We start from the raw sequence: 42,379 nt of genomic DNA on the forward strand, positions 1-42,379 counted from the left end.
GGTGCTGGCAGCACGTTGGCGGGTTTCGCCGTCGCCATCGACTCCAGATGGAGCGCGTAGACCGGCTCCAACCGGCTTTCGCACTCACGACCCCTCATGCACCCAGCAGGCTCTGTCCGCACACGCGCACGACGTTGCCGTTCACCCCGGCCGATGCGGGATTCGCGTACCAGGCGATGGTTTCCGCCACGTCCACCGGCTGACCGCCCTGGGACATGCTGTTCATCCGGCGCCCCGCTTCGCGCACGAACAGCGGGATCGACGCCGTCATCCGGGTTTCGATGAACCCCGGGGCGACCGCGTTGATGGTGACCCCGCGCTCGGCCGCGACCGGCGCGAAGGACTGCACGTGCCCGATCACCCCGGCCTTGGACGCCGCGTAGTTGCCCTGCCCGACGTTGCCCGCGATGCCGCTCATCGAGGACACGCCGATGATCCGCCCGCCGGGCCGCAGCGGGGAGCCATCGGCGAGCAGGTGTTCGTCGATCCGCTCCTGCGAGGTCAGGTTCACCGCGAGCACCGCGTCCCACTGCTGCCGGGACATCCGGCCGATCGTCTTGTCGCGGGTGATGCCCGCGTTGTGCACGACGATGTCCAGGCCGCCGTGCCGCTGCGCGAAGTGGTCCGCGATCCGCTGGGGCGCGTCGTCGGCGGTGATGTCGAGCTGGAGCGTCGAGCCGCCGATGCGGTTGGCGACCGCGGCGAGGTCACCGCCCTGCGCGGGCACGTCCAGGCAAACCACGTGCGCCCCGTCGCGAGCCAGGGTTTCCGCGATGGCCTCGCCGATGCCGCGCGATGCGCCGGTGACCAGCGCGACCTCGTCCTGCAACGGCTTTTCCCAGTTCACGTCCGGGATCTCGGCCTGCCCGACTCGCATCACCTGCGCGGACACGTAGGCGGACTTCGCCGAGAGCACGAAGCGCAGGGTGGATTCCAGCGCGCCCTCAGCGCCTTCGGCGACGTAGATCAGCTGCGCGGTCGCGCCGCGCTTGAGCTCCTTGCCCGCGGAACGGACGAAACCCTCGAGCGCGCGCTGCGCGGTGGCTTCCCGCCGATCGCTGATGCTCTCCGGAGGCGTGCCGAGCACGATCACCCGGCCGCAGCGATCGGTCTGCCGGATCGTCGGGCCGAAGAACTCGTACAGCTCGTGCAGCTGCTCGCTGCTGCGGATCCCGGTTGCGTCGAAGACCAGCGCCGAGTAGCGCTCACCATCGGCGGGCGTTCGGTGGACCTGCGCCTGGATTCCCTTGGTGACGACCGAGATCGCGTCGCCAAGGCGGGGGCCGGGGGCGGCGCCGAGCAGCACCGGGCCGGCCACCACCGGGTCGCCTGGTCGGTAGCGGCGCAGCGGCGTCGGCGCGGGCAGGCCGAGTCGCTTGACGACCTGCCGCCCGAGCGCGGACGAGGTGAACTGCTGGTATCGGTCGGCCATGGCAACTCTCCCACTGATGTCCGGTAGCTCGACGTCTAACCTACCCGCGGGTAGATTAGATTGACCAGGGAACATCGCAGCAACCAGGGAGTCAGGCCATGGCCACCGCTCGGCGAGTAGCGATCATCGGCGGCAACCGGATCCCGTTCGCGCGGTCCGGCGGCCCCTACACCCGCGCCTCCAACCAGGACATGCTCACCGCAGCGCTGGACGGACTGGTTGCGCGCTTCGGACTGCAGAACGAGCGGATCGGCGAGTTCGTGGCGGGCGCGGTGCTCAAGCACAGCCGCGACTTCAACCTGGCCCGCGAAACCGTGCTCGGCTCCAAGCTCGACCCGCGCACCCCCGCGCACGACGTGCAGATGGCCTGCGCGACCGGGCTCGAAGCCGTGGTCTCGGTGGCCAACAAGATCGCCCTCGGCCAGCTGGAAGTCGGCATCGCCGGTGGCGTCGACTCGGCCAGCGACGCGCCGATCTCGGTCAACGACGACCTGCGCCGCGTCCTGCTGCAGGCCAACCACGCCAAGACCGCGGCCGGTCGGCTCAAGGCGCTGAGCGGAGTCCGCCCGCAGCACGTGGTGCCGGAAATCCCGCGCAACGCTGAGCCGCGCACCGGCCTGTCGATGGGCGAGCACGCCGCGAAGACCGCGCTGGCCTGGGAAATCGAACGGGAAGCGCAGGACGAGCTGGCCGCGCGCAGCCACCAGCGGCTCGCTGCGGCTTACGAGCGCGGCTTCTTCGACGACCTGCTGACCTCCTACCAGGGCGTGGCGCGCGACCAGAACCTCCGCGCGGACAGCTCGGTGGACAAGCTCGGCAAGCTCAAGCCGGTGTTCGGCCGTGGCGAAGGCGCGACCATGACGGCGGGCAACTCGACCCCGCTGACCGACGGCGCATCCACCGTCCTGCTGGCCAGCGAGGAGTGGGCCGCGGAGCGGCGCCTGCCGGTCCTGGCCTACCTCGGCGACGTGGTGTCGGCGGCGGTGGACCACGTCAGCGGCGACGAAGGCCTGCTGATGGCCCCGGCGTACGCGGTCCCGCAGCTGCTCGACCGCGCAGGTCTGGGGTTGGGCGACTTCGACTTCTACGAGGTCCACGAGGCCTTCGCCTCCCAGGTCCTGTCAACTCTGAAAGCCTGGCAGGACCCCGAGTTCTGCAAGACCCGCCTGGGCCGTGACGAACCCCTCGGTCAGATCGACCCGGCCAAGCTCAACGTCGTCGGCTCATCCCTCGCGGCAGGCCATCCCTTCGCAGCAACCGGCGGCCGAATCGTAGCCACCCTCGCCAAGCTCCTGTCCGAGAAGGGATCCGGCCGAGGCCTGATCTCCATCTGCGCAGCAGGAGGCCAAGGCATGACGGCCATCCTCGAACGCCCCTGACGAGCGATCTTTTCACGGTGAAGGGCACTCTCGGCCGTTCAACACCGCGGCGCGAAGCGCCTCCTTGGGGGTGGTGGTCGGGCGACGGGTGGGAACCGCGGCGCGAAGCGCCTCCTTGGGAGGCGGGCGACGGGTGGGCGTGCCCTTCACCGCTCAGCTGATCGTGGGTTTGCGGGCTTCGATGAGGGTTCGGGTGGAGTGGGCGACGAAGACGCCGTCGCGTTGGATCTGCTCGTGGAGGTCGTGCAGGCGGTCGCGGTGGGCGGCGACGGTGAAGCCTGGGACCGTCCAGATCACCTTGCGGAGGAAGTAGATCACCGCGCCGACGTCGAAGAAGTCCATGCGCAGGCGCTCGGTTCGCACGTCCACGACGTCCAGGCCGGCTTGGCGTGCGCCCTCGGCTTCCAGGTCGGGGTGGCGCTTGCGGCGCGCCTCCGGCTGCGGGCCGAGGAAGTGCTCGACCAGTTCCCACGCGGTTCCCGGGCCCACGTGCTGGGCGAAGTACGTTCCCCCCGGAGCCAGGACGCGCGCGATCTCCTCCCACCACACGGTGGCCGGGTGCCGGCTCGTCACCAGGTCGAACGCGCCATCGGCGAACGGCAGCGGCGGCTCGTCCGGGTCGGCGACGACGACCGCGCCCAGCGGGTGCAGCAGTTTCGTCGCCACCGCGACGTTCGGCGGCCAGGACTCCGTCACCACCATCACCGGCGGGAACTTCGCCACTCCGGCCACCACTTCGCCGCCCCCGGTCTGGATGTCCAGCGCCGCGGACGCCTGCTCCAACCGCTGCCCGAGCAGCCGCTGATAACCCCACGAAGGCCGCTGCTCGGTCGCCCGACCGTCCAGCCAGGAGAAGTCCCAACCGTCGACCGGCACATCCCCCGCCTCAGCGACCAACTCCTCGAACGAACGCGTCATGCCCCCATGGTCACAACCCACGCCACCGAATTTCCGCAGGCCAGGCCCCGGGTTGCTCCGTGGGGGTGTCAATTTCGCGAGAAATTGACCATGTCCTGGGTGACGGAGCGGATCACCAGGTGGGGTCGGCGGTGCCGTAGGGGTGGAGGAACGGCCAGGCCAGAGGGTGGTTGTTGAGGCGGCCGGGTGGGGTGACGGCGGTGATTCGGCCGTCCGGGGTGTCGAGCGAGGTCAGCCATGGTTCGACGTTCACGGGTAGCGGTGGGTGTTCGGTGCGGGGTTGGTCGAGTAGCCAATGGGCGGTGCGGGCCAGTGAGAGTTCGCGCAGCCAGGTGTCGCCTTGTTCGGACTGGCGGCGGAGGCCGTCCAAAGCCGCTGCTGCGCAGAGATATCCGGTGGCGTGGTCGAGGAGTTGGCAGGGCAGTGCGCCAGGGCCATCCGAAGTGGATTCGACGGTGGCGATGCCGGTGGCCGCCTGGACGATGCTGTCGAATCCGCGCCGTTCGCCCCACGGTCCGGAATTTCCCCAGGCGGAAAGGGAAACCACCACCAGTCCGGGATGCCGTTCGGCCAACGAGTCGAAGCCCAAACCGAACCGTTCGAGCGCACCCGGCCGATAGCCGTGCACCAGAACGTCAGCCTCGTCGAGCAGTTCATGCAGCCGTGCAAGGCCTTCCGGCGTTCGAGCGTCTAGAAGTGCGCTGCGCTTGCCGAGCAGCGAGTCGTAGCTACCCGGACGTTCCGGGCGGTGCGGCGGGTCGATGCGCAGGACGTCCGCGCCGAGCGCCGCGAGGAACCGGGTGCACGTCGGACCGGCGATCGTCCTGGTCAGGTCCAGCACCCGGAATCGGCCACGCCGGGGCGCCGCACCGTCGACGCGGCACGATCCGACGAGCGGTTGAGCATCCACCGCCTGACCAGGAAGTTCAGCCCGCCATTGCTCCGGGCTCCGCACCGCTGCGGCGATCCCGCCAGCCGCCACCACGAGCGATTCCACTTCGCGCGCAGGCAGTTCCGAGATCGCCGACTCCACCGTGACGTCGTCGGCGGCGCCGAGCGTGCGCAGCAGGGCATCCCGGTGCCACGGATAGTTCGCGTGGGTTCGCACCCAGCCGTCGGAGGTCCGCCAGAACCGGGACAGCGGGGCGAAGCCGTCCAACGGCCGACGGCCGTCGAGGCGGAGGTGCACCTCGCTGCGAACCGAGGCGGCGGCGTGCTCGGTGGCGAGTTCTGCCGGGCCCGCGGCCAGCAGCGCGGCTCCGATGCAGGCGATCGCGGTTTCCTCGACCGGGAGCTCGGAGGGCAGGTGGCCGAGCTCGCCGGCCACCGCCAACTCGTCCGGGCTGCGATCGATCCCCAGGGCGTCGAGCGCTTCGGTCAGAGCCTGTCGCCATTCAGCTGCCATGCCCAGATCCTCGGCGCCCGACAGTCGGACCGCAGCCACCGACGTGACAGATCACAGCGTCGGCCGGGTTGGTCGGTGCGGCATCGCCTTTTCTCGCGATCTATAGGTTCTGCGCTAGAGCACTGGATACTCCGCGATGTGGCTCCACGACATGCGATCGATTTGTCGACTTCTCGCCAAATCTGCTGGTCGACGACGGCTCGCTACCCGGCGCGGTGCAACTCCGCTCCGCTGGGCGCTGGCCGGACGGTGCTGGGCGTGCCCACGAGCCGGGCGATGAGGGGCAGCAGAGCGAACGAAACGACGAGGAACGCGGCCACTCGCAGGTAGTTCAGCCACAGCACGGCTCGCCGGGCGTACTGCGGTGACGGCGAGGCGATGGCATTCATGATCGTCCCTTTCTGTCGGGTTGGACGGCGGCACGCCCGAGGCCGAGCCGTTGCGAGACGTGGACGAGGCCTCGGGCCAGTCGAGCGGGCGGGGAGCCCGGCTCCGGAGGGGGCACCGGCCGGATCCGTCCGTTGTGGATCGCGGTGAACCGCCACCCGTCCGCGTCGCGGACGGCGACGATCGTGTTGCGGGTGAGACGTCGCTTCGGCAGCGTCTTTCGCCATGCGGTGAGCACGGAACCGGTGGAGTGGACGAGCGCGACGCCATCCCTGAGGTGCCGGATCGAATCGATCCGGCCGATGAGGGCTGAGCCGTGGAGCACCCCGCGGAAGAGCTTGTCGTGGGAGGTGATGACCGGTTCTCTGCCCTGCGCGCGGTTGCCGTCGTACGAGACGTAGTCGCAGTCGGTCGTGAAGCACTCGCCGTAGGCGCGGGCATCGCCGGCGGTCCAGGCGGCGGACATGCGGTCGAACAACGCGGTGATCTGCTCGTCGTCGGTCATCGCTGCTCCTTCGTCGTGTCCTGCTCGTGCGGGGCGGTGGCAGCTCGTCGGCCGCCTGTCGAGAGCGCTTGCGCGCGCAGCAGCGCACCGCGCTGGTACGCGTAATCGGTCACGCGGGTGAGGAACTCCGCGATCGCGGTCAGCTGGTGGGTGTCGAAGCCCTCGGTCAGTGCGCCGGGGTCGACCGGCAGTGCGTCGAAGACCTCCTGGACCTCGCGGACCGCTTTGCTCGTGGGGCCCAACACCTGCTTGCGCCGGTCATGCGGGTGGGGCTCCCGGCGCAGCAGGCCGGACCGCTCCAGCCGGGCGACGACTCCGGTGGTCGCGCCGGTGGTCAGCCCGGTGATCGCGGCGAGCTCGCTCGCGGTCATCGGAGCCCGCTCGTGCAGCAGGTCCAGGCACTTGAGGTCGGTCGGGCCGAGCCCGAGACGTTCGGCCAGTGCGTGGTGGTACAGCACGGTCGCCGTGCTGTACCGGCGGGCCAGCGGCCCGGTGATCTCCGCGGCCAGCGCGGCGCGTTCTGGCTGTCCTTCGTTGCTCATTTTCACTCACTTCGCAACTCGCTTAGTAGCTAAGCTATTTGTCGCGAAGGGTTCGGTCAAGCGCGGATTCGGAAACCTGCGTCGCGCCGACAACACGCCGATGGGGATTTCTCGCCGGATATCGGAGCAGCGCCCTCCGGGGGCATCGAGATCGACCTGGTCGAGCTGTTCACCGAGGTCGCGGAGCTGGCCACCGACGTCGGCGCCGGGATCTCGCTGCTGATCGACGAGATGCAGGACGTGCCGACCGAGGACGTCTCCGCGCTGTGCGCGGCCTGCAACGAGCTGTCCCAGTCGGGGGCGCCGCTGGTGGTAGTCGGCGCGGGCCTGCCGCACCTGCCCGCGGTGCTGTCGGCGAGCAAGTCCTACTCCGAGCGGCTGTTCCGGTACCTGCGGATCGACCGGCTGGACCGCTCCGACGCCGACCGCGCGGTGATCGCGCCGATCGAGCGCGAGGAAGCCGAGATCACCTCGGACGCCCTGGACGCTCTGTTCTCGATCTCCGGCGGCTACCCGTACTTCGTGCAGTCCTACGGCAAGGCGACCTGGGACGCGGCGGTGCGCGGCGAGATCGGCGCGGAGGACGTGCGGCTGGCCGCGCCGGAGGCGGAGTCGGAGCTGGCCGTCGGGTTCTTCGGCTCCCGCTACGAGCGCGCGACCCCGGACGAGCGCGAGTACCTGCGGGCGATGGCGGAGCTGGTGGCGGGCCGCGACGAGCCGGCCCCGACCGCGTCCATCGCCCAGTACCTGGAGCGCCGCCCGTCGTCGCTGTCCCCGGCGCGCGGCAGCCTGATCAAGAAGGGCCTGGTCTATTCCGGTGAGCGCGGCCAGATCGCCTTCACCGTCCCCCACTTCGGTCGCTACCTGCTCACCCAGGACTGAACGCGCAGGTCAGGCGAGTGCTCTCCACGCGGATCGGGATTTACAGGCAAATCTAGTGTTTGCGCTAGACGGCTGGATGGAGATCGATTCGCTCACCCAGACGGGCGCTTTAACGTGACGTGACACACATGTTGGTAAGGGTGTAACGAGTCGGCGTTGGGCGCCGATATGCAGGATGACCCCGCGGTGCTGTCGGACCCCCGACCTGGCAGCATCGCGGGGCTTTCCAATTCCGGCACTTCTGCCGCCACTCAAGTTCAAGTTCACCGCACCCTGCTGTGTCCTCGGTGAGCCCTGCCCGAAGGGGGTCGAAAATGGAACTCGTGATCCTCCTGCTCGGCGCCCTCGTCCCGGCGCTGGCGGCCACCCCGTACTACGTGCGAGGCCGGAACCAGCGCTGATGTCGGTGGCGCCGGGCAAGATGCCGGCATGTTCGTCCGGACGCTGGTTGAAGTTGAGTGCGCTATCCGATCGTCCTGGGGTGTGGACACCTGCGCCCCGGAAGACATTCCCCAGTGGCACGAGGGAAATCCCGCGCGCGGCCAATGCGGAACCACTGCGCTGGTGATCAACGACCTGCTCGGCGGCGACCTCGTCTGCGGCGAGGTTCACGTCGACGGTCAGTGGGTCGACTACCACTGGTGGAACCGCTTGGCCGGCGGGATCGAACTCGACCTGACCCGCGAGCAGTTCGACCCGGAAGAACTGGTCGTCGGCGGCACCGTGATCAAGCGCCCGCCCGAGATCGTCCGCCTCCGCGAAGAGTACGAACTCCTCCGAGCCCGAGTCATCGCCGCGCTGGAGCCTGGTGAGTCCGCGCGCTGAGCCAGACGGCCAACGCCAAGCACTCGCGGCCAGGGCGAGGAAAGCTGTCTGCCAGGCTGGCGCTCTCCGAATAGCGATTTCGCAACCTCGGATCTGTTGTATCGACCATGTCGATACAACCGCTGCATCCGGCAGTGGTTGAACATCGGCGGGAAAGACCTGCGGTTCAAGGACTTCCGGGGCAAAGTCCTGGTCCTGGACTTATGGACGTTCTAGGTCGTGTCGCGTTTGTTCGGTTTGTGTTTGTGTTTCCTTGGTGACCTTTCAACGTCGTTGCGCGAAAATCAGAAGCCGCAGCCGAAGTCACCGGCGCGGGGACGTGGCTGTTCTAGCGTCGGTGACCATTGGAGAAGGGCCCAGGATGCCCCGCATTGTGGCGCAGGCAGCACGAAACCGTGATCGGACGGTTGAGACCACGATCCCTCGTCCAGGCTCGCCGCGGGGAATCGTTGTCGCGCTCGCGCTGTGGGGGTTCGCCTACGCCTGCTACCGGGCGTATTACGCGGCGGGCGGCACCGTCGGCATGATCGGCCAGCCGGTCTCCAGCGCCCAGTTCCGCGCTATCAACGCCGTCGGTGCCGCGATCATCCTGTTCGCTGCCCTCTTGCCGCTCGTCGCGGTGCGGGTAGGCGCTCTGCGACGTGCATTGCCGGTGCTCGGCTGGATCGGGGCAGTCGGTTGCTGCATGCACGCACTGGTCATGAGCACGCTGCGGGTGCTCAGCCTGACCGGCGTTCACCCGACGCAGCTCCCGGCGAGCCTATGGCGGTCGTTCGACCGGCAGGTCGCCGACCTGCAAGACCTGCTGCTGAACGAGCCGTGGTTCTTTGTCGAAGGCCTGCTCTGGGCGGCGCTCGGCATCGCGTTCGTCGCGACGTCGCGACGTCGCGCGTGGCTGGTGTCGGCCATCGTCGGGTGCCTGCTGCTGACGGTCGTCGGCGTGCTCAGCGGGCTGGGCGTGATCGGCTCGTTCCGCTTCGGCTGATGCCGCGCGGCGTGACGCGGTTGGTCCTACCTCCGAGGGGGGAGTGACTGTTGCTCCATCCGCCCTGCCGTGGGCTTGACTTATCTGGCGAGTGAGAATCGGCTCGTGCGACCGGACCCTCCGGAACACCGCCCGACCCCTGTGTTGTTGACTCCGCTCGTGAGTGTTGAGCAGCAGAAACGTCGTTCCCGTGTCCGTGCGCCCGAGTTCGTGGGCCGCCAGTGGTTGAACACCGGCGGAAAGCAGATCAAGCTCGCCGACCTGCGTGGGCGTGTCGTCCTGCTTGATTTCTGGACGTTCTGCTGCATCAACTGCCTGCACGTGCTCGACGAGCTGCGGCCGTTGGAGGAGGAGTTCGCCGCCGAGGTCGTCACGGTCGGGGTGCACTCGCCGAAGTTCGCGCACGAGGCCGATCCCGCGGCGCTGGTCGCCGCCGTCGAGCGCTACGCCGTGCACCACCCGGTGCTCGACGACCCGGAGCTGACCACCTGGCAGAACTTCGCCGTCAAGGCCTGGCCGACGCTCGTCGTGGTGGACCCCGAGGGTTACGTCGTGCACGTCGCCGCTGGTGAGGGCCACGTCGAGGCGCTGCGCAGCGTCATCACCGAGGTGATCGCCGAGCACGAGGCCAAGGGCACGCTACACCGCGGCGACGGTCCGTACGTGCCGCCGGAAGCGCCGGAGACGACGCTGCGGTTCCCTGGCAAGGTCATCGCGCTGAACGACGGGAACCTGCTGGTCTCGGACTCGGCGAACCACTCGCTGGTGGAGTTCGCCGGTGACGGTGAGACCGTCGTGCGCCGCATCGGCACCGGTCAGCGTGGTCGGAGCGACGGTGCTGAGCCCACGTTCTCCGAGCCGGGCGGGCTCGCGCTGCTGCCGGAGCAGCTCGCCGAGCAGGTCGGTTACGACGTGGTCGTCGCCGACACCGTCAACCACCTGCTGCGCGGTGTGCGGCTCGCGGACGGGCACGTCACGACCTTGGCCGGCACCGGTGAGCAGTGGCGCGATGGCAGCGACTCCGGGCCAGGCCTGGAGACTCCGCTGACCAGCCCGTGGGACGTCGCTTGGTGGGAACCGGCTGGTGGCGTGGTGATCGCGATGGCCGGCAACCACACGCTCGGCCTGTTCGACCCGGTCTCCGGCGAGGTTCGGCGGTTCGCCGGGACCACCGTGGAGGGGCTGCGCGACGGCGCGGCCGAGGAGGCGTTCTTCGCCCAGACCTCCGGATTGGCCGACGGCGGCGACCGGTTGTGGATGGCGGACTCGGAGACTTCGGCGCTGCGCTGGGTCGAGGCGGCTGGCGACGGGTTCGAGGTGCGGACCGCGGTCGGCACCGGGCTGTTCGACTTCGGGCACGCCGACGGTCCCGCTGACCAGGCGCTTCTCCAGCACCCGCTGGGCGTGGCGGTGCTGCCGGACGGTTCGGTCGCGGTCTGCGACACCTACAACGGCGCGGTCCGGCGCTACGAACCGGCGACCGGCGAGGTCTCCACGCTGGCGACCGACGTCGCCGAGCCGTCCGGCGCGGCGGTGGTCGACGGCGAGCTCGTGGTGGTCGCTTCCGCCGCGCACCGGCTCGAGCGGCCCGTCCCGCCGGGCGTCGCCGCGCGGCTGGTCGAAGGGGCGTCGCAGCAGGTCAAGCGGCCTGCGACGGAGATCGCCCCGGGCGAGGTGGAGCTCGCGGTGGTGTTCACCCCGCCGCCCGGCACCAAGCTGGACGAGCGCTACGGGCCGTCGACCCGGCTGGAGATCACTTCGTCGCCGGCCGAGTTGCTGGTCGAAGGCGCGGGTGTGGGTACCGACCTGACCCGCTGCCTGGTGCTGGCCGACGGCATCGAGCAGGGCGTGCTGCACGTGGTGGCGCAGGCCGCCAGCTGCGACGACGACCCGGACATCGAGCACCCGGCCTGCCGCTTGACCAGGCAGGACTGGGGCGTCCCGATCAAAATCGCCGCAACCGGCCCGAACCGCCTCCCCCTGGTCATGGGCGGCCTCGACACCGAGAGCTGACCCGAACCGAAACAACGAACGGGCCGCTCACCCCAACAGGGGGCGAGCGGCCCGTTCATTTCCCACCCGACTCACCGGGTGGCGGGGCTGCCGGAGCGGGGCGGGAGGGGGTTTGTTTGGTTTGGGGGTTGTGCGCGGTTTGGGTTGTGCGGGTGGGGTTTCGGTTAGCTCGCTGGATCGGGTGGCGGAGGGACTTGCCAGGTACCGACTGTGCTTGGTGGGTGCTTTCGCTCCGCAGTGACCGGGTGGGTCGAGAGATATGGTGCGGTCGCTCGGAAGTGCCGATGGTGGGGCTGTGAGCTGGCGAAATGCTGATTCGGGTGGAGAACTTCGGGCTCTGCAGCAGGAAGAGGCACTCAACACCTGCCCTGGGCGGCCGGTCGTGGGACGGGGAGAAGTAAACTTTTCGGGTGACCGATGCCAAGCTCGAAATCCAGATGCTGCACGACCGGGTCATGGTGCGCATCTCGCCGGAGTCCGGCGAGCGCCGCAGCAACGGCGGCATCGTGATCCCGGCGACCGCCCAGGTCGCCAAGCGGCTCGTCTGGGGCGAGGTCTTCGGCGTGGGCAGCCACGCGCGCACCGTCAAGGTCGGCGACCAGGTGCTGTTCAACCCCGATGAGCAGTTCGAAGTCGAAGTCCAGGGCCAGGCGTACCTGGTGATGCGCGAACGAGACCTGCACGCGGTGGCCACCGAGCAGACCGAGCAGGGCACCGGGCTGTACCTGTAGTCGGCAACCCCGGTCGGTCAGGCGCGACGGCCGGCGAAGCGCAGGAGCCGACGACTCCAGGCTCCCCCACCGCAAGACCGACAGGAGAAGGGGAAGCGGTGCCGGAAAACCACGACCAGCACAGCGGTGCGGACCCGTCCACCGAACGGCTCCGCACCGGTTCGGACCCGTCCACCGAACGGCTCCGCACCGGTTCGGACCAGAGCTCGACCGGTGGTGTCCAGCCGGAAACCGAGGTCGAGCAGACCACCCAGATCTCCCCGATTCCCCCGGTGACCCCCGAGCCCGAGTCGGACGCCGAGCGCACCGTGCAGATCGCCGCGGTGCCCGCCGACTTCAGCAACTTCCCGCTCGGTGAGACCCAGTCGATCCCGCAGGTCAACGCCGAACCCACCGGCTGGAGCGCGGTCGTGCCGCCGCAGTCGGCGGACGAGCGCAAGAAGCGCGGCCTCATCCGCGCCGGTATCGCCGCTGGTGCGGCGGTCGGCGCCCTGGCCCTGCTCTACATCGGCGACCTGGCCTTCACCAGCGGAACCGTGCCGCGCGGCACCGTCGTGGCAGGCGTCGACATCGGCGGCCTGGAGCCCGCGGCGGCCGAGACGCAGCTGCGCAACGACCTCGGCCCGGGCCTGGACGAGCCGGTGGAGCTGAAGGTCGCGGACCGCTCGGCGACCATCAAGCCGGCCGACGCCGGGCTGGAGATGGACTGGGCGGCGACCGTCCAGGAGGCCGGTGAACAGCCGCTCAACCCGTTCACCCGGATCTCCTCGCTGTTCAGCACCCACGAGGTCGCCCCGGTCAGCCGCGGCGACCGGGAGCATCTCGCGCAGGCGCTGGAGCAGGTCCGGCCGCAGCTGGACCGGGAACCGGCCGAGGGCACCATCCGCTTCGAGGGCGCCAAGGCCGTCGCGGTCGACCCCGTGACCGGCCAGTCCATCGACGTGCAGAAGGCCACCGACGAGGTGCTGTCGCACTGGGCCGAGAGCGGTCCGGTGAGCATCCCCTTCACCGAGAAGCCGGTCAGCACCACCAAGGACGGCGTGCAGCGGGCGCTGCGCGAGGTCGCCGAGCCCGCCGTGAAGTCGCCGGTGACGGTGCGCGGCGAGGGCAAGGACGCGACCCTCGAGCCGGAGGCGATCGCCGGTGCGCTGCGTTTCGAGCCGGACGGCCAGGGCGGCCTGAAGGCCAGCGTGGACATGCCCACCGCGGTCGGCGCCGTCGAGCCGCAGCTGGCCGACACCATCAAGCCCGGCAAGGACGCCGAGATCGTGCTCGAGGGCGGGCACCCCGTGGTGCGGCCGTCCGTCGACGGAATCGGGGTGAACTGGGACAAGAGCTTCGAGAAGCTCCTCGACGTGCTGCGCGCGCCGGAAGAGCGCTCGGTGCAGGCGGTTTACGAGCACCAGCCGGCGAAGTTCACCACCGAACAGGCCGACCAGCTGGGCATCAAGGAGGTCGTCGGCGAGTTCAGCACCGGTGGCTTCGAGTCCGCGTCCGGGGTGAACATCCGCCGCACCGCCGAACAGGTCAACGGCGCGGTCATCAAGCCCGGCGAGACGTGGAGCCTCAACGGCCACACCGGTCCGCGCGGTGCCGCGCAGGGCTACGTGGAGTCCGGGATCATCCAGGACGGCCGACCCGGTCGCGCGGTCGGCGGCGGCATCTCGCAGTTCGCCACGACCCTGTACAACGCCTCGTACTTCGCGGGCATGCAGGACGTCGAGCACAAGGCGCACAGCTACTACATCAGCCGCTACCCGGCGGGCCGCGAGGCGACGGTGTTCCAGAGCCCGAGCGGCGCGAGCGTCATCGACGTCAAGTTCAAGAACGTCTCCAAGAGCGGCATCCTGATCACCACGGAGTGGACACCGCAGTCGATCACGGTGAAGCTGTGGGGCACCAAGCAGTTCGACGTGTCCTCGCAGACCGGCGAGCGGACCAACCCGACGGATCCGCACGAGAAGGTCGTGCCGCCGGGTGAGCCGTGCAGCCCGAGCAAGGGCACGCCCGGTTTCACGGTGACCGACACCCGCACCATCCGGGACCTGAGCAGCGGTCAGACGCGCAGCGAAACCCAGCGCACCCGCTACGAACCGCAACCGATCATCCACTGCGGCCCACCGCCGCCGCCGTGACGACAGCGGGATCACAGTTTCAATTGAAACTGTGGTTCCCCCGCGGGTCGGTACTCGACGACCTGAAGGGCCCGCACCGAATCCGGTGGGGGCCCTTCGTCGTGTCAGTGGGTGGTTTGCACCAGGAGGCCGGGGTGGTCGGTGCCGTTGATGGGGAGGGTTTCGGCTCGTTCGAAGCGGAAGGAGTCCATCGCGAACACGTGCTGCACGCTGCCGTCGTCCTTGCGGTACCAGCCGTCCGGCACGCACGCCTGGACGTCGGGGTTGCCGCCGACGACGAGGTTCAGGTCCCCGCCCAGCACTGTCTGCGTGCCCAGCGCGGTAGCGATCGAGGTCAGCTCGCGGCACTGCCCGGCCGCCACCTGGCCGTCTTCCCGGGACAGGTGCGATGTGCACGCGGAGACCTGCGAGTACGGCACGCACAGCAGAACGCGTTGCACACCGCTGCCGTCCTGCGCGGCGAACTGCCGCTCGACCGGTTCGCCCGGGGCGCCGAGATCGGGGTGGGTCAGGATCGCCACGCCCGCATCGCCGCGGCCGTCGTGGCACTTGGCCGGGTCGCCGGTGTTCGCGTCGCCGACCGGGGTGAACTCCCAGCCGTAGCCGGTTTCGCTGGTCATGCGGGTGGTGTCGGAGGCGCAGACCTCGTTGAGCGTCACCACGGTCGGCTGCCGCTGGTGGATGGTGTCGATCGCGGCGTCGACGGCCTGGCCCGGGGTGCCGCAGGCCTCGTCACCGCCGTTGCAGAGGTTGAGCTGGAGCACGTCGAAGGATCGGGCGGCCGGGGCCTGCGCGTGCGCGACGGGGAGCACGGCGGAGAAGACGGCGGCGAGCGCGGCCACCAGCCAGAGCACGGTCGAACGACGGAGCATCGTGACCTCCTTCGGGGTTTCGGCCTTCGCCGAAGGGCTCGTTGCAGTCTGCGGACCAGCGCGAATCCGCTCGACCGCTGGATGGGCTAGTGGCGACTTCTCGACACCTGCGCGTTGGGGCGTCGCCTGAGATGACGATCTGTGTACGGACAGTGATCTTCTGGGTGTCGATTCGTGGCGGCCAAACCGGTTCGCGGCCCCGGTTGACCAGTGGCGCGCGCCACATGAGACTGAAGCGCACTCGGACGATGTGGGCAAACGACCCACGGAGAAGCGGGAGGTTCGGCGGAATTCCTCTCGTCGCCTCGGTACCGAACCGCCAGGTTTGTCGATCTCGGCGGGCAACGGCGGCCGCGGTGGCCGAAAAATTTGATGGCTTCGCAACATTCAGCGTTGGGATTACGCCCGATCGGGTGGCACCATTCAACGACTCAGGTCCTCACCTACTAGGAGTGACATCGTGGCGCGTCGTCGAGGAGCACTTCGAGCAGCCGCTCTGCTGCCCGCCCTGACCCTGGCTGTGCTGTCAGCGGGTTGCGCGCAACCGACCGGAGGTGGTGGTGAAGCCGCTGACGGCGCTGTGGAACTGGTGCAGCCGGGATTCCTGACCACCTGCACCCACCTGCCCTACGAGCCGTTCCAGTTCGACAAGGACGGCAAGACGGTCGGTTTCGACGTCGACCTCGTCGACTTCGTCGCCCGCGACCTCGGTGTGCAGCAGAAGATCGTCGACGCCCCGTTCGACGAGGGCATCCAGTCCGGTGAGTCGCTGAACAGCAACCAGTGCGACGTCGCGGCCGCGGCCATGACGATCACCGACGTGCGCAAGCAGAACCTCGACTTCTCCGACCCGTACTTCAACGCCGAGCAGGCGCTGCTGGTCAAGAAGGACTCAGGCACCACCGACCTCGCCCAGCTGCGCGGCAAGAAGCTCGGCGTCCAGGTCGGCACCACCGGCCAGGAGTACGCCGAGAAGAACAAGGACCAGTTCGGCTACGAGGTCGTGGTCTTCGACGATCTCGCGCTGGAGGAGACCGCGGTGCAGACCGGTCGTGTCGACGCTGCGATCAACGACAACGGCGTGCTGCTGAACTTCTCCAAGAACAACCCGGACACCCAGGTGACCACGGAGTTCGCCACTGGCGACAAGTACGGCATCGGGGTCCGCAAGGGCAACGCCGCGCTGCTCAAGCAGGTCAACGAGTCCCTGAAGAAGGCCAAGGAATCCGGCGAGTACGACGCCATCTACGAGAAGTGGTTCGGCAAAAAGCCGGAGTGACGCGACCAGCCGTCGCGGGGCCCGCAGCTCGCTGGCCTCGCGACGCTGACCACGCAAATGTCCTCCGTCGGGCCGTGATTGGTCGCCCGCCCCTGGAACCAGCTGCTCCGGCGAAACCCGCTGAGGCTGTTTCCCGGTGAGACACAGGAGCTTTCGATGACAACCGAGACCGAGCGGCCCACGAGCAGAATGGGCCGACGACAGCGAGCGAGGCTGACCCGCGGCATCCAGTACGCCGTCCTGGTCATCGCGATTGTGGCGCTGGTCGTGGTCGCTGACTGGGGCCAGATCGGCCGTGCGTTCTTCAACGTCGAGGTCGCCGCGGCGCAGTTCCCCGACGTGATCACCACTGCTTTGGTGAACACCATCATCTACACCGCTCTGGGCTTCGGCTTCGGCCTCGTGCTGGGCATCGTCCTCGCATTGATGAAGATGTCGTCGATCGCCCCGTATCGGTGGATTGCCACCGGCTACATCGAGCTGTTCCGCGGGTTGCCTGCGCTGCTGGTGTTCATCGCGCTCGGCTTCGGTGTGCCGATCGCGTTCCAGCTGCAGTTCGACATCTACTCCACGGTGATGCTGAGCCTGGGTCTGGTCGGCGCGGCCTACATGGCCGAGACGATCCGCGCCGGCATCCAGGCCGTGCCGCGCGGTCAGGTGGAAGCCGCCCGCTCGCTGGGCATGTCCCCGGCGCGCACCATGATCACCGTGGTGATGCCGCAGGCGTTCCGGATCATCCTGCCGCCGTTGACCAACGAGCTGATCCTGCTGACCAAGGACTCCTCGCTGATCTACCTGCTGGGGCTGTCCGCCGACCAGTACGAGCTCGCGAAGTTCGGTCGCGGCGCGCTGAACCAGTACCAGTCGCTGACGCCGATCCTGATCGCCGGCCTGTGCTACCTGATCATCACCATCCCGCTGTCCCGGGTTTCGAACCTGCTGGAGCGCAGGTACGGCAGCGGAGTGCGGACCAAGAGCGGCCACGGAGGCGCGGGAGCATGAACAGTCCGTGCCAACCCGAGCCCTGCGCAACCGCACCTCAGGGGAACGTGACGCGAACCAGCCACGAGAAGCCGCGAAACGCGAGATTCATGCTGAACGCAACCACCACCGTGAATCGCGGAGAGGCGGAACTGTGATGATCGAGATCTCCGGGCTGAGCAAGTCCTTCGGTTCGCTGGAGGTGCTGCGCGGCATCGACCTGCAGGTCGAGCGTGGCGAGGTGGTGTGCGTGATCGGGCCGTCCGGGTCCGGCAAGTCCACCCTGCTGCGCTGCGTGAACCTGCTCGAGGAGCCGACCGCGGGCAAGGTCTCGGTGGACGGCATCGAGCTGACCGATCCGGACACCGACCTGGACGGCGCGCGGCGGCACATCGGCATGGTGTTCCAGCAGTTCAACCTGTTCGCGCACCTGTCGGTGCTGGAGAACCTGACCGTGGCGCAGCGCAAGGTGCTGGGCCGCGACAAGAAGACCGCGGAGAAGACCGCGCGGGAGAACCTGGACCGGGTCGGGCTGGCGGAGAAGGTCGACTCGATGCCGGCGCAGCTCTCCGGCGGTCAGCAGCAGCGGGTCGCCATCGCGCGGGCGCTGTCGATGAACCCGAAGGTGATGCTGTTCGACGAGCCGACCTCGGCGCTGGACCCGGAGCTGGTCGGCGACGTGCTCGGCGTGATGCGCCAGCTCGCCGACGAGGGCATGACGATGCTCGTGGTGACCCACGAGATGCAGTTCGCCCGCGAGGTCGCCGACCGCGTCCTGTTCATGGACGGTGGCGGCATCGTCGAGCAGGGCGACCCGGCCGACGTCATCGGCAACCCGAATGAAGAACGAACCCGGACCTTCCTCGCCCGAGTCCTCGACCCCACCCACACCCACACCCACCCCGAAGCCGCCGTGGAGTGACCAGTCCCCGCCCGCCGGTCCCGACCCTAGAGCCACAGTTTCAATTGAAACTGTGATCCGCCGTGCCTGGGATTTACAGTTTCAATTGAAACTGTGGTTCCGCCCGCCCCCCCGGTACGGCACCCTCGCGGACCGCGCCGGCCTGGGATGGGCGCAATTTCAATGGAAATCAGACGTCTGATTTCCATTGAGATTGCGGGAGTTGTCCACAGGGGCGGGTAGTTGTCCACTGCCCCCGGCGTGTTGGGTGTCCGACGCGCCGGGGGCTGGTGCGTTCGGGGGAACGCGGGGCGCAGGGGTGGTTTCACGTGGAACTTCTCGTTGGGCCGTTCGGTTGCACCGTTGGGCTGTTCGCAACCTTCTGGCGAGATCACACGTCAGAGTTGGTGGAGTCGTAGATCGACTACCTTTCGTGTGGAACGACGAAACTGGACACGGTCGGGGGAACTGGTGGCGGTCGTCAAGCCGTGGGAGAGCAACGGTCCGTTGACCGCTGCCGAGCAGCGGTTCGAGGAGCTCCTACGGCAGAGCAGAAGCGACCGCGTGGCCCCCGACACCAGCCCACCGCTGGACGTGCACGCCGTCAGCCACGACCCGGAGCGGGTCATCCGCGGCGAGTACCTCAGCCGCCGCCTGGTGGAGTCGCTGGACGAGACCGGCTGGCGGCCGTTCTCCCGCCGCACCGGCCAGCAGCCGGTCATCGCCATCGAGAACGCGGTGATCACCGGCCGCGTCGACCTGCGCGCCACCGACCTTCCCTACCTGCTGGAGTTCGTCCGCTGCCGGTTCGAGCTCGTCCCGGACCTGCGACAGGCCAGCATCGCCGGGCTGGTCCTCTGGCACTGCTGCCTGCCCGGCCTCAACGCCCGGAACCTCAGCACCAGCAACGACACGGTGCTGCGCAACTGCACCAGCAACGGCGGGATCGACCTCGCCGACGCGCAGCTGGGCGGTTCCCTGCTGTTCAACGACAGCGAGCTGCGCAACCCCGGAGGCCGCGCCATCTACGGCGACCGGCTGTCGGTGTCCGGTGCGCTGATCGGGTTGCGGGTGCAGGTCCGCGGCGAGATCCGCATCCCCGGCGCGAAGGTCGGCGGCAACCTCACCCTCTCCGGCGGCACGCTGCGCAACCGCGGGCGAATCGCGTTGAACGCCAACGGGATCCAGATCGGCGGCAGCCTGCGCTGCGACGTCGACCCGACGAGCAAGCGGCCGCTGAGCGTGGCCGGGGTGATGTTCATACCCAGCGCGCACATCGCCGGCGACGTCCGGCTGCGCGACGCGGTGCTGGAGCCCGGCATGATGCCGCCGCGCCGCGGCGAGTCCAAGCACGACGACCCGACCAGCACGCTGATCTTCGACCGCGGCGACATCCGCGGTGACGTGCAGATAGACCAGAACTTCCGCAGCGGCGGAACGATCCGGATGGTCAGCGCGCGGATCGGCGGCGACCTGCGGATGGCCGGGGCGAGCATCGACCTGGGCTGGTCGCGGTCGGCGAAGGCCGCGGTGGAGCAGCCGCTGCGTGCGCTGCACATCGACGGAACCGAGATCCTCGGCAACGTCGACGCCTCGCGCGCCGACCTGCACGGCCAGGTGCGGATGGTCGACGTCCAGGTCTACGGCAGCTTCCAGCTGAACCGGGCGCGGCTGCGCGGGCCGCGCACCGACGTGGTGCAGGCCAGCCGGATCAAGGTGGGCAGCAACCTGGATTGCCGGGACACCGAGATCGCGGGTTCCCTCCAGCTGCAGGGCGCCCGGATCGGCGCCAACGTCGACCTGCGTTCGGCGCAGCTGACCAAACCCGCCTGGCACCGGCACAAGTTGGCCTACAAGCCGTCGGTGGACCTGCGCGCCGCGCAGATCGCGCGCGACCTGGTGTGCGCGTCGGGCGGTCGGCCGTTCCTCGCCGAGGGCGAGGTGCAGCTGCGGCGCGCGCAGATCGGGCGGCAGGCCAACTTCTACGGCTGCCGGCTCGGCGACGGTTCCAGCCGCAACGCGATCAACGCCTTCGGCCTGGTCGTGCAGGAGTTCACGCTGCTGCCGGAAACCGCACCGCAGGGCCGGATCATGCTGCGGCAGGCGCAGTGCGAGCTGCTGGCGGACAACTCGGCGCTGTGGGCGGCGTCCGGTGGCGTGGACGTCGAGGACTTCACCTACGACAACTTCACCGAGACCATCGAGCCGACCGACCGCGCGACCGTGCTGGAGCGGCTGGGCTGGCTGCGCGCCAACTCCGGCGGCCGGTACCAGCCGGGGCCCTACGACCAGCTGGCGAAGGTGTTCCGCGGCAACGGCAACGAGGAGCACGCGGTCACGGTGCTGATCGAGAAGCAGCGGCGCCGGTACCAGGCGATCGCGGCGGCGACCCGGCCGGTGTTCCGCCTGCCGGTGCGGTTGTGGAGCACGTTGCAGCTGGTCACGGTGAGCTACGGCTTCCGGCCGCTGCGCGCGCTGATCTGGTTGGTGCTGCTGACCGCGGCGGGCACCAGCTGGTTCAACTTCCACGAGTTGCACCCGATCAACGAGGAGGACCACCCGGTCTGGAACCCGTTCCTGTACACAGTGGACCAACTGGTGCCGATCATCAACCTCGGCCACGACGTGATGTGGCGAGCCGAAGGCAACTCGGAGTGGATCACCGTCGTCCTGATCGCCTCGGGCTGGATCCTCGCCACCACAGTCGCCGCCGGTATCACCAGAGCCCTCCGCCGCGACCAGTAGCCGTCACCCCAGGGGTGGTCAATTTCGCGAGAAATTGGCAACCCTTCGCAGGTGGTGTGCGGGTTTTCGGAAGTGCCACTCGATGATCGGGTGAAGTGTCTGGCTGGGGTGGATCTTCCGTGCTAGATCAGGTTGGCCAAGTCCTCGCCACGGCACGGAGGTTCGCGTGGTCCGGTTCCGTCGTCTCACCCAACTCGGCTTCGCCATGGCTGCCGCAGCGGTCGCGCTCGCCCCGACAGCGCACGCGGCCACCAACGACCTCGAGTACGTCGCGATGGGCGATTCCGCCGCGGCCGGCCCGCTCATCCCCGACCAGGACCCGGACTCGAACTGCTTCCGCTCCGAGAAGAACTACCCGCGGGTTGCTGCGGAGCTGATCGGCGCGGAGTTGACCGACGTGACCTGCTCCGCCGCGACGATCAGCGACTTCTCGAACAAGCAGTACGGCGTAGTGCCGCCCCAGTACGACGCGCTCAAGCGCAGCACCGACCTGGTCACGGTCACCATCGGCGGCAACGACGTGAAGTTGGTGCAGGCCGCGGTGTCCTGCCTGAACCTGCTGCCGGAACCGGCCGGCAGGTCCTGCAAGGACCGCTTCACCGCAGGCGGGCGCGACGAGCTGGCGGAGCGGATTGACGCGCTGGCCCCGAAGGTCGACGGGATGTTGAAGCAGATCGAGAAGAAGGCGCCGCACGCCGAGATCGTGGTCGTCGGCTACGGCACCTACCTGCGGCCCGGCGGCTGCTACCCGATCCAGCCGGTGTGGTCGAAGGACGCCGACTACATCCAGTCCAGCGTGGACGAGCTGAGCGAAATGCTGCACGAGCGCGCGTCGGCGCACGGCGCGAAGTTCGTGGACCTGGCAGCGGTGAGCCGCGGTCACGACATCTGCGCGGCACCGCAGGACAAGTACTACGAAGGCGTCATCCCGACGTCGGTGGCAGCACCGCTGCACCCGAACGCCAAGGGAATGCAGGCATTCGGCGAAGCCGTCGCGAAGGCCATCACGCACGCGGATTCCTGACACCACAACGGAAAAGCCCCGTGCCGAAGCACGGGGCTTTCTCATGAGGCCAGGCCTTCGCAGAGGTGGACGGAGAAGGTCACCTGCGCTCGCACATCGCGCAGCTCGCCCGCGATGTTCAGGCCGCAGCGCAACACCTCGAGCTGAGCCGCGCGGTCGCCGAGCCGGTGGTGGAAGCGCTCCAAGGACAACGCCAGGTGGCAGGCCCGCGCGTGCTCGTCGCGCAGGATCGCCAGCCCGAGCATCTTGTGGAGATTCGCCTCCTCCGCCCGGAACCAGTGCAGCGCCGCCTGCGCGTTCAGGATCTCGGGAAGATCCGCCGGCGGCGGACCGGTCCACCGGCGCCACGGCGAGTCCGAGACGAACCGCAACCCCCGATCCGCCGTGTGCAGGTAGAAGTCCAGCAGCCGGTTGAACGCGGCATTGCGCTCCACGTCCGACTCCTCCGCGGCGATCGCGGTGGAGTACAGCCGGACCAGCCCGGGCTGCAGGTAGCGGCCGTCGTCGGTCTCGTGCAGCAGGTGGAACGCCGCCATCCGCTCCAGCTGGATGAAGCTCTCGTGGATCGTGGTGTCCGCGAGCGCGGCGGCGGCGAAGCAGTCGACGGTGCCGCCGGGATGTTCGGACAGCAGCCGGAACAGCCGGGCCGCGCCGGCGTCGAGCCGCTGGAAGCTGCCGGTCAGCGCGGTGTGGACGCCTTCGCCGGAGTCCGGCAGCGAGAGCTTGGCCAACCGGTGGCGCGGGTCGGAGGAGGTGTCGATCAGCGAGCGGATCGTGCGCTGCGGAGGTCCCGCCGCGCGGGCCGCGGCGATCCGCAGCGCCAGCGGAAGCCGGTCGCACAGCTCGGTCAGCTCCACGGCGGCCTCCGACTCGGCGTCGATCCGCTTGGAACCGAGCACGAACCGGAGCACGTCGACCGACGCTTCCCGGCTAAGCGGCGGCACCGTCACTCGCACTGTTCCAGCGATCACGGCGAGTCCGTCCAGCCTGCTCCGGCTGGTCACCAGCACTGCGCGGCCGGATCCGGGCAGCATCGGCTTCACCTGCGTGGCCGAGCTCGCGTTGTCCAGGACCACCAGTACCCGCCGGTCCGCCAGCACCGACCGGTACAGCGCGGCACGTTCGTCCAGATCGTCGGGAATGCGCACATCGGGCACGCCGAGCGCGCGGAGGAAAGCGCTCAGCACCTGGCCGGGCTCCACCGGTTCGGTCTCGCTGAACCCGCGGAGGTCGGCGAACAGGCAGCCGTCGGGGAAGCGCTCGGCCGACCGGTGCGCCCAGCGGAGCGCGAGCGCGGTCTTGCCGACCCCCGCCGGGCCGGTGATGATCCGGACATCGCCGTCGCCGCGGCTGCGGTCCAGCTGTGCGAGCTCGGCCTCCCGGCCGACGAACCAGCTGTTCTCCCTGGGCAGCTGCCACGGCACCGCGGTCGGTTCCGGACCCTCCGCGCTGAGCACCGTCTGGAACGCCGCTTGAAGGCCCGGACCTGGGGTGACGCCGAGCTCTTCGATGAGCCGGGACCGCGTCGAGTGGTAGACGTCGAGCGCCTCGGCCTGCCGTCCGGCCTGGTGCAGGCTCAGCACCAGCAGTTCCACCAGGGGTTCGCGCAGCGGGCGCATCGCCACGGCCTCGCGCAGCGGGTTGATCCCCTCGTCCGCGCGGCCGATCCGGTGCAGCCGCCAGGCCAGCTCGTGCACCGCGTTGATCATCGACTCATCCAGCCGGTCCACGACCTCGCGGCGCAGCAGCTCAGCGGCGACATCGGCCAACGGCGGGCCGTGGTGCAGGGCTAACGCGGCGTCCAGCAGCTCGACCGCCTCGGTGTCGGGGGCGTTGCGGGCCGCGGCGACCAGGTCCTCGAACTGCGTCATGTCGACCGCGGCGCGCGGGGCGAGCAACTGGTAGCCGGGTGCGCGCGTGACGAGCTCGACACCGTCGCCGAGTTCCCTTCGCAGCTTGGCGATGTGGCCCTGCAGCGCGGCCTTGGCTGTGGGCGGTGGCTTGCCCTCCCACGCGATGTCCATCAACCGGTCCGCGGACACGACGCGGTTCAGCTCGATGGCCAGCGCGGCCAGGACGCTGCGCCGCTTGGCGGCGCCGATCGCGGTCGCGCTGCCGTCGGCCCGCAGCAGTTCCACGGGCCCCAGCAGGCGAATCCGCAGCTGCGGCGGTTTTCCTCGAGAAGACATCCACTCTCGTTCGAATGCTCCGTCGGACGCGCTCACCGATTGCCCCGATGTATTGGCGAGACGTTGGGCCGACGTTGGCGACGCTTGCGATCATAGTGCGGTGTTGTTGTGTCTGGGGGACTCATGAGCGAACCCGAGGAAGTGCAGGCGACTCGCACGCTGGCCCGTTCCGCCGCAGGCATCAAGCAGTTGCGCCAAGCGGTCGAATCGCAGGACTTGCGCCTGGAGCCGGCCGCGGGTGAGCAGCTCCGCGAAGCGCTGGAAGACCAGATGTCCACAGTGGACGAATGGTTGAGGCGCGCCAACGGCCTCACCGGGAACGCGCCGCTGGGGCAGAACCCGGTCGGCCAGGCGATGGCGGTCAAGTTCGCCACTCGCGCGCAGGGCGGCGAGAACTCCTTCACCGACGTGCTGACGCAGTACCGCGCGGTCGTCGAAGAAGCGCGCGACGCGATCAACGAGGCGATGCGCACCTACCGGGACGCCGACGAGCACGCCGCGGACGACTTCCGCAAGATCGCGGACGCCGCGTTCCAGAACCGCATGTGATGGGTCGGGCGACGCTGGGGTGCGCCCACCGCAGTCGAGGGGATGAAGGGCGGAGATGACCCAGCCGATGAGCAGTCCGGAGCAGCCGGACATCGTGCTGACCGAAACGCAGAACTGGGCCTCGCGCAGCCACGAAGAGCTCTACGCGGCGGTGCACACCGACAACGACCCCGGCCGAGTGGGTCAGCTGTCCGACGAGTGGAACGGGCTGAGCCGCGACATCGGCGAAGCCGCGCAGCGCATGTCGGAGCGGGTTCGGGGCACCGAAACCGGCTGGCAGGGGCAGGCCGCTGACGCAGCGCGCGCCGCGATCCAGGAGCTGGCCGACTGGAACGTCCAAGCGGGCGACACAGCAGGCTCGCTGGCGGCGCGGATCTCCACGCAGGGCCGGGTCATGGAGGTCGCCAAGGCCGAGATGCCCGAACCGGTCAAGGGCGGGGAAGTGCTGACCGCAGCGGTCATCGGCGCTTACGCCACCAACGACCTCGAGAGCTTCACCAGGGCCACCAACGACCTGCAGGCCCACCAGGCTCAGGCCACCTCCGCGCACGAACGCGCGGTCCAGGTCATGACCAACATGGAGGCCCAGTCTCGCACCATCGACAGCGAGACCCCGCGCTTCACCCCGCCGCCGAACCCGGTGACCGAGGAGCGGATGCACGCCCGGATGGCCCCCATGGCCGCTGGCGGTGCGGACCAGCAGCTCGAGCCGCAGAAGCAGGGCCGGCCGATGGATCCGCAGCAGCAGGGCCAGCCGCTTGAGCCGCAGCAGCAGGGCCAGCCGATGGATCCGGCCTCCACGACCCCGGAGGGCATGTCGCCGGCTGCGGCGAACGGGCCCGGTGGGATCGACGGTCCGACGAAGGCGATGCCGATGCCGAAGCTGGGCGATGGCCCCGCCGGCCCTGGTGCGCTCGGTGGCGGGCCTGGTGGGATCGGCGGCGGACCTGGCGGCGGGTTCGACGGTCCGACGAAGGCGATGCCGATGCCGAAGCTGGGCGATGGCCCCGCCGGCCCTGGTGCGCTCGGTGGCGGGCCTGGTGGGATCGGCGGCGGACCTGGCGGCGGGTTCGACAGTCCGACCAAGTCGATGCCGATGCCGAACATCCCGCCGCTGGACCCCAGCGGCACGACCCCGCAGGGGACGAGTCCGCAGGGCACTAGTCCGCAGAGCTTCAAGCCGCCGACCCTCCCAACAGGACCCGGTGGCAACGGGGATCACACGTACCAGCCGCGGCCGTACATGGGTCCGGGTCCGCAGCTGCCTTCCGGTCCGAACCGGAACCGGCCCGGCAGCAACCAGCCCGGTAACCAGAACGGCCCGGGTTGGCGTGGGCAGGTCCCGCCGATCCCGGGTGGCCCCGGTGGCTTGACCGGCCCCGGTGGTGGCGGTCCCGGTGGCACTGGCGGTGGCCCCGGTGGCTTCCGCGGCGGCCCGGGCGCGATCCCGAGCTTGGGTGGAGGTGGAGGCGTCGGCGGTGGCGCTGGTGGAGCCGGTGTCGGTGCTGGCGGCGGTGCCAGTGGCTCGTCCAACCTGGCCCCCGGTGGCTCTTCGGGGACCGGCGGAGGACGTCCTGGTGACCCCGGCCTTGGCGCCCGTGGCATGGGCGGTGGCGCTGGGCAGGCCGGTGCTGCCGGAGCCCCGGGCATGGGCGGCGGTGCGATGGGCAACCGCGGCCGTGGCGGTGAAGAGGACAAGGAACGCAGCGCGAAGTACGTCCAGGGCGGACAGATCGTGGAGGTGCCGGGCGCCGACCTGCCGCCGCCGGTGATCGGTGAGGGCAAGAAGAAGAAGCGGGACCAGGGATGATGACGACAGCAGCGCCGGACTTCGTGCTGTCCGCCGCGGAGTACGACCTCGTCACCGGAGCTCTGGGCCACGGTCGCCCGCAGTTCCCGCTCCAGGTGCCCAGCCTCGGCCGGACGATGGAGGAACGCGCCGACCTCGCCGCCGACGCGTTCCGCTCGCTGGCCGACCGGGGCATGGCCTCCGGTGACCAGCTCGACGACCGGCTGGCGGGTCTGCTGCAGCTGATCGTCGACAACAACACTTCGGTGGACGTGGTCGGCTACGTCGGCCAGCCGGTCCAGGCCTTGGCCGCGGTCACCCGCCGCGCCGGGGTGTTGGCGCAGCTGGTGTCCGGCGAGCTGTGGCTGACCGAGATCCGCCCGACCGCGCTGGCGATGGCGGCGGTCGGCGTGCTGCCGCCCGGCCAACCCGGCATGAAGCGTGCGCTGTCGGTCCCCAAGGACCAGCTGAACCGCGCGCTGGACGAGGACGACGACGACCCGTTCGGCGGGGACTACGACGACGAGACCGCGCTGGTCCGGGCGGGCATGTCCGGCCAGGACGCAGCGGTGCTGGCTGAGCTGGTCGAAACCCGCGTCGGTGGCGGGCAGTTCGGCGTCACGCATCAGGAGGCCCGGTCCAAGACGCTGGTCACCTGGTTCGACACCAACGAGGGCCGGTACCTGATGGTCAGCGAGCGCTCCCACGTGAGCATCGCCCCGGCCGACAACCGCCGCATCGAGCACCGCCTGGGCGAAGTCCTGGCCAAACTCGACTGACGAGCTGTAGGGGGATCACCATGACGTTCCAGGTCGTGGCCGAGGACCTGACCGCGCACGCCAGCCATCTGGAAGGTCTGACCGACCGGGTGGACACCGCGATTTCCGCTGCTCAGGAAGCGATGTCCGACGAGGCGTACGGTGTGCTGTGCTCGTTCCTCCCGCCCATCATCAACCCGATGGAGGAGGAGGGCATGGAGGCGCTCAAGGCCGCCAAGGAGGGCATCACCACCACGGCGGACAACGTGCGCCAGACGGCCAAGGACTACCAGGAGACCGACGAGGCGGGCGCGGACAACTTCTCCAAGTTCGACGACGCCGTCAAGGTCAAGGAGTCGGCCGTCGCGCTGCGCGAACCAGTCGAGAGCTCGGGCTCGGGCTCTTCGTCGGGCGGCCACGCGCCGAGCGGTTCGACCTCGGCCTCGTACGAGGCGAAAAACATCGGCCACATGCCCAGCCAGTCGGCGGAGCAGGGCTTTTCGCCTGCGATGCTGGGGCGTTCGTCGTCCGGCCCGATGATGGACTCGGAGCCGCAGCAGTATGCGGCGAAGAACGCGCCGGAGCCGCAGCAGTATGCGGCGAAGAACGCGCCGGAACCGATGCAGCGCGGCGAGCCGATGTCGACGCCGCAGCACGCGCCGATGGAGCCGATGCAGCTGGGCGTGACCATGTCGTCGCCGGCGCATGCTCCGCTGGAACCGGCCCAGCAGGGCGAGCCGATGACGACGCCCGCTCACCAGGCCACGGAGTCGACGCAGCGCCCCACTGGCACGTACCAGGGCGACATCTACTCGACCTGAGGTACGGGTCTAGCAGCTGACATCGCACCGCCCCCCCGAGGTCGGGGCAGCAGGCGGATCGCAGGTTTAGAAGTCTTTTGGAGGTTATGCAATGCCGGGCCAGAACCAGGGCGGGTTCGCTGCGATCGGGGCTGACCCGGACGATGCGGAGCGGCGGATCCAGGAGTGGGCGAAGGGCTTCGAGGAGAAGGCCCAGCGCTACCAGGCCATGCAGGCCGAGACCGAGCAGCTGCGGCTGACCGCGTCCAGCAACGGCGGCCACATCAAGGTCACGGTGCGCGCCGACGGCAGCGTGACGGACCTGGAGTTCACCGACAAGATCCGCTCCATGCCGCCTTCGGAGCTGGCCGCGCAGATCCTGTCCACGATGCACCGCGCGCAGTCCGACATCGCCAACAAGGTCGGCGAGACCATGACGGCGCACCTCGGCGACGAGGACCAGGAAACGCGCACGATGATGCTGGACAACCTGCGCGAACGCTTCCCCGAGGAGCCCGAGGACGAGGAGCAGGAGCCGGAGACCTCCTCGAAGTGGGACGGCCCGGCCGAGGAGGAGGACCACACGCCTCCGCCGCCGGCCCCGCCCGCACCTCCGGCCGCTGCACCGAATCCGCCTGCGGCACCGAAGAAGAAGCCCAACTTCGAAGACGATGACGACGAGTTCGGCCCCGACTTCGACCCGCTGCGGGACTGACTGATCCAGCCCGTTCCCCCTACCCCGGAGTGTTGTCGTGACGAACCCGCTGGTCGCTGAGCGCAAGGATTCGACGCAGGCCTTTAGCGGTGTGCCGATCATGGAGTCGGTCGACGAGACGAAGAAGGCGATCGAGTCCGGGGACTGGGCGTCCGGTGTGATGGGTGCGGTGGGCACCGGCCTGGATGCGCTGACGATGGCGTTGGATCCGTTCGGGTCGATCCTGGCGGCTGGTGTCGGCTGGCTGATGGAGCATGTTGGTCCGTTGTCGGATGCGCTGGATGCGTTGACCGGTGATGCGGATCAGATCAAGGCGCATTCGGAGACGTGGAAGAACGTCGCCACGGAGCTCGGTGAGATCAACACCGAGATGGCCAACATGGTCAGCAGTGATATCGCGGACTGGACCGGGGATGCCGCCGATGCTTATCGGCAGCGCAGCGAGGACACCGGAAAACTCATCGAAGCCGCTCAGAAGGCTGCCGAGGGCGCCTCGGACGGAATCGGTACCGCGGGCGAGGTTGTGGCGGCGGTGCGCACGCTGGTGCGTGACATCATCGCCGAACTCATCGGCCGTCTGGTGTCGTGGGCGTTGCAGGTCCTGGCGACGCTGGGGATCGCGATGGCGTGGGTGGTGCCGCAGGTCGTGGCGGCGGTGGCCAAGACGGTGTCGAAGATCGCTGATGTGACCACGAAGCTGGTCAAGGCGATGAAGGCGCTGTCGCCGCTGATCAAGAAGCTGGGTGACGGTTTCGGCGACGCGAAGAAGGCCCTGGACCGGATCAAGAACGACAAGGGCGGCGGCCCCAACAAGCCCGACAGCCCAGCCCCCGCCCGTCCCACCGGCAACGACGGCCCTGGCTCGAGGTCGGTGCCCGACAGCGAACCGGCCCCGACCAAACCGTCCGGTATGGACGGTCCCGCCTCGACGACACCGTCCAGCGCAGGCGGTGATCCGAAAGCCCAGTCGTCGTTCGGAAGTGGCGGTTCCGGTGGCGGGTCGTCCTCGTACGGAGCGCCCAACCAGGGCGGCCCTCCGCCCCCGCAGAACAGTGCGCCTCCACCCCCGCAGAACAGCGCTCCTCCACCTCCGCAGGTGGTCAGCGCGCAGAGCTTCGTCGGCCCGACCGGCGCGTTCGACTACAACTCGGCGAACAATTTCATGCAGCAGCACTATCCCGGCGTGCAGCAGATCAACAAACCCAATTGGGACCAAGGCGTACCCGGGCACAACACCAACTGCGGGTACTGTACGGTCGCCACTGCGCACCACCTCAAAGGGAATCAGCCGTACCAGGTCGGGCCCACCAATCCCATGACCTTGGGCGACGTGGAGAACGGTGCGGTGCAGAGCGGGTTGCCCGCCAACAAATTCCAGCCGGTTCCGGGTGGTTACAACCAGCTCAACCAAGAAGTCGCCCAGCAACAGCCGGGGTTCGTGGCGTCCGTCGCGGCGAAATGGCCCGGTGATCCGGTCGGACACTTCTTCAACGTGCACAAGAACCCCAACGGCGCGGTCGTCTACCTCGACGCGCAGAACGGCTTGCCAGCCGACATCAGCAGACCGCCCAGCGAGCTGTACACGATGGGTTACTAGACGAACTCGGCAACCCGCCCCTTGAACCGACGCCACAGAATCGAGCAGTTCGCGAAATGATCGATCCGATCCGCACCGCAGCCACCTGGCTGGAGCTCGTCTACGGGGGCCGTGTCGATGTCGTGGGCACGGCCCCGATCGCCGAGGGGCAGCAGAGCTGGTTGGTCGGATGCGCGAACCGGGAAGCCAACGCGCAGCCCATGCTGGCCTGCACCATCGCCGTCCCCAAGGACGGCACCGCGCCCTTCCCGGTCTCGAACTCGGTGCCCATTGACGAGGCGCTCAACCTCACCCCGCCACGCGGCCCGGTCTTTCCCGGTCAGGAACCGTGGCGCTGGCGGGTCAACGCCCGCAACTGCGTGGTCGCGATCGATGCCGTTCTGCAGGGCGCGCAGGCGAGCGCGTTGCCGTGGGCACCGGCCGACGAACAGCCGAATTGGTGGACCCGCCTGCTGGCGGAGCACTTCCCGGACGCGACCACGACGACGCATCGCACCTGGGCCACCGCGCTCGAAGCGATCACCACCGCCGGGCCGGGTGCCTGCGCGGTGGTCTGGCTGCGCCGCCGGTTCCGCGATGCGGAGGTCACCGGCCACCTTCTCTACGCCAAGTACGTGGATGGCGCGGTGCTGGTGCTCGACCCCCAGCGCGGGATGCCTGCCGAGCTCCGGGATGCGGAGGTCCACCAGCTGACCGTCGCGGTTTTCCACCGGAAGTCCGCGCGTCCCGAACCCATCCCGGTGCCTTGGCAGCGCCCTGCCACCGATCTCGATTCGGCTGTGGCTAAGGCGACGGCCTGGTTGGACGCCACCTACAGCGGTGAGGTCACCCTCGTTGCCCCGGCCGCCGAGGACGAGCTGCGCCGCGGCTGGCTGTTCGCGTGCACCACGGAGACGTTCAAGCGCACCGGCGACTGGCGCGACCAGCTGCTCGATTCCGCGCTCGTCGTCCCCAAGAGCGCGGAGGAGGACCCGTTCGGGCTCCCCAACGGGAATCCGTGGGCGTTCCTCGAACGCTGGGACGCGAACGAGCAGAACCTCCCGGCGCCCCCGAACCCGGGCGCTGCCGCCTGGTACGAGCCGACGATGCGAGAACTGGGACAGGTTCTCGGCACCAGCCACCACGTTGACTGGCCGGGGGTGGTCTCCGAGATCGCGACGTTGCCGCCGCATGCCGCCGCCCTGGTGTGGGTGCGGCGCAAGGACCGTCGGGGCCGGGAGACCGTGGGAATGCTCCTGCCGGCTGCCAACGAGGGCGGGCGGGTCCGCATCGCGGATCCCCAGAACCCCACCGCTGTGCCCAAGCTGGAGAACAGCCCCTTCGGCCTGCTTCTCATCACTTACACAATGCACCGATGAGGCGAAGTCCCCGTTTCGCCACCCGGGCATCGGGTTGTGATGCACGATCGAGGGGAGCGACTGTGATCGGACCGCTGCGGATCGTTGAACCGCGGACGTGCCCGGATCCGCGAAGCGCGGATACGCCGTTGCGGTTCCCCGGGCAGTACCGCGACGCGGAGACCGGGTTGCACTACAACGTGTTCCGCTATTACGACCCGGCCACGGCGCGCTACGTGAGCCAGGACCCGCTGGGGCTCGCACCCGCACCGAACCCGGTCACCTACGTGTCCAACCCGCTGGTCGCGACCGATCCGCTGGGCCTGACCTCCTCTTGCTCGAACAGCGGTGGTTCGTCCACTCCTCCGGCGACCCCCAACTCCAACACGAAACCGAGCCTGGTCCAGAACAGCGGCGCGACCAAGATGTCGAACAACAAGTTCAACAAGGACCACGTGATCGACGATCCGAAATTCGATCAGTCCGTCAACGACTACGTGAACAGTCCTGCGAACCCCGGAGCGAAAAGACACGCTTCCGAAGCGATGGCGAAGGTGCATTGCAGTACCTGCGTGCGCGCACCGGGATGGACAATCTCGAACTGCACGGCCTGACCAAATCCGATCCGCATGATCTCCCCACCAAGCCGGGTGAAGCCCGGTCGCACGCCGTCAAGTACGACAAGTCCCGGGTCACCGACGTTGTCAACTGGGATGGCAAGAACTTGAACGTGATCGAGGCCAAGGGTGGCGGCTCGTCCCTGAGCAAGCGGAATCAGGACTTCTTCCACGAGGACACGTCGGGAGCGAACGCGTACAGGATGTGAGAGCCGACAAGTTGGGGTATTGATCCGCTGCGGCTGCCCTCACGGCCCGAGAAGAGTGGCGAGCCGGGGCGAGTAGGCGTGGTCGAGCACCAGCGAGGCCGCGCCTACCGCTCCGGCGTCTTCGCCGATCAGGGCTGGGGCGACCTGGACCGGGCGGACTTCGGGGGCCCACACGTGCTTGGTCAGGACCTTCGACACCTGGGTGCGCACCAGGTCGGAGGCGTGGCGCAGCGCTGGTCCGCCCAGGATGACGCGGTCGACGTCGAGCACGCTGACCACCGACGCCAGTGCCTGGCCCAGTTTGGTCGCCGCTGTCCGCAAAACCTTGCCTGCCAAGGCATCTCCGTCCGCGGCTCGGCGGCAGAGTTGTTCGTAGGACTGCGCGATCGGTGCGTCGTCGGCTTCGCCGCCCGCTGCGAGCCAGTCCGCGACGATCGCGCGCATCGAGCAGTGCGCTTCCAGGCATCCCCTTCTGCCGCAATGACATCCGCGTCCGCCGCCGCTGTTCAGGTGGCCGATCTCGCCCGCGTTGTTGCTGACGCCGCGGTGCACCTGGTCGTCGAGCACCACGCCGATGCCCACGCCGGATCCCCAGTGGACGTAGACGAACGAGCCCGCGCGGTGCTCGCCGCCGGCCCAGCGCTCGCCGATCGCGGCAGCCGTCGCGTCGTTGTCCATCACCACCGGAAGTCCCGCCCGCTCCGCGACGATGTCGGCGAGGGGCACCGTCCCCCACCCGGCCAGGTTCGGCGGCGAGAGCACCTGCCGGTGCGCCGCGTCCAGCGGTCCCGGCACCGCGAGCCCGACACCGAGCACCCGGTCCTCGTCGACCCCGGAACGACGCACGAGCTGCTGCAGCGTCCGCGTCAGCGCCGAGGCGACGGCGGACGGTGAAGCCTCGTCAGGCAGCCGACGCGTACTACGCAGCCGCACACCACCAGCCATGTCCAGCAGGACTCCGGTGATCCGCTCCGGATCCAGGTGCAGGCCCACCGACGAATAAGCGTCCGGCGCGATCTTCAGCAGCACCCGGCGCTTCCCGCCGGTCGACGGCGCATGGCCGTTCTCGGTGACCAGCCCGTCCTCGATCAGCGCCCGGACGATGTTGGACATCGTCTGCGCGGTCAGCCCGGTGCGCTGGGCCAGCTCCACGCGGCTGATCTCGCCGCGGCGGCGGATCGCGTCGAGCACGACAGCCCGGTTGAAGCCGCCCACCCGGGGCAGATTCGTGCCCTGCCAGGACGCTTTCGCCATGAACGCTCCTCGTCGGGTGGCGAGATCGTTGACTTGTTCCAACGAATGGAATTAACTACCCGGAGTGTGATCCGGATCTCAAGCCGTGCGCAACCACTGCTGGCAGGAGGGCCGCGATGCAACGGCGCAGAGCGATGTCCGTGCTCATCACCGCGACGCTGGGTCTGTCGCTGGCCGCCTGCGGGGGCGGCGCTGCCGACGACCCGAACACGATCAGCGTCGCCTACCACCGCTACGGCAACACGCTGCAGGTCGACCAGTGGATGCAGCGGGTCAAGCAGCAGTACGAGCAGGCCCACCCGGGCAAGACGGTGAAGCTGGACCCGGTGGTCGCCCCGGAGGGCGAGTACCTGTCCAAGCTCCAGCTGCGGATGCGGTCGCCGTCCACCGCGCCCGACGTGCTCTACGAGGACAGCTTCAACGTCAACTCCGACGTCGCCGCCGGCTACCTCGAACCGCTGGACGACCGGCTCGCGCAGTGGCCGGACTGGGACAGCTACATCGACACCACCAAGCAGGCGGGAAAGGCCCAGGACGGTAAGACCTACGGCGTTCCGCTGGACACCGACACCCGCGGGCTCTGGTACAACCGCGAGCTGTTCACCCAGGTCGGCCTGCCCGCCGACTGGCGACCGCGCACCTGGGACGACGTGCTCGGCGCCGCCCGGCAGGTCAAGCAGCAGCGCCCGGACGCGATCGCGCTGGATCTCGCGCTGGGCAAGGCGGAGGGCGAGTCGGTGAGCATGCAGACGGTGGAGATGCTGTTGTACGGCACCGAAACCGGCACCCTGCACGACGACCAGCAGCGGAAGTGGATCGCGCCGAGCAAGGGCTTCGCCGACGCGATGGGTTTCCTGTCCACCGCGCTGGCCGAGGACCTCACCCAGAGCAAGGCGCAGATCGCCGACGCGCAGTACGACAAGGTGCAGCGCGACGAGCTGGTCCGGGACGGCAAGGTCGCGATCCGGCTCGACGGCAGCTTCGCCTCCGGCAACTGGCAGGACTCCGGCTGGCCGGACTGGGCGAAGGTCATGTCGGCCACGCCGATGCCCACCCAGCATGGCCAGGCACCCGGCACCGTGACGCTCTCCGGCGGTTGGACGCTGGCGATCAGCTCGTCCAGCGAGAAGAAGGACGACGCGTTCGAGTTCATCGAGCAGGCGATGACCAAGGACAACGTGGTCGAGTACACCACCGCCAGCGGCAACCTCCCCGCCCGTGAGGACGCCGCGTCCGATCCGCGGGTGATCGGGGCGAACCCGCTCAACGAGTTCTGGATCGGCCTGCTGGACAACACGCACTACCGGCCCGCGCTGCCGGAGTACCCGAAGGTCTCCCAGCAGATCCAGCAGTCGGTGCTCGACGTGGTGGCGGGCAAACCGCCGGACGAGGTCGCCGACCAGTGGGCGCAACAGGTTTCGCGGATCGTGCAGCCGGCCAACACCAGGGCGGGCTGATGGCGGTGCGGGCGCGGCAATGGCTGGTGCCGATGGCGCCCGCCGTGCTGCTGCTCGGCCTGTTCGTGGCCGGACCGATCCTGTGGAGCTGCTACGTCTCTTTCACCAACGCGGCGCTGACCGGCGCCGCGGCCACCGAGCCGGAGTTCGTCGGGCTGGAGAACTTCCGCCGCCTGTTCAGCGATCCGGCGCTGTGGCACTCGGCCTGGCTGACCGTGGTGTTCACCATCGGTTCGGCGGTGATCGGGCAGAACTGCCTGGGCATGCTGATCGCGGTGCTCACCCAGCACCGCAACCGCTGGCTGCGCACCATCGTCGGCACGGTGGTGGTCTCGGCGTGGGTGCTGCCGGAGCTGGTGGCGGCGTTCGCGGTCTACGCGTTCCTCAACTCCGAAGGCACGCTGAACAACGTGCTGGTCGGGTTGGGCTTCGAGCCGCGCGACTGGCTCTACAGCCTGCCGATGCTCGCGGTCGTCCTCGGCAACGTCTGGCGCGGCACCGCCTTCTCGATGCTGGTCTACCAGGCGTCGCTGTCCGAGGTGCCGAGCGATCTGGCGGAGGCCGCGGAGGTGGACGGAGCCGGCCCGTTCCGCCGGTTCTGGCACGTCACGCTGCCGATCATCCGCCGTTCGGTGCTGACCAACCTGATGCTGATCACGTTGCAGACCATCGGGTTGTTCACGCTGATCTACGTGCTGACCGCGGGTGGCCCGAACGCGGCGACGCAGACCCTGCCGCTGCTGATGTACGACTCGGCGTTCGAGTTCCACGAGATCGGCTACGGCGCGACGATCTCGCTGGTGCTGCTTCTGATCGGCGGCCTGTTCGCCGTGGTGTACGCCAAGAGCCTGAAGGACGAGGTCTGATGGTTGCGGTGACGGTCGCTCGGCGGCGCTCGGTGGCAGTGGTGGTGCACCTGGTCCTCGCGGTCGTCGCGCTGGCCTTCCTCGCGCCGCTGCTGTGGCTGCTCACGGCCGCTTTCGACGCCGACGCCGCGCTGACCGCGAAGGTGCCCGAGGCGTTCACGCTGGACAACTTCGCGCAGGTGCTCAGCTGGGACCAGAGCGGCCGTCCACTGTGGAACGGTCTGCTGATGTGCGGCGGCGCCGCGCTGATCTCGGTGGTGGCCGCGGTGCTGTGCGCGTACCCGCTGTCGCGCTACCAGCTGCGGTTCCGGCGTCCGTTCCTGTACGTCGTGCTGTTCGCCTCCGGCCTGCCGATCACTGCGGTGATGGTGCCGGTGTACAGCATGTTCGTGCAGCTGGAACTGATCGACTCGATGTTCGGCACCACGCTGTTCCTGGCCGCCACCTCGCTGCCGATCGCGATCTGGATGACGAAGAACTTCATGGACGGCGTGCCGATCAGCCTGGAGGAGGCGGCGTGGGTGGACGGCGCGTCGGCGATGCAGGCGCTGCGCGCCATCGTGCTGCCGCTGATCGTGCCGGGCATGGGCGTGGTCGCGATCTTCACCTTCATCACGGCGTGGGGGAACTTCTTCGTCCCGTTCATCCTGCTGCTGGACCCGGCCAAGCAACCGGCCTCGGTGGGGGTGTTCACCTTCTTCGGCCAGGGCGGCCTGATCGCCTACGGCCAGCTGGCGGCCTACTCGATCCTCTACACAGCCCCGGTGATCGCCCTCTACCTGATCATCTCCCGATCCCTCGGCGGAGCCTTCAACCTCGCCGGCGCCATCAAGCGCTGATCACACGACCTCGGAGACCCGGTAGGCCGCGCCGCCGTCGACCAGGTAACCCGAGCCCACACAGACGACATTCTTCGCCCCCACAAGCTGACCCGGCCGGTTCCGCACGTGGGTCGTGAGTGCGTAGAAGGCCTAGAGCACTCCTACGCCCTCACGGCCCCTGACCAGCCAAGACAGCACCCCGGGCGCGGGGCTGCCGCCTGGTGCCGCCGCGGCCTGCTGGGCGATGCCGCGGACGTGCCCGACCAGCACGACCACGGTGTCGAGCCGCTCGCTGCCACCAGCGACATCGAACTTCAGGACTACGACCTGACATCCGTCGCGGGAAGTGGTGCTTGACGGTCCCGGAAAAGCCTGCGGGCGGTGAGCTCGGTCAGCTCACCGCCCGCAGGAGACTTGCTCGGGTCATGGCAGTTGTGCACGGCCTGCCAAGCGGACCCGGTCCCGGCTGGTTGGGTCGATCTCGCCGACGTCGGACTTCTCGCCGGACTCGTCGTCCTCGGTTCGCAGCGCGAGGAACACCGCAGCGACCGCGATCAGGGACAACGCCAGCATGGCCAGGTTGACCATGACACACCCCCTCGGTTCGGCGCCCTTTTTCTCGGCGGTTATCACTGGGACGCATCAAGTGTCCGTCGGGTTGCTGATCGTTTGCGATTCCCGGATTTACTCCACCGGGCTGCGTAGATCCACCTGGCCGGAACGCAAAACGGCGTTTCCCCGAAAGAACTTCACGTTCCTTGGGGAAACGCCGCACGATTGCGCACGCTTCAACGAGCTTCCGCTCCGGACGGGTGGCCGCGGGGCTTCCCACGTTGCCCCATTAAGACCACCCGTCCGGGGGTCGCTCGGTCAGTTACCGAGACGCTGTTTGAGCGCTTCGAACTCGTCGCGCATCGAGCTCGGCAGCGCGTCACCGATGGTGGCGAACCACTCGTCGATCAGCGGCAGCTCAGCCTTCCACTCCTCGATGTCGACCTTGAGGGCCTCGTCGACGTCGGAAGCCGGGGTGTCCAGCCCGTCCAGGTCCATCTCCGCGGCGGTCGGCACCCGGCCGATCGCGGTGTCCCGAGCGGCGGCGCTGCCCTCGAGCCGGTCCACGATCCACTTGAGCACGCGGGAGTTCTCCCCGAAGCCCGGCCACAGGAAGCGACCGTCCTCGCCGCGGCGGAACCAGTTCACGTAGAAGATCTTCGGCAGCTTGGTGGCGTCGGCGTCCTTGCCGAGGTCCGCCCAGTGCGCCAGGTAGTCGCCGACGTTGTAGCCGATGAACGGCAGCATCGCCATCGGGTCGCGGCGCACCACGCCGACCTGACCAGCGGCGGCAGCGGTGGTCTCCGACGACATGGTGGAGCCCATGAACACGCCGTGCTGCCAGTTGAACGACTCGTTGACCAGCGGAACCGTGGTCTTGCGGCGACCGCCGAACAGGATCGCCGAGATCGGCACGCCCTGCGGGTCGTCCCACTCCGGCGCCAGGATCGGGCACTGCGACATCGGGGTGCAGTAGCGGGAGTTCGGGTGCGCCGCCTTGACGTCGCTCTCCGGCGCCCAGTCGTTGCCCTTCCAGTCGGTCAGGTGCTCGGGCGTCTCGCCGCCCATGCCCTCCCACCACACGTCGCCGTCGTCGGTCAGCGCGACGTTGGTGAACAGCGAGTTGCCCTGCTCGATGGTGCGCATCGCGTTCGGGTTGGTGTGCTCGTCGGTGCCCGGCGCGACGCCGAAGAACCCGGCCTCCGGGTTCACCGCGTACAGGCGGCCGTCCTCACCGAAGCGCATCCACGCGATGTCGTCGCCGAGGGTCTCGACCTTCCAGCCCGGGATGGTGGGCTGCAGCATCGCCAGGTTGGTCTTGCCGCACGAGGAGGGGAACGCGGCCGCGACGTAGTGGACCTTGTTCTCCGGCGAGATGAGCTTGAGGATCAGCATGTGCTCGGCCAGCCAGCCCTCGTCGCGGGCCATCGCCGAAGCGATCCGCAGCGAGTAGCACTTCTTGCCCAGCAGCGCGTTGCCGCCGTAGCCGGAGCCGTAGCTCCAGATCATCCGCTCCTCGGGGAAGTGGGTGATGTACTTGGTGTCGTTGCACGGCCACGGCACGTCCTGCTGCCCCGGCTCCAGCGGCGCACCCACCGAGTGCAGCGCGGGTACGAACTCGGCGTCCTCGCCCAGCTTCTCCAGGACCTTCTCGCCCATCCGGGTCATGATGTGCATCGACACCACGACGTACTCGGAGTCGGTGATCTCCACGCCGAGCTTCGGCGGGGTGGCGTCCAGCGGGCCCATGCAGAACGGGATGACGTACATGGTCCGACCACGCATGCAGCCCTGGTAGAGCTCGGTCATGGTGGCCTTCATCTGGTTGGGGTCCATCCAGTTGTTGGTGACCCCGGCGTCCTTCTCCTCGACGGAGCAGATGTAGGTCCGCTCCTCGACGCGCGCCACGTCCGACGGGTCCGAGGCCGCGTAGAACGAGTTCGGCTTCTTCTCCAGGCGGGTGAACGTGCCCGCTTCGACCAGCTGGTCGGTCAGGCGCTGCCACTCCTCCGGCGAGCCGTCGCACCACACCACCCGGTCGGGGGTGGTCAGCTCTGCGACCTCACGCACCCAAGACAGCAGGCGCTCGTGTTTGGTCGGTGCCTGGTCGAGACCGGGAATGGTCAATGCGGTCATCGCGTCGTGTCTCCTGACTGGGCGCCACAGCCCGGACTTGTCGCCGGCGGGGGTCCGTCGGCGTTTGCGGGAATGCTTCGCCCGTCCCGAAGGTCGGGCGATTTGTAAAAAGGGATGCACCGAGGCTAGCGGGGACAGCGGCGCCCAATGGAGATCAGCCCTGTTCGTTCTCTCACAAGAACGATAAGGGAATCGATTCAGTTGGGATCTTTCGCATGGCGCCGACGGAAGTTTCGTCGTCGACCCGGCATGAAAAACCAGAATTTCCGGCGAACCGGACACGGGTGCGAACGCGGGGCTAACCGGGGGCATCGGCTGAATGGCGGATGCCGAAGCGCGTCGGAAACGCAGAACCCGCCCGGGGACGGATCCACCGGGCGGGCTCTGCGGGAGTTCGAGGGTGCTGGGTCAGCCCCAGACGTCGTCGGAGTCGGCCCGGGCGCCCTTCGCGCTGGCCGCACCGGACGCCTGCGCCCCGCCAGCGTGCTGGCCTCCGCCGCCCGCGCTCGGCTGGTCGAAGTTCCAGGTCGCGTCGTCGGTGGCCCCGGTCGCCGGGTTCGGCGCGTACTGGCCGTCGCCGGTCACCTGGCCCTGCTCGACCACGGTCCACTGCCCGTCGCCGGTGTGGTGCGAGATGGTGACCTCGCCGTTCTGGCTGATCTCCACGACCTGGTCGGCGGACCCGTCGCCGTCGACGTCGGTGACCAGCATGGTTCCGCCGGACTCGGTCTCGACCACGGCGGTGTCGGCCATGCCGTCGGAGTTGGTGTCCTCGGTGGCGGGCCCGACCTGCACGTCGCCCTGCGGCGTGTCGATGACCATGGCCGGACCGTGGTCCTGCTCCGGATCCATCCCGCCGGGGTGCTGCTGGGGCGCCTCGCCGGTCCACTTGCCGGTGGCGGCGTCGTACCGGGCCTGGTCGACGACGGTGCCGTCGTGGTTGATCGTCTGCATGACGTCGGCCTGGCCGTCGTGGTCCTCGTCGATGTAGGCGACGTAGCCGTCATCGGTCATCACCGCGACGGTGTCGTCCACCCCGTCGCCGTCGAGGTCGTAGTTGGCCTCGGCGGTGTACTCGTCGCCTTCGACGGTGACCTTGATGTCACCGTCGCCCGCCCCCTGCTCCTCGATGTACACGTCGCCACCCCTCAACCAGGATCACTGCAAAACCTATGACGCAGGGTAGAGGTCAGCGGTTCCGCTCGAGAAGCACCTGGTCTTCCCCGGCTGATCGATCCGTGTCGGGCGGCTGCGGAATAGTTGCGGCGTGCGGCGATCGTTGGGGCGGGACTTCGGGTGGTTGTGGGCCGCTTACACGGCCAGCACGGTGGGAACGAGACTCGCGTTCGACGCGTTCACGCTGATCGCCGTGCTCGTGCTGCACAGCAGTACTGCGCAGGTCTCGGCGTTGGCGGCTTCGGGGTTGGCGGTGGGTGCGCTGATCGCCGTGCCGCTGGGGCCGTGGGTGGAGTTCCGGCGCAAGCGGCCGGTGATGATCGCGATGGACCTGGTGCGGTTCTTCGCGCTGCTGTCGGTGCCCGCCGCGTACCTGCTCGGGGCGTTGACGTTCGCGCAGCTGGTCGTCGTGTCGGTGCTCGCGGCCTCGGCCAACATCGTGTTCACCTCCGCCAGCGGCGCCTACCTGAAATCACTGGTCAAACGGGATGACCTGGTGGTGGCGACCGGTCGTTTCGAAGCCACCCAGTGGACCGCGACCGCGCTCGGCCCGCCGCTGGGCGGCGCGGCGATCGGGATGTTCGGGCCGTTGACGACGGTGCTGCTGGACGCGGCGAGCTACCTGCTGTCCGCGCTGGGCATCCGAGCGATCAGCGGCCGCGAGCCGGAACCGCGGACAGGACGCGCGGAGCGGATCAGCGCTGGTGAGGTGCTCGAAGGGTGGCGGTACATCCTGCGCCACCCGCAGCTGCGGCTGCTGTTCTTCAACACGACCCTGGTGAACGGTCTGATCATGGCGACCGCGCCGCTGTTGGCGGTGGTGCTGTTCCGCGACCTGGGCTTCGAGCCGTGGGAGTACGGGCTGGCGTTCGGCGTGCCGTGCATCGGCGGCCTGATCGGATCGCGCATAGCGCAGCCGCTGCTGGCGAGGTTCGGCCAGCACCAGGTGCTGCTGACCAGCGGAATCCTCCGCGCGTGCTGGTCGATCGGGCTGGCGTTCGTCCCGCCGGGACCGTGGGGCGTGGTGTTCGTGATCGTGATCGAGTTCGGCCTGATCACGAGTGCGGGCGTGTTCAACCCGGTGTTCGCCGCCTACCGCCTGGAGCACACGGCGACCGACAGAGTGGCTCGAACCCTCTCGGCCTGGTCCATCACGAGCAACGCGAGCATCGCAACCCTGACAGCCTGCGGAGGCCTGCTCGCCACCTTGACCGGCCCCAGGGGCGCGGTGGCGATCGCCGGAATCCTCATGCTCTGCACGCCTCTCCTCCTACCCCGCCGCCGGAGCGGTGCGCTGGTGCGGAGTTCATGAGTGGCCGGGCGCCGGGTCGGGGGCGCGGAGCGCCCGGCCACCATGTGGCCCGGCGCGGGGAGGGAGGCGGCCGGGCCCGTCTTGTGCGGACTCAGGTCTCGAGTCGAGCGAGAGTTTCAGCGGATATGTGGTGCCGTCCGGTGGCCTCGCCTTGCCGTTGCCTTTCGGCCTCGACCTCGTCGATCAACTGCCACACGCTCAACGCTCCCTCACCAGCACCACCGTGCTGCGCCCGCGCCGGCCGAACGAACAACAAGCTCGCGATCAACACGTTCACGAGCACGAGCGTGGTCACCTGAAGCCA

36 protein-coding genes and 2 pseudogenes are annotated in these 42,379 nt (G+C 68.8%); 26 read left to right on the forward strand and 12 right to left on the reverse strand.

The features are described 5' to 3' along the window. Positions 1–94: 94 nt before the first annotated feature. Positions 95–1,432, reverse strand: coding sequence for a 3-oxoacyl-ACP reductase (locus tag ACWCO2_RS31425; protein WP_450131413.1), 1,338 nt, complete (start codon positions 1,430–1,432; stop codon positions 95–97). A 98-nt stretch (positions 1,433–1,530) separates the two neighbouring features. Between ACWCO2_RS31425 and ACWCO2_RS31430 the strand changes: the two genes are divergently transcribed. Continuing rightward, a complete protein-coding gene (locus ACWCO2_RS31430) occupies positions 1,531–2,811 on the forward strand; it encodes an acetyl-CoA C-acetyltransferase (RefSeq protein WP_450131414.1) in 1,281 nt (426 codons plus the stop codon). 153 nt (positions 2,812–2,964) lie between these two features. Here ACWCO2_RS31430 and ACWCO2_RS31435 read toward each other — a convergent pair whose 3' ends face one another. The 5 genes from ACWCO2_RS31435 to ACWCO2_RS31455 form a co-directional block, all read right to left on the reverse strand. After that, positions 2,965–3,729, reverse strand: coding sequence for a class I SAM-dependent methyltransferase (locus ACWCO2_RS31435; RefSeq protein ID WP_450131415.1), 765 nt, complete (start codon positions 3,727–3,729; stop codon positions 2,965–2,967). Positions 3,730–3,841: 112 nt separating this feature from the next. Then, positions 3,842–5,134 (reverse strand): CoA transferase, encoded by a 1,293-nt coding sequence (locus ACWCO2_RS31440; protein WP_450131416.1) that lies wholly within the window; start codon positions 5,132–5,134, stop codon positions 3,842–3,844. A 203-nt stretch (positions 5,135–5,337) separates the two neighbouring features. After that, entirely contained in the window at positions 5,338–5,523 is a 186-nt protein-coding gene (locus ACWCO2_RS31445; protein WP_450131417.1) for a hypothetical protein, read from the reverse strand. Next, positions 5,520–6,026 carry an SgcJ/EcaC family oxidoreductase gene (locus ACWCO2_RS31450; RefSeq protein ID WP_450131418.1) on the reverse strand — a complete coding sequence of 169 codons (507 nt, stop codon included), beginning with the start codon at positions 6,024–6,026 and terminating at the stop codon, positions 5,520–5,522. Before ACWCO2_RS31450 ends, ACWCO2_RS31445 begins: the two co-directional genes overlap by 4 nt. After that, positions 6,023–6,568, reverse strand: a complete 546-nt coding sequence (locus ACWCO2_RS31455; RefSeq protein WP_450131419.1) for a MarR family winged helix-turn-helix transcriptional regulator — start codon at positions 6,566–6,568, stop codon at positions 6,023–6,025. The genes ACWCO2_RS31450 and ACWCO2_RS31455 overlap by 4 nt, the downstream gene beginning before the upstream one ends. Before the next feature lie 123 nt (positions 6,569–6,691). Between ACWCO2_RS31455 and ACWCO2_RS31460 the strand changes: the two are divergent. The 6 genes and pseudogenes from ACWCO2_RS31460 to ACWCO2_RS31485 form a co-directional block, all read left to right on the forward strand. Next, positions 6,692–7,450 (forward strand): annotated as a pseudogene (locus tag ACWCO2_RS31460) (ATP-binding protein); the annotation flags it as partial. Positions 7,451–7,879: 429 nt separating this feature from the next. After that, a complete protein-coding gene (locus ACWCO2_RS31465; RefSeq protein WP_450131420.1) occupies positions 7,880–8,275 on the forward strand; it encodes a YunG family protein in 396 nt (131 codons plus the stop codon). A gap of 361 nt (positions 8,276–8,636) precedes the next feature. Next, entirely contained in the window at positions 8,637–9,260 is a 624-nt protein-coding gene (locus ACWCO2_RS31470; RefSeq protein WP_450131421.1) for a hypothetical protein, read from the forward strand. A 159-nt stretch (positions 9,261–9,419) separates the two neighbouring features. After that, complete coding sequence (locus ACWCO2_RS31475; RefSeq protein ID WP_450131422.1) at positions 9,420–11,273, forward strand: NHL domain-containing thioredoxin family protein; 1,854 nt, start codon at positions 9,420–9,422, stop codon at positions 11,271–11,273. Positions 11,274–11,683: 410 nt separating this feature from the next. Next, complete coding sequence (locus ACWCO2_RS31480; RefSeq protein WP_450131423.1) at positions 11,684–12,004, forward strand: GroES family chaperonin; 321 nt, start codon at positions 11,684–11,686, stop codon at positions 12,002–12,004. Between the two features lie 98 nt (positions 12,005–12,102). Then, positions 12,103–14,139, forward strand: a complete 2,037-nt coding sequence (locus ACWCO2_RS31485; protein WP_450131424.1) for a VanW family protein — start codon at positions 12,103–12,105, stop codon at positions 14,137–14,139. A 104-nt stretch (positions 14,140–14,243) separates the two neighbouring features. Here the strand turns inward: ACWCO2_RS31485 and ACWCO2_RS31490 are convergent, their stop codons facing one another. Then, positions 14,244–15,011 carry an endonuclease/exonuclease/phosphatase family protein gene (locus tag ACWCO2_RS31490; RefSeq protein WP_450131425.1) on the reverse strand — a complete coding sequence of 256 codons (768 nt, stop codon included), beginning with the start codon at positions 15,009–15,011 and terminating at the stop codon, positions 14,244–14,246. Between the two features lie 457 nt (positions 15,012–15,468). On the opposite strand from ACWCO2_RS31490, the gene ACWCO2_RS31495 reads away from it, so the two are divergent. The 5 genes from ACWCO2_RS31495 to ACWCO2_RS31515 all read left to right on the forward strand — a co-directional run bounded on the left by ACWCO2_RS31495 (position 15,469) and on the right by ACWCO2_RS31515 (position 21,941). Further along, positions 15,469–16,290, forward strand: coding sequence for a basic amino acid ABC transporter substrate-binding protein (locus ACWCO2_RS31495; protein WP_450131447.1), 822 nt, complete (start codon positions 15,469–15,471; stop codon positions 16,288–16,290). A 189-nt stretch (positions 16,291–16,479) separates the two neighbouring features. Next, positions 16,480–17,292 carry an amino acid ABC transporter permease gene (locus tag ACWCO2_RS31500; RefSeq protein WP_450131448.1) on the forward strand — a complete coding sequence of 271 codons (813 nt, stop codon included), beginning with the start codon at positions 16,480–16,482 and terminating at the stop codon, positions 17,290–17,292. 136 nt (positions 17,293–17,428) lie between these two features. Continuing rightward, positions 17,429–18,193: an amino acid ABC transporter ATP-binding protein gene (locus tag ACWCO2_RS31505; RefSeq protein ID WP_450131426.1), complete on the forward strand. Its 765-nt coding sequence runs from the start codon at positions 17,429–17,431 to the stop codon at positions 18,191–18,193. Positions 18,194–18,643: 450 nt separating this feature from the next. Then, positions 18,644–20,917 (forward strand): oxidoreductase, encoded by a 2,274-nt coding sequence (locus ACWCO2_RS31510; RefSeq protein ID WP_450131427.1) that lies wholly within the window; start codon positions 18,644–18,646, stop codon positions 20,915–20,917. Positions 20,918–21,083: 166 nt separating this feature from the next. Next, a complete protein-coding gene (locus ACWCO2_RS31515; RefSeq protein WP_450131428.1) occupies positions 21,084–21,941 on the forward strand; it encodes an SGNH/GDSL hydrolase family protein in 858 nt (285 codons plus the stop codon). Positions 21,942–21,982: 41 nt separating this feature from the next. On the opposite strand, the gene ACWCO2_RS31520 is transcribed toward ACWCO2_RS31515, so the two are convergent. After that, positions 21,983–24,130: a BTAD domain-containing putative transcriptional regulator gene (locus ACWCO2_RS31520; protein ID WP_450131429.1), complete on the reverse strand. Its 2,148-nt coding sequence runs from the start codon at positions 24,128–24,130 to the stop codon at positions 21,983–21,985. Between the two features lie 123 nt (positions 24,131–24,253). Here ACWCO2_RS31520 and ACWCO2_RS31525 point away from each other — a divergent pair, with 123 nt between their 5' ends. From ACWCO2_RS31525 to ACWCO2_RS31565, 9 genes and pseudogenes are all read left to right on the forward strand, one after another. After that, entirely contained in the window at positions 24,254–24,679 is a 426-nt protein-coding gene (locus ACWCO2_RS31525; protein WP_450131430.1) for a hypothetical protein, read from the forward strand. A gap of 67 nt (positions 24,680–24,746) precedes the next feature. Further along, on the forward strand, positions 24,747–26,489 hold the full coding sequence (locus ACWCO2_RS31530; protein ID WP_450131431.1) for a PPE domain-containing protein: 1,743 nt from the start codon (positions 24,747–24,749) through the stop codon (positions 26,487–26,489). Continuing rightward, positions 26,486–27,247, forward strand: coding sequence for an ESX secretion-associated protein EspG (locus tag ACWCO2_RS31535; protein WP_450131432.1), 762 nt, complete (start codon positions 26,486–26,488; stop codon positions 27,245–27,247). Before ACWCO2_RS31530 ends, ACWCO2_RS31535 begins: the two co-directional genes overlap by 4 nt. Positions 27,248–27,267: 20 nt before the next feature. Further along, the gene (locus ACWCO2_RS31540) at positions 27,268–28,047 is read left to right on the forward strand and encodes a type VII secretion target (RefSeq protein WP_450131433.1); all 780 of its coding nucleotides are present in this window, start codon (positions 27,268–27,270) and stop codon (positions 28,045–28,047) included. A gap of 91 nt (positions 28,048–28,138) precedes the next feature. Next, positions 28,139–28,741: a YbaB/EbfC family nucleoid-associated protein gene (locus tag ACWCO2_RS31545; protein WP_450131434.1), complete on the forward strand. Its 603-nt coding sequence runs from the start codon at positions 28,139–28,141 to the stop codon at positions 28,739–28,741. A gap of 37 nt (positions 28,742–28,778) precedes the next feature. Beyond that, positions 28,779–30,338: a toxin glutamine deamidase domain-containing protein gene (locus tag ACWCO2_RS31550; protein WP_450131435.1), complete on the forward strand. Its 1,560-nt coding sequence runs from the start codon at positions 28,779–28,781 to the stop codon at positions 30,336–30,338. Positions 30,339–30,394: 56 nt separating this feature from the next. Further along, positions 30,395–31,696: a YrhB domain-containing protein gene (locus ACWCO2_RS31555; protein WP_450131436.1), complete on the forward strand. Its 1,302-nt coding sequence runs from the start codon at positions 30,395–30,397 to the stop codon at positions 31,694–31,696. A gap of 116 nt (positions 31,697–31,812) precedes the next feature. Further along, positions 31,813–32,011: pseudogene (locus tag ACWCO2_RS31560) on the forward strand (RHS repeat-associated core domain-containing protein); the annotation flags it as partial. A gap of 250 nt (positions 32,012–32,261) precedes the next feature. Next, entirely contained in the window at positions 32,262–32,501 is a 240-nt protein-coding gene (locus ACWCO2_RS31565) for a hypothetical protein (RefSeq protein ID WP_450131437.1), read from the forward strand. A 39-nt stretch (positions 32,502–32,540) separates the two neighbouring features. Here the strand turns inward: ACWCO2_RS31565 and ACWCO2_RS31570 are convergent, their stop codons facing one another. Continuing rightward, positions 32,541–33,755: an ROK family transcriptional regulator gene (locus tag ACWCO2_RS31570; protein WP_450131438.1), complete on the reverse strand. Its 1,215-nt coding sequence runs from the start codon at positions 33,753–33,755 to the stop codon at positions 32,541–32,543. A gap of 116 nt (positions 33,756–33,871) precedes the next feature. Between ACWCO2_RS31570 and ACWCO2_RS31575 the strand changes: the two genes are divergently transcribed. The 4 genes from ACWCO2_RS31575 (at position 33,872) to ACWCO2_RS31590 (ending at position 37,256) form a co-directional block, all read left to right on the forward strand. Then, positions 33,872–35,212, forward strand: coding sequence for an extracellular solute-binding protein (locus tag ACWCO2_RS31575; RefSeq protein WP_450131439.1), 1,341 nt, complete (start codon positions 33,872–33,874; stop codon positions 35,210–35,212). Continuing rightward, positions 35,212–36,078 carry a carbohydrate ABC transporter permease gene (locus ACWCO2_RS31580; RefSeq protein WP_450131440.1) on the forward strand — a complete coding sequence of 289 codons (867 nt, stop codon included), beginning with the start codon at positions 35,212–35,214 and terminating at the stop codon, positions 36,076–36,078. The genes ACWCO2_RS31575 and ACWCO2_RS31580 overlap by 1 nt, the downstream gene beginning before the upstream one ends. Further along, positions 36,078–36,917, forward strand: a complete 840-nt coding sequence (locus ACWCO2_RS31585; RefSeq protein ID WP_450131441.1) for a carbohydrate ABC transporter permease — start codon at positions 36,078–36,080, stop codon at positions 36,915–36,917. Before ACWCO2_RS31580 ends, ACWCO2_RS31585 begins: the two co-directional genes overlap by 1 nt. 108 nt (positions 36,918–37,025) lie before the next feature. Continuing rightward, entirely contained in the window at positions 37,026–37,256 is a 231-nt protein-coding gene (locus tag ACWCO2_RS31590; RefSeq protein WP_450131442.1) for a hypothetical protein, read from the forward strand. A gap of 66 nt (positions 37,257–37,322) precedes the next feature. Here the strand turns inward: ACWCO2_RS31590 and ACWCO2_RS31595 are convergent, their stop codons facing one another. The 3 genes from ACWCO2_RS31595 to ACWCO2_RS31605 form a co-directional block, all read right to left on the reverse strand. Continuing rightward, positions 37,323–37,487: a hypothetical protein gene (locus tag ACWCO2_RS31595; protein ID WP_450131443.1), complete on the reverse strand. Its 165-nt coding sequence runs from the start codon at positions 37,485–37,487 to the stop codon at positions 37,323–37,325. Positions 37,488–37,769: 282 nt separating this feature from the next. Beyond that, the gene (locus ACWCO2_RS31600) at positions 37,770–39,587 is read right to left on the reverse strand and encodes a phosphoenolpyruvate carboxykinase (GTP) (RefSeq protein WP_450131444.1); all 1,818 of its coding nucleotides are present in this window, start codon (positions 39,585–39,587) and stop codon (positions 37,770–37,772) included. A gap of 408 nt (positions 39,588–39,995) precedes the next feature. Further along, positions 39,996–40,724 carry a DUF6802 family protein gene (locus ACWCO2_RS31605; protein WP_450131445.1) on the reverse strand — a complete coding sequence of 243 codons (729 nt, stop codon included), beginning with the start codon at positions 40,722–40,724 and terminating at the stop codon, positions 39,996–39,998. A gap of 130 nt (positions 40,725–40,854) precedes the next feature. On the opposite strand from ACWCO2_RS31605, the gene ACWCO2_RS31610 reads away from it, so the two are divergent. Beyond that, complete coding sequence (locus ACWCO2_RS31610) at positions 40,855–42,075, forward strand: MFS transporter (RefSeq protein WP_450131446.1); 1,221 nt, start codon at positions 40,855–40,857, stop codon at positions 42,073–42,075. The last annotated feature ends 304 nt before the right edge of the window (positions 42,076–42,379 follow it).

This window comes from Saccharopolyspora sp. NPDC002376 (genome assembly GCF_053593195.1).

What these genes read in the sequence shown, in the direction of transcription:
- ACWCO2_RS31585 (WP_450131441.1), top strand. Translation starts at nt 36,078, where the DNA reads ATGGTTGCGGTGACGGTCGCTCGGCGGCGCTCGGTGGCAGTGGTGGTG.
- ACWCO2_RS31500 (WP_450131448.1), top strand. Translation starts at nt 16,480, where the DNA reads ATGGGCCGACGACAGCGAGCGAGGCTGACCCGCGGCATCCAGTACGCC.
- ACWCO2_RS31435 (WP_450131415.1), bottom strand. Translation starts at nt 3,729, where the DNA reads ATGACGCGTTCGTTCGAGGAGTTGGTCGCTGAGGCGGGGGATGTGCCG.
- ACWCO2_RS31565 (WP_450131437.1), top strand. Translation starts at nt 32,262, where the DNA reads ATGGACAATCTCGAACTGCACGGCCTGACCAAATCCGATCCGCATGAT.
- ACWCO2_RS31505 (WP_450131426.1), top strand. Translation starts at nt 17,429, where the DNA reads ATGATCGAGATCTCCGGGCTGAGCAAGTCCTTCGGTTCGCTGGAGGTG.
- ACWCO2_RS31555 (WP_450131436.1), top strand. Translation starts at nt 30,395, where the DNA reads ATGATCGATCCGATCCGCACCGCAGCCACCTGGCTGGAGCTCGTCTAC.
- ACWCO2_RS31520 (WP_450131429.1), bottom strand. Translation starts at nt 24,130, where the DNA reads ATGTCTTCTCGAGGAAAACCGCCGCAGCTGCGGATTCGCCTGCTGGGG.
- ACWCO2_RS31570 (WP_450131438.1), bottom strand. Translation starts at nt 33,755, where the DNA reads ATGGCGAAAGCGTCCTGGCAGGGCACGAATCTGCCCCGGGTGGGCGGC.
- ACWCO2_RS31455 (WP_450131419.1), bottom strand. Translation starts at nt 6,568, where the DNA reads ATGAGCAACGAAGGACAGCCAGAACGCGCCGCGCTGGCCGCGGAGATC.
- ACWCO2_RS31580 (WP_450131440.1), top strand. Translation starts at nt 35,212, where the DNA reads ATGGCGGTGCGGGCGCGGCAATGGCTGGTGCCGATGGCGCCCGCCGTG.
- ACWCO2_RS31445 (WP_450131417.1), bottom strand. Translation starts at nt 5,523, where the DNA reads ATGAATGCCATCGCCTCGCCGTCACCGCAGTACGCCCGGCGAGCCGTG.
- ACWCO2_RS31545 (WP_450131434.1), top strand. Translation starts at nt 28,139, where the DNA reads ATGCCGGGCCAGAACCAGGGCGGGTTCGCTGCGATCGGGGCTGACCCG.
- ACWCO2_RS31530 (WP_450131431.1), top strand. Translation starts at nt 24,747, where the DNA reads ATGAGCAGTCCGGAGCAGCCGGACATCGTGCTGACCGAAACGCAGAAC.
- ACWCO2_RS31440 (WP_450131416.1), bottom strand. Translation starts at nt 5,134, where the DNA reads ATGGCAGCTGAATGGCGACAGGCTCTGACCGAAGCGCTCGACGCCCTG.
- ACWCO2_RS31450 (WP_450131418.1), bottom strand. Translation starts at nt 6,026, where the DNA reads ATGACCGACGACGAGCAGATCACCGCGTTGTTCGACCGCATGTCCGCC.
- ACWCO2_RS31540 (WP_450131433.1), top strand. Translation starts at nt 27,268, where the DNA reads ATGACGTTCCAGGTCGTGGCCGAGGACCTGACCGCGCACGCCAGCCAT.
- ACWCO2_RS31525 (WP_450131430.1), top strand. Translation starts at nt 24,254, where the DNA reads ATGAGCGAACCCGAGGAAGTGCAGGCGACTCGCACGCTGGCCCGTTCC.
- ACWCO2_RS31490 (WP_450131425.1), bottom strand. Translation starts at nt 15,011, where the DNA reads ATGCTCCGTCGTTCGACCGTGCTCTGGCTGGTGGCCGCGCTCGCCGCC.
- ACWCO2_RS31595 (WP_450131443.1), bottom strand. Translation starts at nt 37,487, where the DNA reads ATGGTCAACCTGGCCATGCTGGCGTTGTCCCTGATCGCGGTCGCTGCG.
- ACWCO2_RS31470 (WP_450131421.1), top strand. Translation starts at nt 8,637, where the DNA reads ATGCCCCGCATTGTGGCGCAGGCAGCACGAAACCGTGATCGGACGGTT.
- ACWCO2_RS31600 (WP_450131444.1), bottom strand. Translation starts at nt 39,587, where the DNA reads ATGACCGCATTGACCATTCCCGGTCTCGACCAGGCACCGACCAAACAC.
- ACWCO2_RS31430 (WP_450131414.1), top strand. Translation starts at nt 1,531, where the DNA reads ATGGCCACCGCTCGGCGAGTAGCGATCATCGGCGGCAACCGGATCCCG.
- ACWCO2_RS31425 (WP_450131413.1), bottom strand. Translation starts at nt 1,432, where the DNA reads ATGGCCGACCGATACCAGCAGTTCACCTCGTCCGCGCTCGGGCGGCAG.
- ACWCO2_RS31575 (WP_450131439.1), top strand. Translation starts at nt 33,872, where the DNA reads ATGCAACGGCGCAGAGCGATGTCCGTGCTCATCACCGCGACGCTGGGT.
- ACWCO2_RS31535 (WP_450131432.1), top strand. Translation starts at nt 26,486, where the DNA reads ATGATGACGACAGCAGCGCCGGACTTCGTGCTGTCCGCCGCGGAGTAC.
- ACWCO2_RS31465 (WP_450131420.1), top strand. Translation starts at nt 7,880, where the DNA reads ATGTTCGTCCGGACGCTGGTTGAAGTTGAGTGCGCTATCCGATCGTCC.